Source organism: Devosia sp. (assembly GCF_017744655.1).
Lineage (GTDB): Bacteria > Pseudomonadota > Alphaproteobacteria > Rhizobiales > Devosiaceae > Devosia.
Genome location: NZ_JAGIAW010000001.1, coordinates 899,217 through 954,710 on the forward strand (window position 1 = coordinate 899,217; position 55,494 = coordinate 954,710).

Here is a 55,494-nt window from a genome sequence, read left to right on the forward strand (position 1 = left end):
CCATATCGGCATGGCCGGTCCCAAGCGCAGCGCTGGCGATCATTTCGGACACGACCATGCCTGCTCCATGGCGCTCCGCAATCTCGCGGAAGGGGCGGTCGGTGATTCCGGCCATGGGGGCAAGGAAGGCGCGGTTGCGGACAGCATGCCCGCCAATGCTCAATGTAAAGGCATTACCCGACAACGACTGCCCCAGAAATGGTCAATTTATAGAAGGTGCCCGCACAATAATCATTTTGAGGCGTGGCGCAACTGTTAAGGCCCCCGCGCCAGGTGGGAACCAGCGCTGCTCTTGCCGCATGCCAAGGCGGAGGCTAGACCAATCAGATAAACGACGGTCCGAGTTGCCCCTGCCTATATGTCTACGCGTCCAAAATTCATAGCCGCCATCATTGTTGCCGCCGGAAAAGGCGAGCGCGCGCAAACAGGGGATTTTGCCGAACCCAAGCAATACCGCCGCGTCGGCGGTCGCCCGGTTCTGGCGCGTACCGTCGACGCTTTCCTTGCCCATCCCGGCATTTCGGCCGTTGTTCCGGTCATCCACCCGGACCACGCCGAGCGCTATCAGGCACTGGGCCTTGCGGACGAGCGCCTGCGCGATCCCATACCCGGCGGTGCCAGCCGCCAGGCATCGGTACTCGAAGGCCTAAAGGCTATTGCAGCGCTGCGGACGGACCTCGTGCTGATCCAGGATGCAGCGCGGCCTTTCGTCACTGTCGAGCAGATCGACGCCGTGATTTCGGCCCTCGCCTCGCATGATGGCGCTCTGCCCACCCTGCCGCTGACCGACACGATCAAGCGCGCGCCGGATGGGCAAGTGGTGCTCACGACCGAAGACCGCCGCACGCTCTTTGCCGCCCAGACGCCGCAGGGTTTTCGTTTCGGCCAGATGTTTTCCGCTCACATGCGCGCCGCGACCGTGCGCCGCGAATTCACCGACGATGCGGAAATCGCCGAATGGGCCGGTTTACGCGTCGCCATGACCGCGGGCGACCGCGACAATTTCAAAATCACGCATCCGGAAGATTTTCGACGGGCAGAGCGGCATATTTCAGGAGACAAGGCGATGGAAACCCGCGTCGGCACCGGCTTTGACGTTCACCCCTTCGAACCCGGCGATGCGGTCTGGCTCGGCGGCGTGCGCATCGAGCACACGGCCAAGCTGGTCGGCCATTCCGACGCCGACGTGGCTCTCCATGCCCTTACGGACGCCATTCTCGGCTCAATCGGCGAAGGCGATATCGGCGTTCACTTCCCGCCCAGCGACATGCAATGGCGCGGCGCGGCCTCCACGCTCTTCCTCAAACATGCCGGCGACCTCGTCGCAAAACGCGGCGGACGCATTGTCAATCTCGATGTGACCATCGTTTGCGAAGCACCGAGGATTGCCAAACACGTTCCGGCGATGTGCACTGTGATTTCCCAGACTCTGGGGATCAAGCCGGATCGCGTGGCGATCAAGGCGACAACGAGTGAGAGGCTCGGCTTTACCGGGCGGGAGGAAGGTATCGTGGCCATGGCAAGTGCAAGCGTCGAAGTACCGAGGGATGAGTAGATGGCCAAATCCCCTCAGCCCAGCATAGGCAAACGCATCATCGACCTGCTGCGTGACAGCAACAAGACAATCGTCACGGCCGAAAGTTGCACGGGCGGCCTCATCGCCGCCGCGCTCACCGACATTCCCGGGGCCTCCGCGGCGCTCTATGGCGGGTTCATCACCTATTCCAACACGGCCAAGGCCCGTATGATCCAGGTGCCGCAGCGCCTGATCCACGACTATGGGGCAGTAAGCAACCAGGTCGCCCGCGCCATGGCCGACGGCGCCCGCAACACGGCCCGCGTCGACATCGCCGTTTCAGCCACCGGAATCGCCGGCCCCGATGGCGGCAGCGAGAAAAAGCCCATCGGCCTCGTCTATGTCGCAGTCTCGACCGATCTCGCAACCGTCGTCATCGAGCACCGTTTTGGTGACATCGGCCGCGACGAGGTGCGCAAGGCAACAGTGAACGCCGCGCTTGACCTCGTAATGCAGGTGCTGACGAGCGACGAAGATTAGGTTCTAGCCGCCGTAGCGCCGGTCAGCCTCGTCGGCGAAGGATTGCATGATTTCGTCCTGCTTGGCCGCAAAGGCCGGCTCGGCGACAGCGGCAATCAGCGGGTTTGAGATCTTGAAATCGATCTCGAAGCGCACGCGCGTGCCCTGCCCTTCGGGCTCAAAACTCCAGACGCTGTCGAGGTAGGCAAAGGGACCGTCGACGGCCCTGGCGGTAATGGTCAACGCTTCCGGATCGACCGTAACCCGGCTGGTATAGGCCTGAGTGATCGGCCCGAAGCTCAGTGTCATCCGGGCCAGACGCACATCCCGCCCCCGCGCCGCCGGATCGGGACGAACCTCCATCGCCTTGCAGTTGGCGATGAATTCCGGATAGCGCTCCAGGTCCGCCACGATCTCGAACATCGGCCGAGGCAGGTGCGGCACATGCCGCTCGAAAAACCGCTTCATCAGTGCCCCAGCTTGGCCAGGCGTGCCGCCTTGAGTTCCGCGAAGTCTTCGCCGGCATGGTGCGACGAACGCGTCAGCGGGCTCGACGACACCAGCAGGAAACCCTTGGCATTGGCGACGGTGGCGTAGGACTTGAATTCTTCCGGCGTCACAAAGCGCTGTAGCGGATAGTGCTTCTTGGTGGGCTGCAGGTACTGGCCGATGGTCAGGAAATCGACATCGGCCGAACGCAGGTCGTCCATGAGCTGCAGAACTTCGTTCCGCTCTTCGCCGAGGCCAACCATGATGCCGGACTTGGTGAAGATCGACGGATCGATTTCCTTGACCCGCTGCAACAAACGGATCGAGTGGAAGTAGCGGGCGCCCGGACGCACCTTCAGATACTTCGACGGCACGGTTTCGAGATTGTGGTTGAAGACGTCGGGCTTCGCGGCCACGACGATCTCCAGCGCACCATCCTTGCGCAGGAAGTCTGGCGTCAGGATTTCAATCGTCGTCTTGGGCGTCGCCGCGCGAATGGCAAGGATCACGTCGGCAAAGTGCTGCGCGCCACCATCGGCGAGATCGTCGCGGTCCACCGAGGTGATAACGACGTGTTCAAGGCCGAGCTTCGCCACGGCCCTGCCCACATTCTCCGGCTCGTTGGGATCAAGCGCCGTCGGCATGCCGGTGCGCACATTGCAGAAGGCACAGGCGCGGGTGCAGATTTCGCCCATGATCATCATGGTCGCGTGCTTCTTGCTCCAGCACTCGCCGATATTGGGGCAACCAGCTTCCTCGCACACCGTGACGAGATTGTTCTCGCGCACGATCTGCTGGGTTTCCTTGTAGACCGGCGAACCCGGCGCCTTCACACGGATCCAGTCGGGCTTGCGCAGCACGATGCTGTCCGGCCGATTGGCCTTTTCCGGGTGGCGCGGTTTTGCAACCGAATTGTCGATGAGCGTGACCATGATAGTCCTGTCTGGGGCTTGCCCCTATATCGCTCCCTTGAGCTGTCGGTTCAACCCGACCTTAGTGATAGGCAGGCTTGCGTGAAAGTTAGCCTAAGACCTCGGAGATCTCGGTCCAGTCGCCCCCACGCGAGGCCGAGAGAATGCTTGTCTGCACCAGTGCCAGCGAGCCGAGATTGTCCTCGCCAGAACTGAAGCCGACAGGCACCTTGCCGGTCGCGATAACGCCGGCAATGGTATTGAGCGTGCCGCGTCGATCAGGGAATTCGACCGCCTCCAGCTTGACGGGCACCGGCTTCTCGTCGAGCCTCTGAAGCGTAACAACATCCGGACCGGTCTTGTCGCGGAAATGGTCGCGCGAGGTCCAGTGAATCTGGCCTTCCGCCGCGTCCATCACCCATTCGCCGGCCCATGGGGTCACTGGACCAGAATTCATCCAGCTCGCGCGGTAGGACACCATTGTGCCCTTGGAGAATTCGATCAGCGCCGCCCCACTCGGATGGAAATGGAATGGGCTGCCCGGCGGATTCCAGGTGCGGCACGAAAGCCGGACCGGCTCGTCATTAAGCACATAGCGCATCAGGTCGAAGTGATGGATCGACATGTCTGCAAGCAGCGGATCGGGCATATCCCAATAGCGATAGCCCTGGCTCGGGCCGTGCCGACGGAAGTCGAGCGACACCATGTTCATGGCGCCAAAGGTATTGTCCGCGATCAGCTTGGCTGCGGCGATCGGCGCGGGCTGGTGGCGGTAGTTCTGGCTCACCATCAGTACCTTGCCCTGCGCCTTGGCGAGAGCCACCAGTTCCTTGCCCTGGGCAATGGTCGTGGTGAAGGGCTTTTCGACGATGACGTTGTAGCCGAGTTCCAGGCAACGCTTCACGACCGGATAGTGCGCTTCGGTCCGCAGCGTACAGATCGCCAGCACGGCATCGGTACGCTTGGCAGCCTCGTCGAGGCTCGAGAAACACAGTTTTGGATCAATCCCCAGCTCGGTCTGGACACGGGCCGTCGCGTCGAGGCTAGTATCCACATAGCCCACCATCTCAATGGTGGGAACATTGGGGATAACTTCCTTGGACCAGCTGAAACCCCAGTGTCCAAGGCCGATCTGAATTGCTTTCACCATGTGGATAACTCCTCTGGTTTTAGACTCTGCCACCCCATCACCGGGTCATTCCCGCGAAAGCGGGAATCCCTGTTTTGGCTCCCGGAGATTCCCGCTTTCGCGGGAATGACACCGAGGGGACACGAACGATCAGATGTTCAGCGCGCGCCCGTATGCGTCGAGCACGCTTTCCTTCATCGTTTCGCTCAGCGTGGGATGCGGGAAGATGGTGTGGATGAGTTCTTCTTCGGTGGTTTCAAGGTTCATCGCGACGACGAAACCCTGGATGAGTTCAGTCACTTCGGCACCAATCATGTGAGCGCCGAGGAGCTCCCCAGTCTTGGCATCGAAAATGGTCTTAACGAGGCCGTCGGGTTCACCCAGCGCGATAGCCTTGCCATTGCCCACGAACGGGAAACGGCCAACCTTGATCTCGCGCCCTGCTTCCTTGGCCTTGGCTTCTGTCAGGCCAACACTCGCCACCTGCGGCTCGCAATAGGTGCAACCCGGAACCTTCAACTTTTCGAGCCCGTGGACCTTCAAACCGGCAATCTTCTCGACGGTGATGACAGCTTCATGCTCGGCCTTGTGCGCCAGCATCGGCGGGCCGGCGACGTCGCCGATAGCCCAGATGCCATCCACATTGGTCTTGCCATAGGCATCAATAACGATGGCGCCGCGCTCGGTCTTCACACCGACCGTTTCGAGGCCCAGGCCTTCGATATTGCACTGGACGCCAACCGCCGAGATCAGCTTGTCACCAGCAATCTGCTGGGTCTTGCCGTCCTTGGTTTCGACGTGGGCTACCACGCCGTCCTTGGTCTTCTCAACCTTGGCGACCTTCGCTTCCGTGAGTATCTTGATGCCGCGCTTTTCCAGGCGCTTGCGCGCCAGAGCCGAGATTTCGGCGTCTTCCACCGGCAGAATCTGCGGCAGCAGCTCGATGACAGTCACTTCGGCGCCCAGCGAGCGGTAGAAGGAGGCGAATTCGATGCCGATAGCACCCGAACCCATGACCACCAGCGACTTCGGCATGGTGGCAGGCTTCAGCGCTTCGAAATAGGTCCAGATCTTGTCGCCATCGGGCTCGATGCCCGGCAGCACGCGCGGACGCGCACCGGTGGCGATGATGATGTTCTTGGCCTTGTAGGTGCCATCGCCGAGAGCGTTCTTCGGCACGGGGCCCTGCGGCTGCACGATGGGCTTCTTCGAAGCAGCAACCTTGATCTCACCCGGCTTGGTGATCGTGGCTTCGCCCCAGATGATGTCGATTTTGTTCTTCTTCATCAGGAACTGCACGCCATTGTTCATCTGCGCTGCAATGGCGCGCGAACGCTTGACGATGCCGTCGATGTCGAAGCCGAACTTTTCGGCGGTCAGGCCGTAGTCCTTGGCATGACCCATATGGCCGTAGATTTCGGCCGAGCGCAGCAGCGCCTTGGTCGGGATACAACCCCAATTGGAGCAGATGCCAGCCATGTGCTCGCGCTCGACAATGGCAACCTTCATGCCAAGCTGCGCGCCACGGATGGCGGCAACATAACCGCCGGGACCGGCGCCGATGACGAGAAGATCGTATTGGTCAGCCATGAGGGCCTCCAGAAAATAGTCGGGTCAAAGACCCAGAATTTGTTTGACGAGTGGCACGAGGCCTTCGCCGATGGCGCGGGTGTTGGCCGCGTCGAGATGGACGCCGTCGCGCGGATCGGCCTTGGCCACCGTCGCGGCATCGAAGAAATGAGCGCCGAGTTCAGCGGCGGCGCGCTCGTAGTAGAAACCGAAAAGTTTGTCGTCCTCGGTACGCGGCGACACCAAAGCCGGTGGGCCGTTCAGAGGCGAAGGGACCAAAAGCGGAGGCGCCACAAGCAGAACCTGAGGCACGCCGCCATGGCTATAGGGATAGGTGCGCACGATCTGGCCGAGCCGCTTCATGCCGGCAGCCGCCGCGAAAGCGGAGCCGGTCATGAACGTCTTGATATCATTGGACCCGAGCATGATGATCACGAGGTCCAAGGGCTGATGCGTATCCAGCAGAGTGGGCAGCACCCTTACGCCATTGCGGTCAGCAGCGGCCGTGTGGTCGTCAAAGGCAGTGGTCCTGCCGTTGAGCCCCTCGGCGATGACGCGCGCGGCGCCGCCCAGCCGGGCTTCCAGAACACTCGGCCAGCGATCCTCATAGGCGTGGCGAACGCCATTCCCTTCGGGTGCATACCCGAAGGTCAGGCTGTCGCCATAGGCGAGGATGGTTTTCATGCGCCCTGCCCCTTAGGCCAGCATCATGACCGGATTTTCGATCAGGCCCTTAAACACGCCGAGCAGTTCTGCGCCCAGCGCACCATCGACAGCGCGGTGATCGCAGGAGAGCGTCACGGTCATGAACTGGCCGATCTTGATCTGGCCATTCTCGGGATAGACGCGCTCTTCGCCGGCGCCGACCGCGAGGATCGTGCCATGCGGCGGGTTGATCACGGCGGCAAAGTGCTTGATGCCGAACATGCCGAGATTGGACACCGAGGACGAACCGCCCTGGTATTCATGCGGGGCTAGCTTCTTCGACTTTGCGCGCGTCGCCAGATCCTTCACCTCTTCCGAGATTTCGCGAAGGGTCTTGGTATCCGCCGACTTCACCACCGGGGTGAAGAGGCCACCCGGCACGGACACGGCGACGGCAACGTCAGAACGCTTGTGATAGAGGATCGAGTCCCCTGCCCAGGTCGCGTTAGCGGCCGGCACGCGCTGCAATGCAACGGCCCAGGCCTTCATGACAAAGTCATTGACCGAGAGCTTGTAGCCCGGCTTGCCGTCCTTACCCTTGGGCGCGGCGGCGTTGATCTGTTCGCGGGCAGCCATGAGCGCGTCGATCTTGCAATCGAGAGTCAGGTAGAAGTGCGGAACGGTCTGCTTGCTTTCGGTCAGGCGCGCAGCCACGACCTTGCGCATGCCGTCGTTTGGAACGACTTCGTACGAGCCTTCCTCGTAGAGCGCCATGACCTGGTTCTTGCTCATGCCGGTCGCAGGCGCAGCGGCAGCAGCCGGAGCACCGGCAGCAGGCTTGCTGACGCCCTTGCCCGACTTGGCAGCTTCCACGTCCGACTTGACGACGCGGCCCTTCGGGCCCGAACCGGCAACGGTCGAGAGGTCGATGCCAGCTTCCTTTGCAAGACGCTTGGCGAGCGGCGAAGCAAACACGCGACCACCTTCCGACTTTGCCGGAGCGTTGGCCGCAGCAGTCGGAGCGCTGGAACCGGAATTGGCATTCGTCGCGACCGGCGCAGGAGCAGCGGCCTTCGGCGCCTCGGGAGCTGCAGCCGGTGCTGCCTTGGGCGCTTCCGCCTTCGGTGCACCAATGGAACCGGCGTCTTCGCCTTCCTGCAGCAGCACGGCGATAACGGCATTGACCTTCACACCCTCGCTACCTTCGGCAACGAGAATCTTGCCGATCTTGCCCTCGTCCACGGCCTCGACTTCCATCGTGGCCTTGTCCGTTTCGATTTCGGCGATCACGTCACCGGAAGAGACAGAGTCGCCTTCCTTGACGTGCCATTTGGCGAGCTTGCCCTCTTCCATCGTGGGAGAGAGCGCCGGCATGGTGATATCGATTGGCATACCGGGTCTCCTTACGAGCGATAGGTCACGGCATTCACAGCCGCGATCACTTCGTCAACATTGGGCAGTGCCAGCTTTTCAAGGTTCGCGGCATAGGGCATAGGAACGTCCTTGCCGGTCACGCGCAACACGGGCGCATCGAGATAGTCGAAAGCCTGTTCCATGACACGGGCGGCGAGTTCAGCGCCGATACCGCCCTGCGGCCAACCTTCTTCCACGGTCACGAGGCGGCCGGTCTTCTTGACCGACTCGATGACCGTGTCGCTGTCCATGGGGCGCAGCGTGCGCAGATCGATGAGTTCAACGTCGACGCCGGCCGCAACCAGCTTTTCCGTCGCCTGGGTCGCATAGCGCATGCCCATGGAGAACGAAACGATGGTCACATCGGCGCCCTTGCGCGCGATGCGCGCCTTGCCGATCGGCAGGACATAGTCATCGACCTTCGGCACAAGGCCGGTGGAGCCGTAGAGAATTTCGTTTTCGAGGAAGACGACCGGGTTCGGCGAACGAATGGCTGCCTTCAGCAGGCCCTTGGCGTCAGCGGCGCTATAGGGCGCGATAACGGTCAGGCCGGGAACGTGGCTGTACCATGCCGAGTAGTCCTGACTGTGCTGGGCGGCAACGCGCGAGGCGACGCCGTTCGGACCACGGAAGACCATCGGCGCGGTGACCTGGCCACCGGACATATAAAGCTGCTTGGCAGCGGAGTTGATGATCTGGTCGATTGCCTGCATGGCAAAGTTCCAGGTCATGAATTCGACGATCGGCCGCAGACCTGCAAAGGCCGCACCGACAGCGAGACCGGCAAAGCCATGCTCGGTGATCGGGGTATCAACGACGCGCTGCGGACCAAACTCCTGCAAGAGGCCCTGGGTCACCTTGTAGGCGCCCTGATATTCGGCGACTTCTTCACCCATGATGAAGATGTCGGGGTTAGCGCGCATTTCTTCGGCCATGGCTTCGTTGAGCGCCTGACGAACGGTCAGTTCCACCATTTCGACGCCTTCCGGCAGGTCCGGATCGGCCTGGGCTTCAAACTTCGGCGCGGCCGGAACGGCAGCAGCGGGCGCGGCATCATTAGCCTTTTCGGCTGCCACGACCGGAGCTTCGGATGGCTCGGGAGCGGTTTCCTTGACCGGAGCAACACCGGCGCTTTCGCCTTCCGCCAGAACCAGCGCGATCGGGGTGTTCACCTTCACGCCTTCGGTGCCTTCGGCCACAAGGATTTCACGAACCACGCCTTCGTCGACGGATTCGACTTCCATCGTCGCCTTGTCGGTTTCGATTTCGGCCAGCACGTCGCCGGACTTGACGGTATCGCCGACCTTGACCAGCCACTTGGCGAGCTTGCCCTCTTCCATCGTTGGCGACAGGGCGGGCATAAGGATTTGGGGCATATCAGCTCTCCAGAATGGTAGTGCCGGGCATGGGGGCCACGCGGCGAATTTCGAATTGTTCGGCAAATTGCGCGGCGGGCAGCACGCGCCAATCGTTGATGAGGGCGGAAGTGGCAGCAGGCTCGGCGGCCTGACGCTGGTTGACCACCCAGCCACTGAGGATCAGACCAAGGATCAAGAAGCCCAGGCACGCGATGACGGCGCGCTTGTAGATGGCGGCCTGCACTTCGCCGCTGAGGCCAGCCCAGCTGGCGACGCGTTCAAAACGCCACCAGCCGAAAAGCCATTCGTGCCAGCTCGGGCCTGCAGCCACAGCCAAACGGCTGATGGCAATCGCCTGCCCCGCGGCCAGCAAGGCAGAGAGCAGTGCGAAGAGCATGATGACGCCGAGCAGGATGCTCATCGTGAGATCAGGCCTCGATCGTGATGTCGGTCCACAGCTCCGAAGCATCGGGCTCCGGATCGTTGGTGGCAAAATCCGCCGCTTCCGTGACGACTGCACGAATGTCGGTCTCGATTTTCTTGAGATCGTCTTCGGTGATCACGCCAGCTTCGAGCAGACGCGCGCGGACCTGTTCGATCGGGTCGCGTTCCTGACGGTACTTGGTCACCTCGTCCTTCGAGCGATACTTCGCCGGGTCGGACATGGAGTGGCCGCGATAGCGGTAGGTCAGCATTTCAAGAATGTATGGACCATTGCCCGAACGCGCATGCTCGATGGCGCGCTTGGCGGCGTCATAGACCATGCGGACGTCCATACCGTCGACCTGCTCGCCCGGAATGTCGAACGAAGCACCGCGCATGGAGAAATCGGTCGTCGCAGCAGCGCGCTCGATCGAAGTGCCCATGGCGTACTTGTTGTTTTCAATCACGAAGACAACCGGCAGCTTCCAGAGCTTGGCCATGTTGAAGCTTTCGTAGACCTGGCCCTGGTTGGCAGCGCCGTCGCCGAAATAGGCAAGGCTCACCGAGCCGTCGCCCTTGTACTTCGAAGCGAAGGCCAGACCCGTACCGAGCGAAACCTGCGCGCCAACAATGCCATTACCGCCATAGAAGCGATGCTCGTTGGAGAACATGTGCATCGAGCCGCCCTTGCCTTTCGACAGGCCGCCCTGACGACCGGTTAGCTCGGCCATGACACCCTTGGGATCAAGACCCATGACCAGCATGTGGCCGTGATCACGGTAACCGGTGATCTGGGCATCCTTGCCCTTTTCCGAGGCCATGGTGATGCCGGTGACGACAGCTTCCTGGCCGATATAGAGGTGGCAGAAGCCGCCGATCAGGCCCATGCCATACATCTGGCCGGCCTTTTCCTCGAAACGCCGGATCAGCAGCATTTCGCGGAAAGCTTCGAGGTCCTGTTCACCAGTGAACTGGGGGGCATTGGGCTGCGTTTTGGCCTTGGTGGCCGTCGCCTTGCGCGCCATGGGTGGGGCTCCCGGTATAGAATGGAATTTGCCGCTAGGCCGATCAGGCCACTTCTCGCACTATAGCGCAAGCGTTTGACAGATAAAATTGCTCCAGAAACGCACAAGAATGCATCTTAGAGCGTTGAATCTGCTTCGATAATCCTAATTAACTCATCATCGATTAATTCTTGAAATTTACCGGAAATCGGTTTACCGGTCGCCGGATCGACCATGATGAGGATGTCATCGGCATTGGCCATGTTGAGCAGCGCCCTCGCCCGCTCCGTCACGATATCGGGATCGAGGTGGCGCGGGTTCATCAGCGAATTGCGGTGACGAAAGCTGTCGATTTCGGCCTGCAGGGCCGAAGAACGATCCTTGAGCACCTGAATGTCGGCGTGAATTTCGTCGCGACCCTCAATGCCGAATTGGCCACTGATTGCCGAATAGCCGAGATAGCCCTGGAAAGCCAGGAGTGTCACAGCTAGGGCCAAAGGACGCCAGAATGGTGGGCGTTTAAGTCGAGTGGGCATGTACGGACCGGTCTAGGGTCCTCCACTATGCCGTCTGAGGAATTAATGTCCGGTTTAGCTCTTTAACTATTCGGCCGCGACCCGCGCCGGTAGGCTGTCTTCCTCGAAAAGCGCGCTGACCGATTCCCCGTTATTGATGCGGCGCATCGCTTCGGCCAAGGCCGGCGCGACAGACAGCACCGTCAGCTTGCCGTGAGGCTGCAAGGCCGCATTCGGCAGCGTATTGGTGCAGACGATCTCGATCACGTCAGGCTCGGCCGCCAGACGCGCAACCGCATCGCTACCGAAGATGCCATGCGTGCAGGCGACACGCGCCGAGCGCGCACCATTGGCCCGCAGATGCTTCAGCAGTTCGAGGATAGAACCGCCGCTGGCGATTTCGTCGTCAAGGATGATGACATCCTTGCCCCGTACTTCGCCGATGATGGCCGAGATACGCACCTGCGTATCGGTGATACGCTCCTTGGCCCCGGCAGCAACGGGCGTACCGAGGCTCCGCGCAAAGGCCGCCGCCGTCTTGGCATTGCCGAGGTCCGGCGAAACGACGACCGTATTGCTGAGGTCGAAGCGGCGGAAATGCATGGCCAGTTCGTGCAGCGCATGCAGGTGATCCACCGGTACGCTGAAAAAGCCATGCACCTGCGGCGAATGCAGCGTCATGGTCAGCACGCGATCGGCGCCGGCGGTCTTGAGCAGATCGGCAACGAGACGCCCGCCGATCGAAATGCGCGGCGCGTCCTTCTTGTCGGAGCGCGCATAGGAATAGTGCGGAATGACCGCCGTGATCCGCGCTGCCGAAGCCCCACGCGCTGCGTCGAGCATCAGTAGCAGTTCCATCAGGTGCTCCTGAACCGGCGCGCTCAGCGTCTGCACCAGGAACACATCCTGCTCGCGGCAATTGGCCTGCAATTGCACTTCGATACAGTCGTTGGAGAAGCGTTTGACCCGCGTCGGGAGCAGCGGCACGCCGAGATCGGCGCATATCTCCTTAGCCAGCTCGGGGTGAGCACTGCCACTGAACACAGCAATCTGGTTCATGGAACTTCCTCGGCTTTTGGCGATAAGGATTTATGCGGCGGTCTTAACCTACGCAGCCTCAGAGCGCAACGTAGTCGATCTCCTGAAATTTCGCGACTTCCGGCACCCAGCGTCCCTCTACGAAGGCAACGTGGTCAGGATGCACATTGTAGCCGTCATAGGCAGCCTGATCCGCGAACTCCATCGAGAAGCCATAGGCATAGTCGGCCTTGGGGCTGACCTGCTTCAGGCGCTCGAATTTCTCGACGCCCGGGATACGCTCCAGCACGAGCGCGTCGCGCAGAAAGGCCGCCTCGGCCTCCGAGCCGGCCGCATGCTTGAGCGAGAAAACGACGGTGTGACGGATCATTATTCGGCTCCGATGGCCTCATTGGCGGCGATGGCCGCCATGTTGACGATGCCGCGGCTGGTCACGGACGGGGCAAGGATGTGCGCCGGGGCGCGCGTGCCCATCAGGATCGGTCCGACAGCCAAGGCGTTGTTCATTTCCTTGAGTAGCGTCATGGAAAGGTTGGCCGCATCGAGATCGGGGAAGATCAGGAGGTTGGCCTCGCCCTTTAGCACCGTCTCGGGCACATAGCGCTCGCGGAGCACTTCGTTCAGCGCCAGATCGCCCTGCATTTCGCCTTCAACTATGAGGTCGGGCGCGACGGATTTGAGCTTGGCATAGACCTCGCGCATCTTGAATGCACTGTCGCCATCGCGCGAACCGAAGTTGGAATAGCTCAAGAGCGCCATACGCGCCTCGATATTGAACCGCTTGAGATGGTCCCGCGCCTGCAGCGAAATGCTCACCAGTTCGTCGGCCGAGGGGTTCTGGTTCACATAGGTATCGGCAAGGAAGAAAGCACCGCGCGGCATGATTAGCATGGAGAGCGCCGAAACATCGCTCACGCCATCCTGCAGGCCAATGATCGAGCGGACGTCGCGGACATGCTTGATGTAGCGCCCCTGAAGACCGCAGATCAGCCCGTCAGCCTCGCCACGCTTCACCGCCAGCGCACCGATCACCGTCGTATTGGTGCGCACGATGGTGCGGGCGGTATCTGGCGTCACGCCGTTGCGGCCCACCAGCGAGTGGAAGAGGCTCACATAGTCGCGATAGCGCGGATCGTCTTCAGGGTTGATGATCTCAAAGTCGCGGCCCGGCTGGATGCTGAGACCAAAACGCTCGATACGCGCTTCGATGACAGCCGGACGGCCGATAAGGATCGGACGAGCGATCCGCTCTTCGAGCAGCACTTGGGTGGCGCGCAGCACGCGTTCATCTTCGCCATCAGCAAAAGCGATGCGCTTGTTCTGGCCCTGGGCGCGATCGATGATCGGCTTCATCACAAGGCCGGAGCGGAACACGAAGCGGTTGAGCTGATCCTGATAGGCATCCCAGTCGGCGATCGGCCGCTTGGCGACACCCGATTCCATCGCCGCCCGCGCCACGGCCGGCGCAATGCGCAGGATCAGGCGCTGGTCGAACGGATTGGGGATGATGTGGTCCGGACCGAACACGGCTGGCGCACCGGAAGCCGAGACTTCAAGGCCCGGCTCATGCGCCAGTTTGGCAATGGCACGCACCGCCGCCAGCTTCATCTCTTCATTGATCGTCGTCGCATGCACGTCGAGTGCGCCACGGAAGATGAAGGGGAAGCAGAGGACGTTGTTGACCTGATTGGGATAGTCTGAACGCCCGGTGCAGACCATGGCATCCGGACGCGTTGCCTTCGCCACTTCCGGCATGATTTCGGGATTGGGATTGGCCAGCGCCAGGATCAGTGGCTTGGGTGCCATCTTTTCCAGCATTTCCGGCTTCAGCGCGCCGGCAGCCGAAAGGCCCAGAAACACGTCGGCGCCTTCGATGACCTCGGCCAGCGTCGTCGCATCGCTCTGGCGGCGGAACTGGCCGCGCCACTTGTCATTCACGTCGTTGCGCTTGTGCGTAACGAGGCCGTCCTTGTCGGCAACCCAGATGTTTTCGTGCTTGGCGCCCAGCGCCACCAGCACGTTGAGGCAGGCGATTGCCGCGGCTCCTGCCCCCGAGGTGCAGATCTTCACTTCGTCGATCTTCTTGCCGGTCAGTTCGAGCCCGTTGAGAACCGCCGCACCGACGATGATCGCCGTGCCATGCTGATCGTCATGGAACACAGGAATTGGCATGCGCTCGCGCAGCGTCTCTTCGATCTCGAAGCAGTCCGGCGCACGGATGTCTTCAAGATTGATGCCACCAAAGGTCGGCCAGAGCGGCGCCACGGCGTCGATGAATTTCTTCGGAACGATCTCGTCGATTTCGAGGTCGAAGACGTCAATGCCGGCGAACTTCTTGAACAGAACCGCCTTGCCTTCCATCACCGGCTTCGAAGCCAGCGCGCCGATATTGCCAAGGCCTAGCACGGCCGTACCGTTCGAGATGACCGCCACAAGGTTCTGTCGCGACGTATAGCGCGCCACAGCCTCAGGGGTCTGTGCAATCTCTTCGCAAGGCGCAGCGACGCCGGGCGAATAGGCCAGCGCCAGATCGCGCTGGTTGCCCAACGGCTTCAGCGGCTGGATTTCCAGTTTGCCGGGCTTCGGAAACTCATGGAAGTGGAGGGCCGCTTCGCGCAGAACCTTGCGTTGTTCATTAGGATCAGTCGACACGCTTTCCTCCGGCACAGCTTAGATGGCGTCGTACCTGCCATCAATCAGCGTCGAAGGAAAGGGGCGCGGGCTCCTGTGAAGGCAAGAAATACGGCCTTCGCCGCCCCCAAATCGCCCGACTCTCGGTCAGGCCGCGTCGGTAACGATTTCAGAGGGATCCTGCATGTCGGCATAGCTCGCGGGGGTCGAAGCCAGCGCCAGCGCCAGTTCCTTGAACGCACCCACTTTCAGGGCCGGCGCAAAGATATAACCCTGTGCCTGAACCACCCCGCGCGAGCGCAGATAGATAGCCTGCGCTTCGGTTTCGACACCCTCGGCCACAATTTCGCAATCGAGATCCTTGGCCATAGCGATGAGACCATCCAGCACCGGCACTTGAGTCGTGCCCGGCTTGATCATGTCGACGAAGATGCGATCGATCTTGATCACGTCGACGCCCAGCGTCGCGATGTAGGCAAGGTTCGAGTGCCCCGTGCCGGCATCGTCCATGGCAATGCGCGAGCCCAGCGCATGAAGACCCGAGATGACGCTGTTCACGGCCAACGAGTTTTCCAGCGGACGGCGCTCGGTGATTTCGAACACGAGCTGATCGTAGGAGATCGGCGAATTGCCGAAGATCGCCTGCACGTCATCCACGATACCGACATCGCGGAAATGGCCCTCGAACAGATTGATCGAAATCTTCAGGCCCGGAATCTTCTGCGAAAGATCGCTCAGATCGTAGCGCACCTGCTGCATCAGCGAGAGCGTCATCGGAATGGCCATGCCCGAGGCTTCGGCATAGTCGATGAAAACGCCCGGCGGCACAATTTCCCCGCTCGGCTTTTCCCAGCGGCAGAGCACTTCGCAACCCATCAGGCCACCGGTGCGCAGGTTGATGACCGGCTGGTAATAAGGCTTGATTTCATTGCGGCCAATGGCGCGCTCGAGATCGAAGGATGGCGTGCGCGAGCGGCGTGCATAGCGCAACGTCAGAAGCAGCAGGCCGGCGCTGAGAAGGCATGCGAGAATCGTGAAGAGCACGTCGAGATCGGCATAGCCGGCCCGCGCCTGGGCGAAGGGCAGCAGGTAGCGAACCTTGATCGGCAGTTCCCCGGCAAAGCTCTGCACGGCAATGTAATCACCGCGCGCCGCCTGGCGGTCGAAATCGACCGTCGTGCCCAGGGACAGAACCGGCAGACCGCTGGTCAGCGCAATGTCGAGCATCGCCCCATCGGGCAGATTGTCGTCGAGTGCTTCCTGCGTCGTCGCCATCAGCGGCGTAAAGGCAGAAATACGGCGCACGCCACCAAGGGTCTGCGTGACCTTGAGGGCCGGCATGACCATCTCGGCGAACTTCACGACGGTGATTGTCTCAGTGAGGCCCGGCACCGGCAGGGATTCGGACAGCGGCGAATAGGTGACGTTGCGACCGAACGCGTCGCAATACTGCACCCCGTCCATGTTCTCGACGAGAATCTGCTTCACGTTGAAGCTGTTATCGATCGCCGTTTGCGCAAAGCCGCTAAAGGTCGGCGTGCAGAACGACGGGCTATCGGCAACCACCTGGCGCAGAGCCGCGACGGCATTGGCCGCGTTGTAATTGATCTCGGAGCTGAGGGCATCGACGCGCATCTGCAGCGCGGCCACTTCCTTGTTCCGCGCATAGGCGTCCAGCAGATAGTCGACCGAGACTATGGGAACGAAGGCCAACAAGGCGCCCAGCAACATAAGAACGTGCGAGAACTTCGCCTTCACCGACCATATCCACTTCTACAAGGCAGTATCCCATTGATAGTGCTGCAATGTTAAAGACCCATTAACCAGCATATAAGCCCGCGGTGGAAACGAAAAAGGCAGGCCTTGCGGCCTGCCTTTCGTAGAAAATCAGTGCGCTGAAATCAGCTTTGCACGTTGAGGCGGATACTCAACTCACGCATCTGCTTGGCCGAAGCCGGGCTCGGCGCGCCCATGAGCAGGTCTTCGGCCTGCTGATTCATCGGGAAGGCCGTGATTTCGCGCAGGTTCTGCACGCCGCAGAGCAGCATCACGATACGGTCGATACCAAATGCAGCGCCACCATGCGGCGGAGCGCCGTACTGGAAGGCGCGATAGAGACCGCCGAACTGCTCTTCGACTTCCTCGCGCGACTTGCCGGTCAGTTCGAACGCCTTGACCATGGTCTCGGGCTCCTGGTTACGAATCGACCCGGAGGCGATTTCGTAGCCATTGCAGACCGCGTCATACTGATAGGCTTTCAGAGACAACGGCTCGGACGAATTCAGCGCCTCAAGACCGCCCTGCGGCATCGAGAACGGGTTATGCGCGAAGTCGATGCGCTTTTCTTCCTCGCTCCATTCGTAGAACGGGAAGTCGACAATCCAGCACAGCGCGAACTGCTCGGTGTCGACAACGCCGAGGTCGGTGCCGACCTTGGTGCGGGCTTCGCCGGCAAACTTGTAGAATTTTTCGGGTCGACCGGCGACGAAGAACACTGCGTCGCCATCCTCAAGGCCAAACTGGGCCTTGATGGCAGCAGTGCGCTCTTCGCCGATGTTCTTGGCGATCGGGCCGGAACCGGCGCCATCCTTGAAGAAGATATAGCCAAGGCCCGGCTGGCCTTCGCCCTGCGCCCAGGCATTCATCCGATCGCAGAAGGCGCGGCCGATCGGCTCGGCGCCGGCCTTGTTCTTGGCCGGAATCGCCCAGACTTCCACCTTGGGATCGGCTTCGATCTGGTTGGCAAAAACCTTGAAGCCGGAACCGGCAAAGTGCTCGGTGACAGCATCGATTTCGATCGGGTTGCGCAGGTCGGGCTTGTCCGAGCCATACTTGCGGATAGCCGTATCATAGGGAATGCGCGGCCAGCTCTTGGTGACGCGCTTGCCGTCGGCAAACTTCTCGAACACGTTGGTGATCACCGGCTCGACGGTGCTCCACACGTCTTCCTGCGTCACAAAGCTCATTTCGAGGTCGAGCTGGTAGAATTCGCCTGGCAGACGGTCAGCACGCGGGTCTTCGTCGCGGAAGCACGGCGCCACCTGGAAGTAGCGATCAAAGCCGGCGACCATGAGGAGCTGCTTATACTGCTGCGGCGCCTGCGGCAGCGCAAAGAACTTCCCGGGGTGGATGCGGCTCGGCACGAGGAAATCGCGTGCACCTTCCGGCGACGAGGCTGTCAGGATCGGCGTCGAGAATTCGGTAAAACCGGCATCACCCATTCCGGCGCGCATGGCCGAGATGACCTTGGTGCGCTTGAGGATGTTCGCATGCAGCTTTTCGCGACGCAGATCGAGGAAGCGATAGCGCAGGCGAATGTCTTCCGGATATTCGGCATCGCCGAAAACCGGCAGCGGCAGTTCCTTGGCAACCGACAGGACTTCGATCTCGCGGATGAAGATTTCAATGCCGCCGGTAGCGATATTGGTGTTCACCGCCGCAGCGTCGCGCAGCTTCACTTCGCCATCGATGCGCAGCACCCATTCCGAACGCACCTTTTCGGCGTCGGCAAAGGCCGCGGAATCAGGGTCGATCACGCACTGGGTGATGCCGTAGTTGTCGCGAAGGTCGATGAACAGCAGGCCGCCATGGTCGCGGATGCGGTGGACCCAACCGGAAAGGCGCACATTATTGCCGGCATCGTTCGCCGTGAGAGCGCCACAGGTGTGGGTACGGTAGCGATGTGTCGTCATTTTCTTTTCCGAAAAAGTGCAAAAAGGGCCGGATTCTAGGGCGGGAAAAGCGCATGGAGCACCCTGATTGTCAAGCGTCAGGCCTTTCCCTAGCCGTGGCGGAAATCCGAGGTGGAGCAATCCTTCCGCACCTGCTAGGAACGATAGTGACTATTTTGAGACGGTATTCATATGGACCTGATTGTTTCCACAGAGGCGCTCTCGGCATTTTGCGAGCGTGCAGCCCAGTTTGATTTCGTGACGGTGGACACCGAATTCCTGCGCGAAACCACCTATTGGCCCCGCCTCTGTCTCATTCAGGTGGCCACGGACGACGAAGCCGTGCTCATCGACCCCCTGGCCGATCACCTTGATCTGAAACCGTTCTTTGCGCTTCTGGCCAATCCATCGGTCACCAAGGTGTTTCATGCCGCAAGGCAAGACATTGAAATCTTTGTCAAACTGACCGGCGCCTTACCGCATAACATCTTCGATACGCAGATCGCAGCCAGCGTATGCGGCTTTGGAGATAGCGCGTCCTATGACAGCCTCGTGCGCGCCATCTGCAAGGTCGAGCTCGACAAATCCTCCCGCTTCACCGATTGGTCGGCGCGCCCGCTCTCGGAAAAGCAGCGCCTCTATGCGCTGGCCGACGTCACCTATCTCCGCGACATCTACCGCGAACTGCGCAAGCAGGTCGAACAGACTCGCCGCTGGGATTGGGTCGAAGACGAACTCACGGTCCTGCGCAGCATCGATACCTATGTCGTCCAGCCCGAAGAGGCCTGGGAACGGCTGAAGATGAAGATCAATCGTCCGCGCGACCTCGCCGCCCTCAAGGTTTTGGCCGAGTGGCGCGAGCGCAAGGCGCAGACGTCAGATCAGCCGCGCAGCCGGGTCTTCAAGGACGACGCCCTGTTCGATCTCGCCATGCAGCGTCCGTTGACGCCGGATGCCTTCGACAAGCTGCGCGCCGTCCCCCGCGGCTTTGGCCGCAGCTCCGCCGCCGCCGAGATCATCGAGCTCCTCAAGGGCGTCGAAGCGCTGCAAAAGGCCGACCTCCCCACCCTGCCCGAGCGCTATCGCGGCCCCTCGCCCAAGGGCGCGGTCGGCGATCTCATTCGCGTTCTGCTGAAATCGGTCGCCGAACAACACGGTGTCGCTGCCCGCATCCTTGCGACGTCGGACGACATCGATGCCCTCGTGCTCGATGACGAAGCCGACGTTCCCGCTCTCAAGGGCTGGCGCCGCAAACTGTTCGGCGAAAAGGCCTTGGCCATTAAGCACGGCCGCATCGGCCTCGCGGCGACACGAAAAGGCGTCATCGAGTTTGCCGTCAATCAGGCCGAGGCGGCTGAGTAGCCCAGGTGGCAAAGGGCTGGTCGCATGCTATATTTCCTGCATGCCGAATATTGCCCGCGATGAATTGCTGATCAGTCTAAGGCGATTGCGCCCCGATTTAGAGCGGGATGGCGTGATGCATATGAGCCTGTTTGGCTCAAGGGCGCGTGGCGACCATCGTCCAGACAGCGACATAGACCTGATGATCGAAGTAAACGACGATCAGCCGTTCTCGATGCTGAAGGTTGTAGGCATCGGCCACATCGTCGAAGACAGCATCGGCCTCCCCGCGAACATCTTCATGAAGCGAAGCTTGGACGACAAGTTCGTCAGGGAAGCCCAGCCGGACTTGGTCCGGATTTTCTGATGACCCGGCGCACAATCTATCGGCTGACCGACATCAGGGACTCGATTGCCAATATTCGCCGGTTGCTCGATGGAAAGACGTTCGAGCAGATGTATGCCGATCCCGACATTCGCGCCGCATTCGAACGATATCTGGAGATTGCGAGCGAAGCGTCTCGGCACATTCCGGACGACCTGAAAAGTAGCCATGGGCAAGGCGTCCCTTGGCGAAATGTTGCGGACCTGGGCAACGTTCTGAGGCACACCTACCACAAGAGCGACGCCAGGTCGCTGTGGGACATCTATACGACCGAACTCGATTCCCTAGACCATGCGGTCACCGCCATGATGACGGCCGTTTCGGATCCTGAGTAGCCCTCAGCCCACCTCAACCCGTGCATCGGCGTGCTCGGCAAAGCTGGCGAACTGACTCAGCCGGTTGCGTAGGTGCTCGCCATTGAGGAAGGTGTAGTCTTCCGGCAGTTGCAACACCAGCACATCGCCCTCCAGCCGGAAGCGAATGCGGGGCAATATGCCCGGCATGGCCGCAGTCATCGGATAGGCCACGCGGAACAGGGTGCCGATCAGCCGCCCCCGCTTGATCATCTCCGGGGAAGCCAGCGGGATCAGCGTATTGGCCGACTTTGTCTTGAGCCCGTCATAGCGCACGGCGATGGCATGGGCGAGCACGGCACGGCCGGGATGGTCGACGCCGGTCAATGAGCCATAGGCCACCGAATCGACGCTCTGCGGACCGCGATAATCGGGATGCGCGCGCCAGCCGATATCGGCCAGGAGGCACGCCACCTGCCGCAGCCGGCTTTCCTCCGCCGTTTCGACAGTACCGGTGGCCGCAAAATACTGGGCGGTAAACTCGACAAGATCAGAAGCATGGGCCGGAGAGCGCGAACGAAGCACCGAAAGCTCTTCAGCACCCTGAATCAGCGGATCAACCGCCTGTTCGGCTTCAGACAGGAGGCCATGGAGATAGCCTTCGCGCACACCCAGTGCCGAAAATACGACACTCTCGAACTTCCCGGCGCGCAGCACTTCAGCCAGTACCGCCGCACCGAACGGCACCAGCTCTCGGCGCGAATTGCTGGCGCTGTTCGAGCCCGGATAGGTTTTCAGCGACTCAGCCGCAATGATCTCTTCGCAGACTGCGATCATCTCCGAGGCCGGCACCACATAGTCCTGCACCATGTGCAGGGGATAGTCGCGCAGCTCGAGATGGAGTTTCGCAAGGGACCGCCAAGTGCCGCCGATGGCCGCGAACTGCCCACCTGGCTCAATGCCCGCCAGCAACGACTTCTTGAGCTTTTCGCGTACCAGCGCCGCGGCCTTCTTGGGCGACCCATCGGCATCGTCCTGCAGGCGAATAACGCCCAGTTCGTGTGACTGCCCATTGGCGTCACGGCCGTTGGTTATGATCGATAGCTCAAGGCTGCCGCCGCCGAGATCACCGACCACGCCGGCAAATCCCGGAATGCCGGCAACCACGCCAAGCGCCGCGAAATGTGCCTCTTCCTCCCCCGAAAGCACCCGCACCGGCGCTTCCATGATCGCTTCCACGGCCGAAACAAATTCGGTCCGGTTGGCTGCATCACGCACGGCAGAAGTCGCCAGCACATGCACCTTGCCGACACGCATCATCCGCGCCACCAGCGCAAAGCGCTTGATGGCGTCGAGTGCCTTTTCGACATTGGCGTCGGCCAGTCGCCCGCTCTGGGCAATGCCCCGGCCGAGCGCGCAGGCCGATTTCTCGTTGTAAAGCGGCGTCAGCGAGCGCGCATGGCGCTCGTAGACGACAAGGCGAACGGAGTTTGACCCGATATCAAGGACAGCGACCGGCTGGGCGCCCTTGAGACGGCCCTGGGCCGTAGGATCGGCGTCTACGCCCCAGAATTGTGTCAAACTCAGCCCTCGTCGTCTCCAATGCCGGCGCTGCCGCGTCCGGACAGCGAAGGATTGGTCATGAAATAGTCATGCGCGTTGAAGGGTTCCGCCCCTTCCGCAACGCGCAAGCGATGGGAACTGCCATCTGGCAAGACTTCCCAACTTTGCTGATTGTCCTTCAAATAGGCAACTAGCGTTCTGTCAAGAATCTGCTTGTGCACGGTTCTGTTGAGAATCGGCACCATGACCTCGACGCGCCCATCAAGATTGCGCCCCATCAGATCCGCCGAGGAAATATAGACCAGCGCCCGCTGCGAAGGCATGGTTTCGCCATTGCCGAAGCAATAGATGCGGCTGTGTTCAAGGAACCGTCCGACCACCGATTTGACCCGGATATTGTCCGAGAAGCCAGGAATGCCGGGCCGCAGGCAGCAGATGCCGCGAACGATGAGATCGACCTTCACCCCAGCCTGGCTAGCATCGTAGAGCGCATCAATCACCTGCGGATCGACGAGAGAATTCATCTTGAGCAGGATCGAGGCCGGCTGGCCGCTGCGCGCGAATTCGATTTCGCGGGCGATATTATTGACCAGTGTTTCACGCAGATTGACCGGCGAAACCGCGATGGTTTCGAGTTCGGTCGGCCGCGCATAGCCGGTGATGAAGTTGAACACGCGCGCTACGTCCCGCGTGATCGCGGGGTCGATCGTGAAATAGCTGAGATCGGTATAAATCTTGGCCGTGATCGGGTGATAATTGCCCGTGCCGATATGGCAATAACTGACGAGCTTGCCCTTCTCGCGCCGCACCACCTGGCTCAGCTTGGCGTGGGTCTTCAACTCGATGAACCCGAAAACCACCTGCGCACCGGCCCGTTCGAGGTCGCGCGCCCAGCGGATATTCGCCTCTTCATCGAAGCGAGCCTTAAGCTCGACAAGGCACGTCACCGACTTGCCCGCCTCGGCCGCCATCACCAGCGCCTTGACGATCGGGCTGTCCGACGAGGTGCGATAGAGCGTCTGCTTGATCGCCACCACATCGGGGTCGCGCGCCGCCTGCATCAGGAATTGCGCAACGACGTCAAAGCTCTCGAATGGATGATGGACCAGAATGTCCTTGGCCCGGATAGCGGCAAAATTGTCGCCGTTATAGTCGCGGATGCGCTCGGGAAAGCGTGCGATATAGGGCGGGAATTTCAGGTCCGGCCGCTCCACGTCGCAAATCTTGCGCGCGTCGGCGAGCCCGAGGAAGCCATTGACCTCGAACACGTCGGCATCCCTGATGCCCATCTGCTCGCCGATCTGGCGCTGCAGGGCGCGCGGCATCGACCGCTCGATTTCAAGCCGGATCACCTGGCCGCGACGACGCTGGCGCAGGGCGCTTTCGAACTCCACCACCAGATCGGCAGCTTCGTCGTCGATTTCGATTTCGCTATCGCGGATGATGCGGAACGCACCAGACCCCACGACCTCGTGGCCCGGAAACATCTTGTGGAAGAACAGCTTCACCAGCGTGTCGATGGTCACAACCTCGCTGCGACCCTCCGAAACCAGATCATTGGGCAGATTGATGAAACGATCGAGATTGCCCGGAATACGAACCAGCGCCGTCAGCGGCTGGTCGCTGTCAGGGCGCTTCAGCTCAAACGCCAGCGCCAGACCGAGATTGGGAATGAACGGGAACGGATGCGCCGGATCGACCGCGATCGGTGTGAGGACCGGGAAGATTTCCTCACGGAACAGCTTTTGCAGGTAAGCCACCTGCTCTTCGCTGAGATCGTTGGATTCGTGGATGACCACGTTTTGCGCAAACAGCTCTTCGCGCAGCGTTTCCCAATGGTCCTGCTGATCGCGCTGCAGATGCTGGGCCAGCGTCGCGATTTCTTCTAGCTGCTCGGCCGGCGTCAGCCCGTCGGCGCTCTGCTTGGTCAGGCCCGCGCGGATCTGCCCCTTCAGCCCCGCCACGCGCACCATGTAGAATTCGTCGAGATTGTTGGCCGAAATCGACACGAAGCGAAGGCGCTCGAGTAGCGGATGGGCCTCGTTTCCAGCCTCTTCCAACACGCGCATGTTGAACTGCAGCCAGCTCACCTCACGGTTGACGAACCGCGCCGGGCTGGTTCGCAACGCCTCGACATCCGGCCCAGCGCCTTCTGCCTCGGTGATCTCGCTCATGTCATTCATCGCTTAAAGGGTCCCAGTCCTGTTGGCTGCCACCGTCGCGCTCCGCCTCCCGGAGCGCCAGGGCCTCTGCTGCAATCGTTCGGGTAATGGCCGTGCCCCTGGCCAGGGCCAGCCGGTCCATGCGGTCTGCCAGTTCGCCCACTTCTTCGGGGCTGCGTTCCATGCGCGCCACGAGGTAATGGATGATTTTTGGATCAACCTTGATCTGACGATCGCCGAAAAGTTTGGCGAACATGTGTGACAGTTCTATGTCGTCGCTGATCTCAAGGCGGAAAGCCGGAGCCCGCCGCACCCGCGAGCGCACGTCGTCGGTGTGGAGCGGCCACTTGGCAATATCGTCACGCGCCGTCAGCAGCAGCGTCCGGTTGCCGCGCATGGCCTGGTTAAGCAGGTGGAAAAGACTCGGTTCGTCATAACCCAGCCGATCCACGTCCTCGACCACCAGCGGCCCGCGCCCATCCGCCTCGGCGATAGCCGTGATCGTCTCCGGCGTCACAATCACCGCATGGCTGCGATCGGCAAAAATCCGCGCCAGATGCGATTTCCCCGAAGCCGGTGGCCCGATCAGCAGCGTGACCGCATCCGGCCAATGCGGCCAGGCGCCGATGCGTCCATGGGCCAAGGCATTGCCCTCCCCCACCAGAAAATCGTCCGCGGCATGGGATGGTGTATGCTCGAACTCGAGCGGCAATTGCCGCAGCCTGTCGTTACGCAGTGGGGTTACCACCCTGGCCACCATGGGTTGATCCGAGATAGAGGCTGCTTCCCTTATACTTGCGAATGCCGTAGCGCACGAGCACCCCGCCGATCGCCGCGAGCGGCACCGCCAGCAACAGGCCGACAAAGCCGAACAGGGCGCCGAAGGCGAGCAGGGCAAACATCAGCCAGACCGGATTGATATTGATCGAGCTGCCGACGAGCTTGGGATAGAGCACATTGCCCTCGACGAACTGCCAGCCCATGAAAATGGCGAAGACCAGCGCGATCATCCACCAGTTCGGCCAGAACTGAACGGTGGCGATACCCATCGACAGCACGAAGCCGACGCCGAACCCCACATAGGGGATAAAGCTCAGGAGCCCGGCAATGAGCCCCACGGCGAGGCCGTAGTTGAGGCCGACGAGCGAGAGCGCACCGGCATAGAAGGCGGCATCGATGAGCAGCACACCGCCCTGCCCGCGGATAACGCCGGCCATGGAGCTGTCGATGTCGCGCAGGATGCCGAGAATTTCTGCCCGGTAGCGACGCGGCAGCAGGTCATGGAGACCCCGCACCATGCTGTCCCAATCGAGCAGCAGGTAGAAGGCGACAACAGGCGTAAAAATCGCAAAACCGATGACGCTGATCAGCGTCATGCCCGAAGCCAGGATTTCCTGGGTGACGACACCGGCAAAGCCGACCACTTGTCCCAGCATGTCCGAAACCGTCCGCTCGACCTGTGCCGCCCGTTCCGGCCCAAGCCATTCGTTCAGCTCCGGCGCCCATTTGCGCACCATGGCTTCGAGATCGGCCGCATAGCCCGGCAAGCGCTGCACCAGCCCCACGATCTGCTGCGCGACCATCGGAACCAGCATGACGAAGATGCCGACGATGATGGTGATCACGCTCAGGAGCACGACTGCGGTGGCCCAACTGCGGCTGAAATGCCAGCGCTGCAACTGGTTGACGAGCGGATTGAGCAGATAGGCCAGCGCCGCGCCGACCACGAAAGGCAGAAGAATGCCGCGGAAGATCCAGAGAGACAGGATCAGGAAGACGAAGAAGCCGATCCAGATCAGCACTTGATTTCTAAGGTTCATGGTGCCGGGCGGCCCTTGCGTCTGACTATCCAAGAAGCTATCAGGCCTTCAGGCGAAATAAGCAGAAAGCATCAATCACTTTCGGCTTACGAAACCGCCGCAAAAACAAAGACCTGGAGCATCGCGCGATTCGAACATCGCATGAAAAGCTCTAGCGGCCAGCACCGTTAAGTTCAACCAGACCGGGTCTCGGTAGCCAAAGCGTTCCCGATATCCCCAGCAATGGCTTTAGGCTCATGTCCGACGCGCAAAACCTGCCATCAAACGGCCTGTCATACAAGCAGGCGGGTGTCGATATCGATGCTGGCAATGCTCTGGTCGAGGCGATCAAGCCCGCCGTGCGCTCTACGCGCCGCCCCGGTGCCGATGGTGAAATCGGCGGTTTTGGCGGCCTTTTCGACCTCAAGGCCGCTGGCTTCAAAGATCCGGTTCTCGTCGCCGCCAATGACGGCGTCGGTACCAAACTCAAGATCGCCATCGATACCGGCAGGCACGACACGATCGGCCAGGACCTTGTCGCCATGTGCGTCAACGACCTCATCGTTCAGGGCGCCGAGCCACTATTCTTCCTCGATTATTTCGCCACCGGTAAGCTCGACGTTGCCCAGGGCACTGCCATTGTCGAAGGCATTGCCCATGGCTGCCGCCTCGCCGGCTGCGCGCTGATTGGCGGCGAAACCGCCGAAATGCCGGGCATGTATCACGGCAATGATTATGACCTGGCCGGCTTCGCCGTCGGCGCCGCCGAGCGCGATGCCCTTCTGCCGCGCAAGGATATTGCCGCCGGCGACACGCTCGTCGCCATCGCCTCCTCCGGGGTCCATTCCAATGGCTATTCGCTCGTACGAAAAATCGTCGAGCTCTCCGGTCTCGCCTGGACTGCCGATGCCCCCTTCGAGACTGGCAAGACCCTCGCCGAAGCACTCCTCGAACCCACCCGCATCTACGTAAAACCGCTCCTTAGCGCCCTCAAGGCCGGCATCGGCATCAAGGCCCTTGCCCACATCACCGGCGGCGGCTTCATCGACAATATTCCGCGCGTCCTCCCCGATGACCTCGCGGCCGACGTCGATCTCGGCGCCGTCACCGTGCCCGCCGTCTTCGGCTGGCTTTCCAAGGTCGGCGGCATGAGCGAGCGCGAAATGCTGCGTACCTTCAATTGCGGCGTCGGCATGCTCGTCGCCGTCACCCCGGAAGATGCCGAAAAGCTGGTCGAAAGCCTCACCGCGTCGGGCGAAACTGCGGCCATAGTCGGCCAGTTGACCCCGCGCACCGGCGAACCCGTCACCTTCCGCGGAAAGCTCGCCCTGTGAGCCGCAAAAAGGTCGGCGTCCTCATTTCCGGCCGCGGCTCCAACATGTCCGCGCTCATTGAAGCCACCAAGGCTCGCGACTATCCCGCTGAGATCGTCGGCGTTCTCTCCAACAAGGCGGCCGCGCCGGGTCTGCTCACGGCCCAGGAGCATGGCATCGCCACGGCATCCCTGGCCCAGAGCAAGTTCCCCAGCCGGGAAATGTTCGAAGACACGATGACCCAGATACTCGAAAGCTGGGAGGTCGACTATGTCTGCCTCGCCGGTTTCATGCGCATTCTGGGCGAAGATTTCGTGCTGCGCTGGCAGGGCCGGATGGTCAACATCCACCCCTCCCTCCTGCCCCTCTACAAAGGCCTCGACACCCATGCTCGCGTCCTCGCCGCCGGCGATGCCGAACACGGCTGCACGGTCCATTTCGTCACCCCCGGCCTCGATGAAGGTCCCGCCATTCTCCAGGCCCGCGTGCCGGTCCTCCCGGGCGATACGCCCGAGACACTGACTGCCCGCGTGCTGGTCGAAGAGCACAAGATCTATCCCCGGGCCCTGGCGATGCTCGCCCGCGGCGAAGTCTCGCTTTAAGCCGCGGCCGTGGCCCGGCCCTCGCGCCGCAGCACGACAATCTGTACGATCAGCCCGACGACGAAGGCCAGCAGCAGCGCGCCATGAGACCCCAGCACAATGGGCGAACTCACGCTCGATGCCAGCGGTGCCCCATCCGGCACCCGCGTTAGCGTTTCCGTGATCGTCGGCAACAATAGCAGCAAGACGCTGAAACTGAGGCTGATGGTTTCGATATAGCGCCGCAGGCGACCCAAAAAGGTCACGTGGTGAACGCCATAGCCCACGGCGATCAAGATGAGCGTCAGGCCGCCAATGGCATAGCTTACCGGCTGCTTGGCCACCAGAAACGCCGTGGTGCCACCCAAAACCATCGAGGCAAAATAGATCGCGCCCGGAATAGACCGCGGCACGATGCGCCCATGCCGCACCAGCATATAGATGGCCATGGCGAGCGCCGGCAGGCTGCCAAGCGTATGAACCCAACCAATGGGAGAAATACCGAACATTTTTGGTCCTCATATCGAGAGGCGCACCACGCGCCGTTATATATCTACTAGTTGGTAGGCAATGCCGCCAAATATCGGCGCACGCCCCCGAACCTTACCTGACAAAGCGCTCTACAAGCGGCCCAACGATCATTTCGAATACTGCGGCATCGCCATGGGCACGGCTCGAAAGCATGGCGCCATGCACAGTTGCCACAAAGACTTCCGCTTCGATCTGAGGCTCATGCACCATCTGCAGGCCTCCCTGCTCGATGCCTTGCCGGAACACACTCGCGACCCACGCAGCCAGCGCCCGAAAGTGCGCCCGCACCTCTGCCGCCACTTCTGCAGGCAAGGCCGGCATCTGGCTCGCCAGCAAGGCGCAAACACAGAACGGCTCCGAGCCCGAGGCAATGCAGTTCTGCCAATAGCCCGTATAGGCCCGCAGTCTTTCTGCCGGGTCGGCAATAGCCTGATCCAACTGTCGGAGCCCTTCTACGGCTTCCCGGCGATACTGCTCCACCAGAACCCGAACCAATTGCGCCTTGGTCGGAAAGTGGTGGTGGATGCTGGCCTTGCGGATGCCAACCACGTTGGAAATATCCGCATAGCTGAAGCCGTCATATCCGCCCGACAAAATGAGCGGTCGCGTGCGGCGAATGATTTCTTCGGCAGTGCTGGAAAGATCGGTCATGTCATTTACCTACCTTCTAGTAGGTTGCCCGTCAATCGGCAATCTCATCGGGCCAAGGTTCGAACTGCAGTTCCGGCCAAAGCTGCAGCGCACGTGCCCCTTTGCCCTCATGCGTAGCCCGGTTGGGTAATGCCGGGTTAGGCGTCAGCCGAAACGAGAACATATCGTCGAGCCCGAAGGGCGCGAAGATGGCGATCTTCCCGTCCTCTATCCGCGCCGCAACCGCATGTGTCCTGGTGGCAAAATAGCGCAACATGTCTGCGCTGCAGCTAAGTTCGGGATAGGCTAGGCCGAATTTTTCCGGAAACCAGAGGTGCACCCGCGCTTGGTTTCGCACCTCGACCGGAATTGGGCTATCTGCGAAATAGGCCCACGCCCGGCGAATGACCCTGTCTTCAGCCTCATAGCTTCGGTCGCTGGCGTCGAAATAGACGACATCGGCATCCTTGATGCCCCGATGCCTCTCGCGGCCTGTGAGCACATTCCAGACCGTATTGTAGATCGCCCCCGAGCCGAGCAACGGGTCGGGCAGCTCGACTTCCTCCATGCCCCTCAGGAGCGCCATCAACACCGGATCATCGGCGATGATGTCGATCAGCACCTGGCGCTGTACATCGGCATCGAGTCCGGAATATTTCAGATGCGTCATCGCCGCTGCTTCTCCATGTCCTCGAAAAGCCCACCAGACGCCGCTGACACACATTGTCAGCAGACGGGGTCCTAATGCCCGCAGGCAAAACGAACGCATCAATGCAATTGATGGACCCATCGTCAAAATCGGTTCGACGCGACTCCTTTTGCCCGCTAACCTCAGCACAAAAGGAGAACACCTGTGCCGCTACGCTATTGGTTGCTGATCATCTTGCTCGGTGCGGTCTGGGGCAGCTCCTTCCTTTTCAATGCCATTCTTATTCGCGAGATCAGCCCGCTCTGGGTCTCTGCCGGTCGGGTCACGCTCGGCGCGGCAATCTGCTGGGTCTATTTCTTCGCCACACGCAAAACCCTGCCCAAGGACGGCAGGATTTATTGGCAATTGCTGGTTCTGGGCATTCTCAACTATGCCATCCCCTTCTCGCTCTTTCCCTTTGCCGAGCACACCGTCGCCAGCAGCATTGTCGGCGTCATCAATGGCCTGACGCCGATGAGCACGGTCATCGTCTCGCAGCTCTGGCCGGGCGGCGAAAAAGCGACCTGGAACAAGATCGCCGGCGTCATCGTCGGGTTCCTCGGTGCCGTCATTCTCGCCCTGCCCTCGCTTGGTGCCGGCGCCTCCGCCCAGGTCATCGGCCTCCTCGCCGCGCTCCTCGCCACCATCTGCTACGCGGTGACCCTCAACTATGCCCGGCGCTTCAAGGCCATCGAGCCAGCAGTCGTCGCGACCTGTTCGTTGACCGGCGCCGCCCTGGTGTCGCTGCCGGTAGCGCTGCTCTTTTCGGGTCTGCCCATCATCACCCGACTCGAAACCTGGGGCGCCCTCTTTGCCATCGCGACCTTCTCGACCAGCTTCAGCTTCCTGCTGGTCTATTGGCTGCTGCCTCGCGTCGGTCCTACCAATCTCTCGCTCAACACCTACATCACGCCGATCTCGGCGATTCTCCTCGGCGTGCTGATCCTTCACGAGCGCTTCGAGCCCGTGCACATCGCCGGTATCGTGGTGATCTTCATCGGTCTGATCTTCATGGATGGCCGTCTGGTACAGCGTTGGCGACCGACACAGGCCAAGTCGGCAAGCTGACTCGGAACCCTCCTTGAAGCCTCACGTTGGCTTCAAGGAGGTGTGCAATGCCCGAACCCAAACCCGATATCGATCCGCGGCCGATCCCCGAAATCATCCCGCAACCCGAACCATCGCCCCCGCAGCCCGTCGAGCCCTATCCGCCAGACCCGGAGGAACTTCCTCCGCCTGATCAGCCGGACGAAGATCCCATGCCATCGCCGCCACCCGGGCCGGGGAACGAACCGCGCATGCTCTAGCGGTCAATCGTGATGGTGGTCTATCTTGCTGAGAAACCAGGTTAGCGCGGCGATCACCACGGCAACCGCTGCGCCGAGGTAGGCGATGTCGGCGCCCGACTGCCAGGTGAGCGCCCGTCCGAGGAAGTAGACTGCGAGCACCGTAATGGTCACGCCAACCAGCTTTGATTTGAGATCGTCCAGCGTCTCGATTTTCAACCAGCGCGGCAGTTGCAGGTCCTGATGGAAATAGAGTTGGTAAAGACCCAACGACACCACCTGAACCACCGTCGCGAGCAGGAAGAGGTCCACGATCTCGATGGCGTGCAACAGGACTTCATCCCGCGTCGCCTCATGTTCCGGAAAAACCAGATTGCGCGCGAACCGCCAGGTATCGACAAAGCCATAGATCATCAGCGCCAATGAGGCGATCATGGTCGCGACGACAGGCAGCAAGGTCACCGCCCGAACGATAAAACCGCCCGGCAGGCGCAGTTGCGGTTGTGGCTTGGATTCCTCAGCCATCGTAACCTTCCACGACCACGAAATCGACCACGGCAGCATTCTCGCGCATTGCAACGCCGCCCTGATACTCGACGGAATCGTACGCTTTCAATGCGGCTTCATAGGTCGGAAATTCGACGACAACGGTGCGTTGCCGCGCCGTACCTTCGGGAATGGCGTGGCGTCCCCCGCGTACGAGAAACCGCCCGTCGTGCTCAGCCAGAAAAGGGCCGACGAAAGCCTGATAAATCTTGAACTGTTCGGGATCGATCACATCGACCCGAACCACCCAATAGCCTTTCGCCATGCCCCCTCCAGATTGGTTTATTCGATGCCGAGCTTCTTCTTCATGAGGTCGTTCAGCGCCTGCGGGTTTGCCTTACCACCCGAAGCCTTCATGGCCTGACCGACGAACCAGCCGATCATGGTCGGCTTGGCCAGGACCTTGGCCACCTGGTCCGGGTTCGCCGCGATGATGTCATCCACGATCTTCTCGATCGCGCCGAGGTCGGTGACCTGCTTGAGGCCACGACGCTCAACGATCTCGGCCGGATCACCCTCGGGTTCCTCGGCGATGAGAATCTGCAGCACGTCCTTGCCGCCCTTGGACGAAATCGTGCCGCCGGCGATCAGATCGACGACACCGGCAATCTGGGCCGGCTGCAGGTGCGTTTCCCAAACGGCGAGGCCCTGGCTATTGGCAAAGGCCGCAACGTCGCCGTTGAGGATGTTCGCAACAGCCTTGCCATCACGCTTGGCGCCGCCGAAGGCAACGCAGGACTCGTAGAAATCAGCGGTTTCCCGATCAAGCGTCAGCACCATCGCGTCATAGGCGGTCACGCCATAGTCAGCAATGAAACGGGCCTGCTTCTCATCGGGAAGTTCCGGCAGATGCTCGCCGAGTTCAGCGATGAAGGCATCGTCGAATTCAAGCGGCAGCAAGTCCGGATCGGGAAAATAGCGATAGTCATGCGCTTCTTCCTTCGAGCGCATCGACCGCGTTTCGCCATTCTTGGGGTCGAACAGACGCGTTTCCTGGTCGATCGTACCGCCGTCTTCCAGGATATCGATCTGGCGACGCGCTTCATATTCGATCGCCTGGCCGGCAAAGCGGATGGAATTGACGTTCTTGATTTCGCAACGCGTGCCGAATTCACCGCCCGGGCGACGCACCGACACGTTCACGTCAGCACGCATGGAGCCCTGCTCCATATTGCCATCGCATGTGCCGAGATAGCGCAGGATGGTCCGCAGCTTGGCGAGGTAAACCTTTGCCTCTTCTGCCGAGCGGAGATCGGGCTTGGACACGATTTCCATCAGCGCCACGCCGGACCGGTTGAGGTCGACAAAGCTCATGTTCGGATGCTGGTCGTGGATCGACTTGCCGGCGTCCTGCTCGAGGTGCAGGCGCTCGATACCAATCTCGATCTGCTCGCCATCGACATCGAGCAGAACCTTGCCCTCGCCGACGATCGGGTCCTTGAACTGGGAAATCTGGTAGCCCTGCGGCAAGTCCGGATAGAAATAGTTCTTCCGGTCGAACACCGAGCGCTTGTTGATCTTGGCCTTGAGGCCAAGGCCCGTGCGCACAGCCTGGCGCACGCATTCCTCGTTGATCGTCGGCAGCATGCCCGGCATGGCCGCATCCACGAAGCTCACATTGGCATTAGGCGGATTGCCGAAGGCCGTCGAAGAGCCGGAGAACAGCTTGCTCTCGCTCGTGACTTGCGCGTGCACTTCCATGCCGATGATCACTTCCCAATCACCGGTCGAACCGGAAATCAGGCGCTTCTTGTCAGGGGTGCGGGTGTCGACGAGGGTCATGCGTTACCGGTCCTACTCCGCCGCCGGGAGCATTTTCCGGAAGCGTATCTTTTCCAAATCATAGTTCAGGCTGGCGGTGAATTTCATACCGCGCCAAATGGGCTCGTAGCCCTGTCGCGAATAGAAGCGCACCGCGCCGGCATTGCCGGCATAGGTTTCGAGCTCAGAATGGCTGAAACCTGCTATGGCGATAGCCTCTTCCAGAGCTGCAAGCAAGGCCGCTCCGACGCCTTTGCCCTGTGCCTCGGGGGCAACCCAAAGATCTGAAATAACCTGATCAGAAAATTCGCGCGCGCCCCAGCCCAAAAGTTGGTCGTCGTTCGCAGCAAGAAGGATGGCTTCCGGATTCTTGGCACAGAATTGAACGAATTCACCACGGAGCAGATCAGCGTCCGTCCGGCCGGCGTCGTTAGCCCCAAAGGCGCTCATCCGCCACGCCTCGAATCCAATCTCCCCCAGCCGCAGGGCTTCCGCCGCGACCGCCTTACGCACGATCACTCGATCTGTCCCTCATAAGGATTAAGTACTTTTTCGAGGTGCACGCTTGCAAAGGGATCATGCCCGCTTCGCGGTTCTCCGCGCAGCGCCAGGATGTGATAGCCCTGCCGCTCGTAGAACCGTACCGCCCGTACATTGTCGGCCGGCGTCTCCAGATGGACCTTGCTGGCGCCTTGCAGCTCGAGAATCGTTTCCATGCGATTGAGCAGGCTCGCGCCAATGCCATGCCCCTGCATGTCGGGCATCACGAAGAGATAGGGAATGTAGCTCCGCCGCGATGACCGGCAGCACCAGCCCACGACAATGTCGTCGATGGTGGCGACAATGGTGTTCTGCCAGTTCATCGCCGAAGCCTGCGAGAGCCGGGCGCGCTCGCTTTCGCGCTGTCCTGGCCGTTCATCAAGCAATGGCCGAATGCCGGTGTCCCAGGCGGCGAAGGCAATGTCGGCCATGCGAGGGGCGTCGGATATTTCGGCCTTCCGAATTTCGATCACCGCCACACCTGACTCCCGCTACGCTTCAGTTACGCTTGACTCACCGCGCCCGACGACGAGCGGCGATGATGCCCTTTTCGTAGTTCACGTTCCAGTCGATCAGGGTCCGCCACAAGAGTTCGGCCTGGTCTTCGTCCAGTTCAAGGTCGCCGCTGCGCGTCCGCACCTTGGAAATGACCGCTTCGATGCGCTGGGGATCATAGGCCTCGTGCGGATCGGTCTTGATCTCGGCCATTCTTGTCACATAGCGGTGACGCTCGGCAAGCAGGGTCAACAGCGCTTGGTCGATACGGTCGATCTCGGCCCGCACATCTTCCTTGCTTTCACATTCGGCGGGCAGTTTGGCGGCTGCGGTCACGGTCTATCCTCAAGTCATGCGTCTGTTGCTGGTTTGCACCGCCATGGCCACGATTTCAACCGCTGCGTTCTCAGATTCTGGACGCCACGTCGGAGCGGGGTTAAACAATGCCGCATGTCTAGTCAGTTTGAGATTGCCTAAGACCCCGTCCAATCGCGACGGGGCAGAATGAACCGACCAGCCGCCGAGCGTGATGCCGGCGGATGGTTTTGTTTGTTCGCGGCTATGCCAATGGCACGCCGCTCCTAGACAGCTAAAGAAATGAACGTTTCCCGACAAGAACGCCGAGTTCTCGGCGTGCTGGCCCTTGGCGGTCGGATTTGCCTCATTCGTGATGACGAGGGCAAAACCATCGATATCGAATGCTACACCCGAGAAGGCTGGGTGATGACCGACTGTACCTTGGACATGTTCAAGAGCATGCGCTCCAAGAAAGTCATCTCATCGGTGCGAGGCGGTCCATATCGCATAACGAAACACGGCCTCGAAACCCTGCGCGTCTAAGGCAGCAGGTCAGAAAGCAAAGGGCCACGGGACGGTTATCCTGTGGCCCTAATAAAGACGCTTTCGCTCAGTGCTTGGTCACTTCGCTCAGCGCGGCAGCAATATGCTCCCATTCAGCACTAACGCTCGCCGTTGCCCGACGCTTGCCGGAGCGGCGATACCAATAATCAGCATTGCCCATATCGGCCTCGATCCAGTGCATCAGCGCATGCACCCAGTCGAAGGCCTGCACGCCTTCCATCGCCTGGACGATGTTGTGCGCCTTTTCCCATTCGGGACCCATGCGCAATTCGCCCTTCTTCAGCCACCACAGCGCCTGCAGCGGCTTGCTCATGTCCTTGGGCGGCTCGGACCAGTCGAGCGTCGTGAAAATATCAACGGCCATCGGCGAAATTCCTGTTGGCCCGGACGCTGCCACAGGGCGCGTCACAACCAGTTTCAACTTGTGCATTGGGCGCAAATAGTGCGGAACGGCGGCGCAATCAAGCGCCGCCATTGCATGGCGCCCCTCCGGCTTACCACCAACGCGTGGGCGAAAAGTCGGTGCCGGTGCTCTTTTCGATCACGCGCGCCGCCGCAAAGAGCGTCTCTTCGTCGAACGGCTTGCCGATCAACTGCAGCCCCAGCGGCAGGCCCTTGCCGTCCTTGCCCGCCGGCACGGCAATGCCCGGCAGGCCCGCCATGTTCACGGTCACGGTGAAGACGTCATTGAGATACATGGCCACCGGATCAGCCGCCAAAGCCTCGTCGCCGATGGCGAAAGCAGCCGACGGCGTCGCCGGCGTAAGAACCGCGTCGACGCCGGCATTGAAAGCGTCCTCGAAGTCTTTCTTGATCAGCGTGCGGACCTTCTGGGCCTTGACGTAATAGGCGTCAAAGTAGCCAGCCGAGAGCACATAGGTGCCGATCATGATGCGGCGCTTCACTTCGCGCCCAAAACCGGCAGCGCGGGTGAGTTCATAGAGATCGGTGATGTCCTTGCCCGAAACGCGCAGGCCATACTTCACGCCGTCATAGCGCGCGAGGTTGGACGAAGCTTCTGCCGGTGCCACAATGTAGTAGGCCGGCAAGGCATACTTGGTGTGCGGCAGCGAAATATCCTTCACCGTCGCGCCTTCGGCCTTGAGCCATTCTAGGCCCTGATTCCACAGCGCCTCGATTTCGGCCGGCATCCCGTCCATGCGGTACTCGCGCGGCACGCCGATGGTGAGGCCCTTCACGCCACGCTCAACGGCAGCAGCAAAATCCGGAACAGCCAGATCGACGCTGGTCGAGTCCTTGGCGTCAAAACCCGACATGGACTGCAGCATCAGCGCCGCATCTTCCACGGTGCGGGCAATCGGACCGGCCTGATCGAGCGAAGAGGCGAAAGCCACCGTGCCCCAGCGCGAGCAACGGCCATAGGTCGGCTTGATGCCCACGGTGCCGGTAAACGCGGCCGGCTGGCGGATCGAACCACCGGTATCGGTCGCAGTCGCACCGGCGCAGAGCCATGCGGCAACGGCCGAGGCCGAACCACCCGAAGAGCCGCCCGGCACGAGATTGGCATTGCTGCCTTCGGCGCGGAACGGGTTGATCACCGAGCCGTAATAGCTCGTCTCGTTGGACGAACCCATGGCGAATTCGTCCATGTTCAGCTTGCCCAGCATCACGGCGCCATCGCGCCAGAGATTGGCCGTCACGGTCGATTCGTATTCGGGCTTAAAACCATCGAGAATATGGCTCGCCGCCTGAGTGTGCACGCCCTTGGTCGCGAAGAGGTCCTTCACGCCCAGCGGAATGCCTTCCAGCAGGCCGGCTTCGCCCTTGGCCAGTTTCGCGTCGCTGGCCTTGGCCATGTCGCGCGCCTGGTCCGGCGTCGTCGCCACATAGGCATTGAGCTTGTCATTGGCAGCGTCGATGGCACCGATATAGGCCTCGGTCAGCTCGAGAGCCGAAAAGCTCTTATCCTTGAGGCCCTGGCGGGCATCGGCGAGGCTCAGCTTGGTCAGTTCAGTCAACGATCATCTCTCAAAATCCCACGGCCGAATTCGCGTCGGATGGTGGCCAGTACATCACCGAAGGTCTCTCGGATGTTGCCCTTTGAAAACCTTATCTGTTGGACTCCGTCAAGGTTTGAAAACAATTCGACGCCGTCTTCCACGAGAGCAATTGCGCGAGCAAAGCCGAGTCTCCCCTGAAACAACCCTATTTCGTGGACAACGTTTTGTCGGGCTCGCCCCTCTCGCGTCTCACTTGCATCCTCCGCGGTCATAACCAAGAGAGCAAATGAAGTATTATCCACCATCTCCCCCAGAATATCACGAATGGAATGCCCAGCTCTGGCGCCCGTTTCGTATGCAACCACATCAAAATGATGCTGATCGGACAGATGATCCTTCAAATCGCGCCACTGCGGACTACGACCATGCCCAACAAATATAGAAAAATTTTCCGCATAGCCAATAATCTTTTCGGCCCTGCTTTCCCAAGCGTCAAATTTGCTAAGTACGCGCTCTATGATCCACCGACGAGATGCTTGAACGCCGACCTCCGAAGTGCCACCATCGAGGCTCAAGCTGACCTCTAGAGATATCTTCTCGATGGCACCATCAATTGTCCCCTTGAACTCTCGAGAATAGACCGCCTTTTGGGAGCACTTATTATAATCCGCAAAGAATTCATCTTCATCGTCGTGATGCCACGACTCTTCTTTATTATATATTCGATAATATTCGTAGCTAGTAATTATCTGTTCGTTCGATTCAAACAAAGAATTAACTAGATCGGAAGCTTCGCGTATGGCAGCAATGGGAAACTTAATGCCGTAGAATAGTTTATCTCTTTTCACCAAGAGGCCCCATTGATTTGGCCGCAGAATTACTTCGATCGAGCTGTTTACGACAACGATCAAGAGAACCTTCCGATAAACTATCGGCAAGGCTCAGCTTGGTCAGTTCAGTCAACGGCAATCTCGCTCAGATTGTCGCAGCGCGTATAAATGGTTGTGCCCGTGGGCACTATGGCGTCGGCCGATTCCGCGTCTTCGGGCTTAAAATTCATAGCCCACATGATATCCGCGGATGACGCCACTTGTATCTCGGTTTCCGAATACGGCGTTACGGCCAGAGTGTCAGGATAAATTTCGCCCGGAAGCTCGCAGATCGCATCAATGAACAGATGCGTCGAGCCTTTCCGGCTTTTGACGTCGAAGAAGTTGCAGTGAAACTCCATCGACTGGATGCCCTTGGAGAAATCCAGGGCCAGGAAGTCAAGGTCCATGAAAGCGTCGATGCCCTTGTCCTCGATCACGCCGCACGCCTTGGCGTCGCTGACATAGATCTTGGTCTGGTCGATCTTCAGGTCTTCCTGCGCAAAGGCAGGCGCCGTCAGGGCAAGCAGGGAAACAAGGGCAAAACGGATCATGCGGCTTTCTCCTCGTCGAGTCGCAACTCGAAGAAAGCCGACCACTCGCTATCGGGATAGTCGAGGAACGGCCCACGCGCCACGAATCCGTAACGCTCATAGAGCCGATGGGCCTCGAGCATGCCGTCGCCGGTGCCTGTTTCCAGCATCACGACCGGCATCCGCCGCTCGCGCGCCAGCTCGACGATCCGCTCCAGCAACTGCCGGCCGACGCGCTGCCCACGCACTTCCGGCACGGTGTACATGCGCTTGACTTCGCCCAGCTCCGGCCCATGCGCCTTGAGCGCCCCCATACCCACCGCGGCGCCGCTCTCATCCCGCGCCACGAACAGCGTCGTGTCGCTATCGGCCATCTGTTCCACAGTCATCTTGAACTGGAATTCCAGTGGCGAGAGCGGCAGCAGATGGTCGTTGAGGCGCGCGACTAGGCCGCGTACATCGTCCTGAAGCGGTGTTTCCACGGCGATGGTGACCGCCATTTTTACTCGACCACCTTCGGCACCATGAAGAAATTGTCTTCGGTAAGCGGCGCATTCTTCACGATCTTCTCGGGATAGCCGCCATCGGTCACGACATCATCGCGGCGACGCAGCTGCATCGGGGTCACCGAGGTCATCGGCTCGACGCCATCGACATTCACTTCACCGAGCTGTTCGACGAAACCGAGAATGGCATTGAGTTCGGTCTGATAGCCGGCGACTTCCTCTTCCTCGATACGGATACGGGCAAGGCGCCCGATGCGCTTCACGGTGGTGGCGTCGACAGACATGGCAAACTCCAGCGAATAAGGCCTTCTTTGCCGCTTCATTAGCAATGCAGGCACCCAAAAGACAATGAAAATGCCTTATGGCAGGGATCAGACTTCCACAGCCAATCCACGCTCAAGCGCAATCAGCCCCGTCCCATCGAGCCGATCCCGCAGCGCACCAAAGGCCGCATCCACCTCCGACTCGGCCCCAGCCAGCGCAATCAACCGCGGCGCAGCCCGCTCCAGCAGCTCGCCACCGCGCTCCGCCAGCCCCTCGCCAATCAGCACGACCACCGCCTGTCCCAACCAGCGCCCAGTCGTACCAAAATCCTCCCGCGCCAACACCAGCGGCGCCTCCCCATCGGCATCGATCACCAGCGCCCCCTGCCCCAGCCCAACCACCTCCGGCTGACGCATAGCCTCATCCACCTCCAGCATCCGCAACGGCGCCCGGGGCTTCCAATCCCGCTTCGCGCCACTCACCGCCTCGGCAAACGCCACAACCAGATCAGCCCCGCTCACCAGCTCCGCCCGATCCACCCCCGGCAGAGCCCCCTCACCCTCGACAACCACAATCGCCCCCGCCGCATGAATGCGAAACGTGTCGTCTCCGAACCAGGTGAGTTTCATAGTTTCTGATCACTATCCGCTGTGTCGTTGCCGCTCCATCAAGTGGCGCGTTGCCAAAGCCACCGTACGGGGAATTGGTCGGTTCTTTCGATAGTCAGCAACAAGCCTTCGGGCAATGCCCAAGCGCACGGCCATACCATCCAGGCTCATGTGGAGGCTTTCCATGGCAGATCGGAACTCGTCGTTTGTCAGTTCAGCGGGCTCGGCAAGCTCGTATAGCCACGTCGCAGCTAATTCAGTACCGTCGGACCAGACCACTGCGTCGCCATATTCATCCTTGGTAGCGGTCGCGAACAACTCGTCATTTGATCGCAATTCGACAAACAGTCGGTGGCTAAGCAAGGCAGGCATCACGTCGACGTCGTGTACCTCGCCAGACTGCCAAGCGACCCGTAGCGAACGCCCGTTGAGCGCCTCAACACGCTCGATGCGAGGCAGAGGAACGCCCGTGCCCACGATGTCATTGCTAACCATTGAGTTCATTCCAAAGAGCCCACAGTTCAGTGCTATGTTCCATCGCCCAGGCCTTGGCCATCTCGTATGTCTGCCTAGGTAAATTCCCTGATATTATTTCGAACGTCTCAAGGGAGATCATTGCGGCAAAGTCAGGTGTGCCGACATGGAAATGGGGCGGATTATGATCTTTGCCGTACATGGTGATCTTCGCATTGCCGAAACGATAGATCGTTGGCATTCTCTGCCCCCAAAATAGTGCACCTCACGCACTACGACAATATCCCAGTCGGAAATCTATGTATGTCCGCAGAATTACCTACGTGTTTTAGAAACTACGTACGCGCTTTAGTTAGTGCTTTCTCTTGTATTGTTCTCTTTTTGTTCCGTCAAGCCGAGTTTAAAAATGTCTGACGAATTGGCAGCCATCCCGCCAACGGGAAAAATCCTCGGCCTCGACCTCGGCACCAAAACCATCGGCGTCGCGGTGTCGGACGGTATGCGCTATTCGGCGAGCCCGCTCGAAACCATCAAGCGCACCAAGTTTACCCAGGACGCGGAGCGCATCATCCAGCTCGTCGCCGAAAACAATGCCGTGGCCCTCATCCTCGGCCTGCCGCTCAACATGGACGGCACCGAAGGCCCGCGCGTCCAATCGACCCGCGCCTTTGCGCGCAATCTCAGCCAAAAACTCGACCTGCCAATCGCCTTCTGGGACGAGCGCCTCTCCACCTCCGCCGTGACCCGCATGATGATCGAAGCCGATCTACGCCGCGATCGTCGCGCCGAAGTCGTCGACAAGCTCGCCGCCAGCTACATCCTGCAGGGCGCCCTCGATCGCCTACGCCGCTAGGCGTCGCACCGTCACCGGCGCCTCACCAAACAGTTTTCGGAACGCCCGTGAAAACGCCGCCTCGGACTGGTAACCGCTGGCTTTCGCAATGCGCGACACCGGCTCCCCTGTATCGACCAGTTTCAGCCGCGCCAGATGCAGCCGCCATTGGGCGAGATAGGTCATCGCCGGCTGCCCCACGAGGTCGGTGAACCGCGCCGCAAACCCCGAGCGCGACATGCCCGCCTCTTTCGCCAGGCCAGCCAGCGTCCACTCCGCCTCCGGCCGCCGATGAATCAGTGCCAGCGCCCGACCAATCTGCGGATCGCGCAGCGCGGCCAGCCATCCCTGCCGCGCTTCGGGCGCCGTATCGAGCCATTCGCGAACAGCCTGGATCACCAGAATGTCCGCTAGGCGGGTCATCACCGTTTCCCCGCCCGGCCGCAGCGACGTCGCCTCGCGCGCAATCAGCCCCAGCGTGCTCTGCACCCAGGCATCCAGCGCCTCGTCCCAGGCATGGATCAGAATTTTTCGCGGCAAGAGATCAAGCAGCCGCTTCCCCGCCACATGGTCAAACTGCACCACGCCGGCCATGGCCCGCACCAGCTCGCCACCACCGCCCAGCGTCATGATCTCATAGCGCTCGCTGATCTTCTCCACCGGCAGATCAAACAGCGGCACACTCGCGACGCCCGATCCGCTCAGCAGTCGAAACTCCTGCCCATGCGGCAACACCAGCATGCTCCCGGCCTTGAGCACAATCTCCTCGCCATCCACCTCGGCAACACCCTGCCCCTCGGTGACGATGACGAACATCATCGACTCGATGAGCCGCGGCATATCCATGCCCCAGGGCGCCGTCATGGTCGCCCGGCAATAAAGCGTCCCGGTGAGACGCAACATATGCAGCACCTCGCCCAGTGGATCGGAAAGCGGCACAGGCTGAAAGCAATCCATGGCAACACCGTCGGTTTGGACGATCTGCAAAATAGTGCGGACTTCACGTGATTGATAGTCCCACCCACCGCCCCAAAATCTCCCCTGTCATCAAGAGGAGACTTTTTCACCATGACAACCGACAACCCCATTCTCGTCATCGGCGCCACCGGCAAGACCGGCGCCCGCGTCGCCTCACGGCTCGCCGCCCTGGGCCATCCCCACCGCGCCGTCTCGCGCCGCTCCGAGCCCGCCTTCGATTGGGAAAAGCCCGAAACCTGGGCACCGGCCCTTGAGGGCATGAAGAGCGCCTACATCACCTATGTCCCCGATCTCGCCGCCGCCGAAGCCCAGGAGAACATCCGCCGCTTCGCCGACGTGGCAAAATCCGCAGGCCTCAAAAAGCTCGTCCTCCTTTCCGGCCGCGGCGAATACGGCGCCGAACTGTCCGAGGAAAAAATCCGCCAGAGCGGTCTCGATTTCACCATCGTCCGCGCCAGCTGGTTCAACCAGAATTTTGACGAAGGCTTTTTCCACTCGTCCATCCTCGACGGTGTCATCGCCCTGCCCGCGGGCAACCGCGTGGAACCCTTTATCGATGTCGACGACATCGCCGAAGTCGCCGTAGCCGCCCTCCTCGACGACAAGCACAATGGCGAAACCTACGAAGTCACAGGCCTCCGCCTTCTTACTTTTGCCGACGCCGCTGCCGAGATCGCCGCGGCCAGCGGTCTCCCGGTGAGCTATGTCCCCATCGACGGCCCCACCTTCCACGCCGCCCTGCTCCCCGCTGTCGGCCCGGAGATCGCCGATCTCATGACCAATCTCTGCGCCGAAGTTTTCGACGGCCGCAACGAACGCCTCGACGATGGCGTGCAGCGCGCCCTCGGCCGCCCCCCGCGCGATTTCTCCGACTATGTGAAAGCCGCAGCCGCCCGCGGCGCCTGGCGCAAGGCCGCGTGATGCTCCGCCTCGCGCAAGCCTATCTCGCCCTCGCCGCCCTCACGGCGCTCTTAGTCGGCCTTGGCATGCTCAGCATGCCGGTGGCCTTCTACGGCAGTTATGGCATCGACCCGACGCTGTCCCCAAGCCTCGCGAGCGAACTCCGCTCCCCCGGCGTCTTGCTGACCACCATCGGCCTCTTCTTCGCCTATGGCGTCATCTCGCCCCAATGGCGCAATCTTGCCCTTTGGGCCGCTGCGGTCTTCTACCTCGGCTACGCCACCGCCCGCACGCTGTCTCTGGCCCTCGACGGTATTCCCTCCAGTGGCCTCTTCGCCGCCGGTGCCTTAGAACTCGCCCTCGGCCTCGCCGCGGCCGCGCTGCTGCTCATCCAGCGTCGCACCATCGCGGCCTGAAAACCTCGGCGCCGACCACTGGCCGGCGCCCCCAACATCCGTTGAAAACCCAATCATGGGTTGAACGTGTCGCCCCCCTCGGATAGACCGCAGCAAATCTGAAGGGATCCGAGCATGGCCGACACGCCCGCCAGCACCTCCTCCGGCGACTTCCCCCCGTTCCGCCAACGACACCTCATTTCCATTGCTGATCTCAAACAGCACGAAATAATTGACCTGCTAGACCGCGCCGAGCGCATGGTCCCGGTAAGCAGGCAGGAGCGCAAATCGCTCCCCACACTTTCCGGCAAAACCCAGATCAATCTTTTCTTCGAGCCGTCCACCCGGACCCAGTCCTCTTTCGAGATCGCCGGCAAACGCCTCGGCGCCCTCGTCGTCAACATGTCGGTCAAAACCTCGTCGGTCTCCAAGGGCGAAACCCTCGTCGATACCGCCGCCACGCTCAATGCCATGCGCCCCGACGTGCTGGTGGTCCGCCACGGCGCCGCCGGCGCGGTGGAACTTCTCTCCCAAAAGGTCGGCTGCTCAGTCATTAATGCCGGCGACGGCGCCCATGAGCACCCGACCCAGGCCCTCCTCGACGCGCTGACCATCCGCCGCCACAAGGGCCGCATCTCCGGCTTGACGGTTGCCATCTGCGGCGACATCGCCAATTCCCGCGTGGCCCGCTCCAATCTGCTGCTGCTCGGCGCGCTCCACGTCCGCACCCGCGTCATCGCCCCGCGCAACCTGCTTCCTCCCGGCATCGAACACCTCGCGACGGAAGTCTTCACCGACATGGAAGAAGGCCTCAAGGGCGTCGATGTCGTGATGATGCTGCGCCTGCAGCACGAGCGCGCCAGCGGCAAAATGATCCCCTCGGTCCGCGAATACTATCGCTTCTACGGCCTCGACGCCGAAAAGCTCGCCTTCGCCAATCCCGACGCCATCGTCATGCACCCCGGCCCCATGAACCGCGGCGTCGAGATCGATCCCGCCATCGCCGATGGCTCCCGCTCGGTCATCACCGACCAGGTCGAAATGGGCGTTGCCGTCCGCATGGCCGTCCTCGACGCGCTGCTCTCGGGAGATCAGGCATGACAAAACCCCTGCTCATTGAAAATGCCCGCATCGTAGACCCCGCCTCGGGTACCGACCAGCGCGGCACCGTGCTCATCGAAAACGGCCGCATTGCCGATCTCGCCCTAGATGGTCCCGTCGGCGTGCCCGATGGCGCCGAGGTCATCAACGCCAATGGCCTCGTCCTCGCCCCCGGCCTCATCGACATGCGCGTCTTCACCGGCGAGCCCGGCTGGGAATATCGCGAAACCCTCGCCTCAGCCGGCGAAGCCGCCGCTGCCGGTGGCGTCACCTCGTTCGTCATGATGCCCGACACCATGCCGGCTGTAGACGACGGCGCCGTGGTGGATTTCCTCGTCCGCCGCGCCAAGGCCACCTCGAAGGTCAACGTCCTCCCCGCCGCCGGCATCACCAAAGGCCTTGCCGGCAAGGACCTCACCGAATTCGGCCTCATGCGCGAGGCGGGCGCCGTCTGCCTCTCCGATGGCCGCAATTCCATCCAGTCCACCGCGCTTTTGCGCACGGCCATGTCCTATGCCGCCAACTTTGACATGACCATTGTCCACCACACGGTGGACACCAGCCTTGCCGGCGAAGGCGTCATGAACGACGGCCTCTTCGCCACCGTGCTGGGACTGAAGGGTATTGCCAGAGAAGCCGAGACCATCCCGCTCTCGCGCGACCTGCAACTCGCCGCTCTCACGGGCGTCCGTTACCACGCCGCTCAGATTTCCACTCAGCGTAGTGTCGAACTCATTCGTGAAGCTAAAAGGTGGGTTGTCCGCGACAAGCTGGCCTCCGAGACCGATCCGGGCACGCGCATTACCGCTGGCATCTCGATCAACAATCTCTGCCTGAATGAAAACGACATTGGCCGCTACCGGACCTATTTCAAGCTCGGCACCCCGCTGCGCTCGGAAGATGATCGCCGCGCCGTCATCGAAGGCTTGCGCTTGGGCGTCATCGACACGATCCACTCCGACCACGATCCGCAGGACAGTGAAGTCAAGCGCCAGCCCTTCGCCGAAGCCTCCACCGGCGCCATCGGCCTTGAAACCCTGCTCGCCGCCGCACTCCGCCTCGTCCATTCGGATGAAGTGCCGCTGCTCACGGTCCTGAAAGCAATGACCAGCCGCCCCGCCGAAATCCTCGGCCTCGAAGCCGGCCGTATCGCCAAGGGCGCGCCGGCCGACCTGATCCTCGTCGATCTCGATTATCCCTGGCAGGTCAGCGAGAACGAGCTTCGTTCGCGTTCCCGCAATACCAGCTTCGAAAATGCCCGCCTCGCCGGCAAGGTCATGCGCACCATCGTCGGCGGCGAGACGGTATTTTTGCATAAGGACTGAGAGCCATAAACTTCCCTCGCCCCTTGTGGGAGAGGGACAGAAATTTCTTCGTCCAGAAGAAATTTCAGGGTGAGGGGTATTCTCTCCTCCGCAAAAGGCTCCAAGTATGGGCTGCGGAAGGATACCCCTCATCCCAACCGAATTCGCAGAAGCGAATTCGGTGATCCTTCGGGCACCTTCTCCCACAAGGGGAGAAGGAAGTCTCGGGGCCTACCAGACCATTCGTTCCCCCACCCAATGGTGCAATAAATGACGCTGTCCATGTATTCGGCCTCGGTGCCGGTCTTCTCGCGCATGCTCAAAAACCTGCTGGCCGTATTCGAAAAGGCCGAGGCTTATGCGGCCGAGCACAATATCGACCTACAGACCTTCGTCGAAACCCGCCTCGCGCCCGATATGATCCCGCTCAGCGGCCAGGTGCAGATCGCCACCGACGGCGCCAAGGGCGTCTCCTCGCGCCTTGCCCAAAAGCCGCTGCCGAGCTGGGCTGACGATGAAGTCACCTTCGCCGACCTCAAGGCGCGCCTGCAGAAGGGCATCGATTATCTCGCGACCTTCACCCCCGAAGAATTCGTCGGCTCCGACGACCGCACCGTCACCATCAAGATCGGCGGCCAGGATACCGAGCTGACCGGCGAGACCTACCTCCTCAACCGCGGCCTCCCGAACTTCTATTTCCACGTCACCACCGCCTACGACATCCTCCGTCACAAGGGCGTGCCGATCGGCAAGCGGGATTATCTGGGCTGACAACCACACGCACCAAACTTCCCCTCGCCCCTTGAGGGAGAGGGACCGGAATTTCTTCGTTCAGAAGAAATTCCAGGGTGAGGGGTATTCTCTCCTCCGCAGAGGAGCGAATTGTTGGCCCCGCGGTACCCCTCATCCGCCCTTCGGGCACCTTCTCCCTCAAGGGGAGAAGTGCAACCCCGCAATTTCTCTAACCGCCATTCGAGCATATCTCTCATGGCCTCCTCGCCTAAAATCGCTCCACCGGAGCGATTTTCACGGCTCGGAGCCTCTTGCCCCATCCCCGCCCCAGCGCTACTCCTTCCGGTAATAAGGGAGAAACCATGCCGATCGATATCCTGCCGCTCATTCTGGCGCTCTTCCTCGGCTATCTCGCCGGCTCCATTCCCTTCGGCCTGATCCTCACCCAGGCCGCCGGCCTCGGCGATATCCGCAAGATCGGCTCGGGCAATATCGGCGCCACCAATGTGCTGCGTACCGGCAATCGCAAGGTCGCCGCCGCAACCTTGGTCCTCGACGCCCTCAAGGCCGCCATCCCCGTTCTCGTCGTCCGCTATTTCTGGGGCGAAGACGCCGCCATGCTGGCCGCCGTCGGCGCCTTCCTCGGCCATTGCTTCCCCGTCTGGCTCGGCTTCAAAGGCGGCAAGGGCGTTGCCGTCATGATCGGCTCGCTCCTCTCCCTCGCCTGGCCCGTCGGCCTCATCTTCTGCGCCGTGTGGCTGCTCATCGCCTATACGAGAAAAATCTCGTCGCTCGCCGCGCTCACTGCCGCCGCCACCGCGCCGATCTTCGCCTATGTCGTTGTTGGCAGCACCGGCCTCACTCTGACAGTTCTCGGCCTCGCGCTCCTCCTCTTCTTCCAGCACCGCGAAAACATCGCCCGGCTTCTCGCTGGCACCGAGTCGACCATCGGCGGCGACAAGAAGGCGAGCTGACCATGCGGGCCAGCGTGATGCCAAAACTCACGCCGGCCCAACGCATCGCCTGGCTGCGTCTCGTGCGCAGCGACAATGTAGGCTCCGTCACCTTCCGCCAGCTCGTCAATCGCTTCGGGTCCGTCGACGCCTCTCTCGACGCCCTGCCCGCCCTCATGCGTGGCGCAGGCCGTCCCTTCCGGCTAACCTCCCCCACCGAGGCCGAGGACGAAATAGCCGCGCTCGACCGCCTTGGCGCCCGTGTGGTCGCCACGGGTGAAGCCGATTACCCACCGCACCTGATCCATATCCCCGCGGCTCCCCCCATCGTCACCATTGCCGGCGGCCAAAACCTCGACTGGCACCGCACCGTCGCCATTGTCGGCGCCCGCAATGCCTCCGCTGCCGGCGCCAAGATGACGCGGCTTCTCACGACCGATCTCGGTGAAGCCGGCTATGTCGTTGTGTCCGGCCTTGCCCGCGGCATCGACACGGCAGCCCACCGCGCCAGCCTCACAACCGGCACCATCGCGGTCCTGGCCGGCGGCCTCGATTGTATCTATCCCGACGAGAACATTCCCCTCGCCAATGAAATCCTCGGCTATGGCGGCGCCCTCGTCACCGAAATGCCGCTCGGCTGGGAACCGCGCGCTCGCGACTTCCCAAGGCGTAACCGTATCGTATCCGGTCTCTCCCTCGGCACCGTAGTCGTCGAGGCCGCTAAGCGCTCCGGCTCCCTCATCACCGCCCGCCTCGCTCTCGAACAAAACCGCGACGTCTTCGCCGTCCCTGGCTCCCCGCTCGATCCACGCGCCGAAGGCGGCAATGCCCTTATCCAGCAAGGCGCGAAACTTATCACCTCCGCCGCCGACATCATCGACAGCATCGGATCAGCCGATCCCAAGCGAAACATGCTGTTCGAAACCGAATGGCAGCCCGACCTCGACGCTCTGCCCGATAGCCCGCCCGGCGCCGACGAGCGCTCGCGCCTTCTTACCGCCCTCTCCACAACCCCCACCGACATCGAAGAACTGCTGGCACAAACGACGATCACGCCCCAAGCCATGCAGATTCTCCTCCTCGAACTCGACCTCGCTGGGCAGATCGAATGGTCATCCGGACAGCTTGTCGCACTGCGCGGCGCGTGAACAAAAACAGTCCCCGTTGACACCGCCCCCTCGGTTCACCATGTTGCGCGCTCTCAGTTACAGCGTTGCGGAACGGGTACTCCATGAAGGTCGTCGTCGTTGAAAGTCCGGCTAAAGCCAAGACAATCAACAAGTATTTGGGCTCGGGCTATGAAGTCCTGGCCAGCTTCGGCCATATCCGTGATCTGCCCGCCAAGGACGGTTCGGTCCGTCCCGACGAAGATTTTGCCATGTCCTGGGAGGTCGACACCGCCTCCAAGAAGCGCGTTGCCGACATTGCCAATGCCCTCAAGGGTGCTGACGGCCTAATTCTCGCAACCGACCCTGATCGCGAAGGCGAGGCCATTTCCTGGCACATCCTCGACGTGCTCCGCCAAAAGAAGGCGCTGAAAAAGGACACGCCCGTGCAGCGCGTCGTCTTCAACGCCATCACCAAGGACGCCGTGACCACGGCCATGGCGCATCCGCGCGATGTCGATATGCCACTAGTGGACGCCTATCTCGCCCGCCGCGCTCTCGACTATCTCGTCGGCTTTACCCTTTCCCCGATCCTCTGGCGCAAGCTGCCAGGCTCCCGCTCCGCCGGCCGCGTGCAGTCCGTAGCCCTGCGCCTCGTTTCCGACCGCGAAGCCGAGATCGAAAAGTTCAAGGCCGAGGAATATTGGTCCGTCGAAGCCTCGCTCTCCCAGAACGGCAAAGGCTTCATCGCCCGCCTGTTCTCCGTCGATGGCAAAAAGACCGACAAGCTCGACATCAAGACCGGCGAAGACGCCGCCGCCCTGAAAAAACTCATCGAAGCCGGCCAGTTCAACGTCTCCAACGTCGAAAAGAAGCCGACCAAGCGCAATCCCTATGCGCCCTTCACCACCTCGTCGCTACAGCAGGACGCCTCCTCGCGCCTCGGCCTCTCGCCGTCCCGCACCATGCAGATCGCCCAGCGTCTCTACGAAGACGGTCTCATCACCTATATGCGTACCGACGCCGTGCAGATGGCGCCTGAGGGCATCGCCATGGCCCGCTCGGTGATCGGCAAATATTACGGCGACGAATATCTGCCGGAAAAAGCGCGTATATATCAGTCCAAGGCCAAGAACGCCCAGGAAGCGCACGAAGCGATCCGCCCGACGGATATGTTTAAGCGCCCCGAGCAGCTCAGCCTTGATGCCGATCAGGCAAAACTCTACGGCCTGATCTGGCGCCGCACCCTTGCAAGCCAAATGAAGTCGGCCGAGATTGATCGCACCACGGTCGACATCGCCGTCAACGTGCCCGGTCGCTCGGTCGAGCTGCGCGCCGTCGGCTCCGTCGTCACCTTCCCGGGCTTCCTCAAGCTCTATGGCGTCGAGGTCAAATCCGACGAGGACACGGAAGACGAAGACAGCCGCGAACTGCCCCCGCTCAAAGTCGGTGACAAGCCGAGCCTCGAAAAGGTCGACATCGAGCAGCACTTCACCCAGCCGCCGAGCCGCTATACCGAAGCCAGCCTGATCAAGAAGATGGAAGAGCTCGGCATCGGCCGTCCTTCCACCTATGCGGCAACGCTCTCCACCCTCAAGGACCGCGACTACGTCCGCCTCGAGGGCAAGGCACTGCACCCGGAAGATCGCGGCCGCATCGTCACCGCCTTCCTCGAAAGCTTCTTCACCCGCTATGTCGAATACGGTTTCACCGCCGGCCTTGAGGAAAAACTCGACGAAATCTCCGACGGCAAGCTCGACTACAAGGAAGTGCTGCGCGAGTTCTGGAAGGATTTCACGGGCAATGTTGAGGAGATCAAGGATCTCCGCGTTTCCGAAGTTCTGGACGCGCTCAACGATCTTCTCGCGAGCCGCATTTTTCCGCCCAAGGAAGACGGCTCCGACCCGCGCCGCTGCCCCACCTGCGGCACCGGCACGCTGTCGCTGAAGCTCGGTAAATTCGGCGCCTTCATCGGTTGCTCGAACTATCCCGAGTGTAAGCACACCATGCAGCTCTCCGACGCGGCCTCCGGTCAGTCCTCGGAAGCAGCTCAGGGTGACGGCGTCCTCGGTACCGATCCGGAATCGGGCGAAGAAGTGCACCTGAAATCGGGCCGCTTCGGCCCCTATGTCCAGCTCGGGGAAGGCAAGGAGCCCAAGCGCTCGTCGCTCCCCAAGGGCTGGGAACCGGGCTCGCTGACGCTCGAAAAAGCGCTTCAGCTCCTCTCGCTCCCACGCGAAGTCGGCCTCCACCCCGAATCCGGCCTACCCATCTCCGCCGGCCTAGGTCGCTATGGCCCCTTCATCCTGCACGATGGCAAATATGCCAACCTGCCTGATGTCGAAGAAGTCTTTACCGTCGGCCTCAACCGCGCCGTCGACCTCCTCGCCCAAAAGGCCGCTGGCGGCTTCAAGCGCGGCGGCGGCGCAGCGGTCGCGGCCATCCAGACCTTTGAGCACGACAACGGCCAGATCACCGTCCGCGCCGGCCGCTATGGGCCATATGTCAACCAGGGCAAGGTCAATGCGACCATCCCCAAGGACGTAAAGCCCGAGGACGTCACCGTCGAACAGGCCATCGAGTGGATCACTGCACGCGCGGCCGCCACCGGCACGAAGGTGAAAAAGGCTCCGGCCAAGAAAGCCGCTGCCAAAAAGCCCGCCGCCAAGGCTACGGCTGAAAAGAAGCCGGCCGCCAAGAAGGCGCCGGCCAAGAAAAAAGTCGCCGCAACGACCGAAGAAGATCCTCCGTTCTGAGGCTTGCCTGAAATCTCCGGAACCGCCATTGTCCGCGCGTTCCGGAGATTTTACCGTGCGCCGCCTGCTCTCTAGCCTTGCCTTTGCCCTGGCCCTCACGTCCGCGGCCCATGCCAATGATCTTCTCGAACCAGCTTTGAGCTTTGCGCCGGGCATCGGCGCGCCACGCGTCGCCGTCACGCTCGATGCCTGCATGGGCGGCGTCGACCACCGCATTCTCGATGTCCTGGTGCGCGAGCATATCCCGGCGACCCTGTTCGTCACCGCCCGCTGGATGAGCGGAAATGCCGAGACAGCAGCCATTCTCGCTGCCCATCCAGACCTCTTCGAAATCGAGGATCATGGCCGCAATCACGTGCCCGCCGTTATCGGCAGCGAAAAGCCCTATGGCATCACGCCCGCCGGCACGCTGGCGGCTGTGGACGACGAGGTACTCGGCGGCGGCGAGGCGATCCTGGCCGGTTTTGGCCGCCAGCCCACCTGGTTCCGCGGTGCCACGGCGCTCTACACGCCCGATGCGATGGATGAGATCAACAAGCTCGGCTATCGGGTCGCCGGTTTTTCCCTCAATGCCGATTTCGGGGCGAGCGCCACAGCCAAAGTGGCCCAATCCCGCATCGAAGGCGCGCAAGACGGCGATGTCATCATCGCCCATATCAACCAGCCCAGCCGCCCCGCCGGCGAAGGCATAGCCGCCGGCCTGCTCACTCTCAAGCAGAACGGCTACATCTTCCTGCGCCTCGACCAGATGCCCTAAACTCAGCCCATCGTCCGGCCGACAAGGCTCAGCCAGTTCTCGAGCGCAATCTTGCGCACCAACGTTTCGCCATAACCCTTGTCCAGCAGCGCCTGCAGCAGTTTTGGCACGCCGGTGACGTCCTTGATCGGCGCTGGCATCACCGCCCCGTCAAAATCGCTCCCCAGCGCCACACCGTCCTCGCCCAGCGCTTCCACCAGCGCGTCGACATGGCGAACCATCAGTTCAATCTCCATGTCCGGCTCCATCTTGCCGTCGGGCCGCAAAAACCCCGTCGCATAGTTGAGCCCAACGACACCCCTGCTCTCGCGGATCGCCGCCAGCTGCCAGTCGGTCAGGTTTCGGGTGGAAGGACAAATCGCAAAAACATTGGAATGCGTCGCCACCAGCGGCTTGGTCGAAATATCAGCCACATCGCGGAACCCTGCGGCATTGAGATGGCTGAGATCAATCATGATCCCCATCCGGTCACACACCCGCACCAATTCCTTGCCCGCATCGCTCAGCCCCGGCCCGATATCGGGATCGGCATTGTGCTTGAACGGCACGCCCGTCCCGAACGCATTGGCCCGGCTCCAGGTGATCCCCAGCGAGCGGAACCCCGCCGCATAAAGCACTTCGAGCGCATTGAAATCGGTGTCGATCGCCTCGGCACCCTCATGGTGATAGATCGCCGCCAGCTTTCCGACCGCAATCGCCGCCCGCAGTTCCGCCTCGCTCCGACACACGGCCAGCGCCCCAGCCTTTTCCAGCCGGAACATCAGCGCCGCCATGGCATTGGTCGAACGCTGCGCCTCGGCAATATCCAGCTCCGGCGGCAATTGTCCGCCCGATGTCGTCGGACTCGCCGCCACGGCGGTCAAATTTGTCCTCAGCGGCGGCGGGAACATCGCGAAGAACCCGCCGGCCATCCCGGCCTCCCTGGCCCGCGGCAGATCGATCTGCGCCTCCGCCATGCCGTTCGTGAACAATTCCACCTTGTTCGTCCGCGGATCATCCAGCAGTCGCAGCAGCGTGTCATTGTGTCCGTCGAAGAAAGGTATGGTCATGGAATCGCCTTGGGTTGAAGGAGCTATTCAACGGAGTTTGGACGGTTAGGGCAAGGTACCGCCCCAGCCACCGGCTTCCCCTCGCCCCTTGCGGGAGAGGGGCCGATTTTCTGCGTTCAGCAGAAAATCAGGGTGAGGGGTATTCTCTCCTCCGCAGAGGAGCGTGTCGCCAGATCGCGACAGGCATCGCGCTTGCCAAACCGCTGGGCCATTCGAGCTTAGCTCTCATGGCTTCGAAGCCTCAAATCACTCCACCGGAGTGATTTGCCCTGCGGGACGGCCCCGAATTGGCAAAAGCCCCGCAATCCCCTACATATCGGGCAACATGACCACCAAAAAAACAAAACCAAAAAACACCTCGGGCCCGAAGCGCAGCGTTCAACAGCGCGCGGGTGAACTGCCCACGCGCGAACAATTGCTGGAGGCCCTCAAGCAGGACGCCGACATCAAGGGCAAGCGCGACCTCGCCAAAGTCTTCGGCATTCGCGGAGACATGCGCCGCCCCTTCAAGGCCATGCTGGCCGAGCTTGAAGGCGATGGCGTCATCACGCGCACCCGCAAGGCGCTGCGCCGCACCGCCGCCCTGCCCCATGTGACCGTCCTCGATATTCCCTCCGACGCCGATCCCGACGCACTCCACGCCTTCCCGGCCCAGTGGAACCCGGAAGAAGGCGAAAAGCCGCGCGTCGAAGTGCTCGTCAGCAAGGATTCCCGCGTCGTCCCGGCTCCGGGCGATCGCATCCTCGCCCGCATCGACGCCGGCGAAGACGAAATTCCGCACTACACCGCCAAGCCGATGAAGGTGCTGGACAAGCCCCGTCGCGGCCAGATCGGCATTGTCCGCATGGACGATGAAGGCGCCCGCCTCATCCCGGTCGATCGCAAGCAGAAGGAAATGCGCATTCCCCTCGGCGATCTCGGAGAAGCCAAGGACGGCGATCTCGTCGAGGTGGAAGTAAAGCTCTCCGGCCGCCTGATGATTCCGCGCGCCCGCGTCACTTCCGTCATCGGCAACCCCGCCTCCGAAGGCGCGGTGTCGATGATCGCCATCCACAACCTCGAAATTCCCTACAAATTCCCGACCAGCGTCATCCGCGAGGCCGAAGAGGCCAAGGAAGCAACGCTCAAGGGTCGCGAAGACTGGCGCGACCTGCCGCTCGTCACCATCGACCCTCCCGACGCCAAGGACCATGACGACGCGGTCCACGCTGCGCCCGACGACGACCCGAAGAACCCCGGGGGCCACGTCGTCACCGTGGCAATCGCCGACGTCGCCGCCTATGTCCGCCCCGGCACCTCGCTCGATCGCGAGGCCTATCTCCGCGGCAACTCGGTCTATTTCCCCGACCGCGTCGTGCCCATGCTGCCCGAGCGCATTTCAAACGAGCTTTGCTCGTTGAAGGAAGGCGAGCCCCGCGCCGCCCTTGCCGTGCGCATGGTGCTCAATGCCGACGGGCACAAGATCAGCCACAGCTTCCATCGCATCCTGATGCGGTCGGCGGCCAAACTCAGCTACCAGCAGGCTCAAGCGGCGATTGACGGCAATGCCGACGACAAGACCGGTCCGCTGCTCGAACCCATCCTGCGGCCCCTGTGGGACGCCTATGACGCCATGGCCGGCGCCCGCGACAGGCGCGGCCCGCTCGATCTCGACCTGCCGGAGCGGAAGATCATCCTCGACGATAAGGGCATGGTCGCCGACATCCGCATCCCCGAGCGTCTCGAAGCCCATCGCCTCATAGAAGAGATGATGATCGCGGCCAACGTCGCGGCCGCCGAAACGCTGGAACAGAAGCGCTCGGAACTGCTC

The 55,494-nt window shown here is 61.3% G+C and carries 61 protein-coding genes (2 of these 61 running past the window's edge); 21 read left to right on the forward strand and 40 right to left on the reverse strand.

The annotated features are described in order from the left end of the window. Window positions 1-184: the beginning of a tRNA dihydrouridine synthase DusB gene (gene dusB, locus J7557_RS04465; RefSeq protein WP_291417697.1), read on the reverse strand. 818 nt of this gene lie to the left of the window's left edge; the window shows 184 of its 1,002 coding nt (coding positions 1-184); it begins with the start codon at window positions 182-184; the stop codon falls past the left edge of the window. A gap of 174 nt (window positions 185-358) precedes the next feature. Between dusB and J7557_RS04470 the strand changes: the two genes are divergently transcribed. Further along, a complete protein-coding gene (locus tag J7557_RS04470) occupies window positions 359-1,555 on the forward strand; it encodes a bifunctional 2-C-methyl-D-erythritol 4-phosphate cytidylyltransferase/2-C-methyl-D-erythritol 2,4-cyclodiphosphate synthase (RefSeq protein ID WP_291417699.1) in 1,197 nt (398 codons plus the stop codon). After that, window positions 1,556-2,056, forward strand: coding sequence for a CinA family protein (locus tag J7557_RS04475; RefSeq protein WP_291417702.1), 501 nt, complete (start codon window positions 1,556-1,558; stop codon window positions 2,054-2,056). Window positions 2,057-2,059: 3 nt separating this feature from the next. On the opposite strand, the gene J7557_RS04480 is transcribed toward J7557_RS04475, so the two are convergent. The 15 genes from J7557_RS04480 to aspS all read right to left on the reverse strand — a co-directional run bounded on the left by J7557_RS04480 (window position 2,060) and on the right by aspS (window position 18,852). Continuing rightward, window positions 2,060-2,503 (reverse strand): type II toxin-antitoxin system RatA family toxin, encoded by a 444-nt coding sequence (locus J7557_RS04480; protein WP_291417704.1) that lies wholly within the window; start codon window positions 2,501-2,503, stop codon window positions 2,060-2,062. Continuing rightward, on the reverse strand, window positions 2,503-3,456 hold the full coding sequence (gene lipA, locus J7557_RS04485; protein WP_291417728.1) for a lipoyl synthase: 954 nt from the start codon (window positions 3,454-3,456) through the stop codon (window positions 2,503-2,505). Before lipA ends, J7557_RS04480 begins: the two co-directional genes overlap by 1 nt. A gap of 88 nt (window positions 3,457-3,544) precedes the next feature. After that, on the reverse strand, window positions 3,545-4,585 hold the full coding sequence (locus tag J7557_RS04490) for a Gfo/Idh/MocA family oxidoreductase (RefSeq protein WP_291417730.1): 1,041 nt from the start codon (window positions 4,583-4,585) through the stop codon (window positions 3,545-3,547). Window positions 4,586-4,714: 129 nt separating this feature from the next. Further along, a complete protein-coding gene (lpdA, locus tag J7557_RS04495; protein ID WP_291417732.1) occupies window positions 4,715-6,154 on the reverse strand; it encodes a dihydrolipoyl dehydrogenase in 1,440 nt (479 codons plus the stop codon). 24 nt (window positions 6,155-6,178) lie between these two features. Then, window positions 6,179-6,817 carry an SGNH/GDSL hydrolase family protein gene (locus J7557_RS04500; RefSeq protein ID WP_291417734.1) on the reverse strand — a complete coding sequence of 213 codons (639 nt, stop codon included), beginning with the start codon at window positions 6,815-6,817 and terminating at the stop codon, window positions 6,179-6,181. Window positions 6,818-6,829: 12 nt separating this feature from the next. Then, a complete protein-coding gene (locus J7557_RS04505) occupies window positions 6,830-8,170 on the reverse strand; it encodes a pyruvate dehydrogenase complex dihydrolipoamide acetyltransferase (protein WP_291417736.1) in 1,341 nt (446 codons plus the stop codon). An 11-nt stretch (window positions 8,171-8,181) separates the two neighbouring features. Then, entirely contained in the window at window positions 8,182-9,567 is a 1,386-nt protein-coding gene (locus J7557_RS04510) for a pyruvate dehydrogenase complex E1 component subunit beta (RefSeq protein ID WP_291417738.1), read from the reverse strand. Between the two features lies 1 nt (window position 9,568). Continuing rightward, window positions 9,569-9,970 carry a hypothetical protein gene (locus J7557_RS04515; RefSeq protein ID WP_291417739.1) on the reverse strand — a complete coding sequence of 134 codons (402 nt, stop codon included), beginning with the start codon at window positions 9,968-9,970 and terminating at the stop codon, window positions 9,569-9,571. A 7-nt stretch (window positions 9,971-9,977) separates the two neighbouring features. Next, complete coding sequence (gene pdhA / locus J7557_RS04520; protein WP_291417741.1) at window positions 9,978-10,997, reverse strand: pyruvate dehydrogenase (acetyl-transferring) E1 component subunit alpha; 1,020 nt, start codon at window positions 10,995-10,997, stop codon at window positions 9,978-9,980. A 116-nt stretch (window positions 10,998-11,113) separates the two neighbouring features. Then, entirely contained in the window at window positions 11,114-11,461 is a 348-nt protein-coding gene (locus J7557_RS04525) for a septum formation initiator family protein (RefSeq protein WP_160194628.1), read from the reverse strand. A gap of 117 nt (window positions 11,462-11,578) precedes the next feature. Further along, entirely contained in the window at window positions 11,579-12,550 is a 972-nt protein-coding gene (locus J7557_RS04530) for a ribose-phosphate pyrophosphokinase (RefSeq protein WP_291417746.1), read from the reverse strand. Window positions 12,551-12,608: 58 nt separating this feature from the next. Next, complete coding sequence (locus J7557_RS04535) at window positions 12,609-12,899, reverse strand: Dabb family protein (protein ID WP_291417748.1); 291 nt, start codon at window positions 12,897-12,899, stop codon at window positions 12,609-12,611. Next, a complete protein-coding gene (locus tag J7557_RS04540; protein WP_291417750.1) occupies window positions 12,899-15,181 on the reverse strand; it encodes an NADP-dependent malic enzyme in 2,283 nt (760 codons plus the stop codon). Before J7557_RS04540 ends, J7557_RS04535 begins: the two co-directional genes overlap by 1 nt. Before the next feature lie 126 nt (window positions 15,182-15,307). Continuing rightward, window positions 15,308-16,918 carry an EAL domain-containing protein gene (locus J7557_RS04545; protein ID WP_291417755.1) on the reverse strand — a complete coding sequence of 537 codons (1,611 nt, stop codon included), beginning with the start codon at window positions 16,916-16,918 and terminating at the stop codon, window positions 15,308-15,310. Between the two features lie 143 nt (window positions 16,919-17,061). Next, window positions 17,062-18,852 carry an aspartate--tRNA ligase gene (gene aspS, locus J7557_RS04550; RefSeq protein WP_291417757.1) on the reverse strand — a complete coding sequence of 597 codons (1,791 nt, stop codon included), beginning with the start codon at window positions 18,850-18,852 and terminating at the stop codon, window positions 17,062-17,064. 171 nt (window positions 18,853-19,023) lie between these two features. Between aspS and rnd the strand changes: the two genes are divergently transcribed. The 3 genes from rnd to J7557_RS04565 are packed head-to-tail and all read left to right on the forward strand — an operon-like array spanning window position 19,024 to window position 20,892. Further along, entirely contained in the window at window positions 19,024-20,193 is a 1,170-nt protein-coding gene (rnd, locus tag J7557_RS04555; RefSeq protein WP_291417759.1) for a ribonuclease D, read from the forward strand. Between the two features lie 40 nt (window positions 20,194-20,233). Then, a complete protein-coding gene (locus tag J7557_RS04560; RefSeq protein WP_291417761.1) occupies window positions 20,234-20,539 on the forward strand; it encodes a nucleotidyltransferase family protein in 306 nt (101 codons plus the stop codon). Further along, window positions 20,539-20,892 carry a HepT-like ribonuclease domain-containing protein gene (locus J7557_RS04565; RefSeq protein WP_291417763.1) on the forward strand — a complete coding sequence of 118 codons (354 nt, stop codon included), beginning with the start codon at window positions 20,539-20,541 and terminating at the stop codon, window positions 20,890-20,892. The genes J7557_RS04560 and J7557_RS04565 overlap by 1 nt, the downstream gene beginning before the upstream one ends. Before the next feature lie 3 nt (window positions 20,893-20,895). Here J7557_RS04565 and J7557_RS04570 read toward each other — a convergent pair whose 3' ends face one another. The 4 genes from J7557_RS04570 to J7557_RS04585 are packed head-to-tail and all read right to left on the reverse strand — an operon-like array spanning window position 20,896 to window position 26,395. Continuing rightward, a complete protein-coding gene (locus J7557_RS04570) occupies window positions 20,896-22,431 on the reverse strand; it encodes a Ppx/GppA phosphatase family protein (RefSeq protein WP_291417764.1) in 1,536 nt (511 codons plus the stop codon). A 2-nt stretch (window positions 22,432-22,433) separates the two neighbouring features. Continuing rightward, complete coding sequence (locus J7557_RS04575) at window positions 22,434-24,596, reverse strand: RNA degradosome polyphosphate kinase (protein ID WP_291417766.1); 2,163 nt, start codon at window positions 24,594-24,596, stop codon at window positions 22,434-22,436. After that, complete coding sequence (locus tag J7557_RS04580; RefSeq protein ID WP_291417768.1) at window positions 24,589-25,323, reverse strand: hypothetical protein; 735 nt, start codon at window positions 25,321-25,323, stop codon at window positions 24,589-24,591. The genes J7557_RS04575 and J7557_RS04580 overlap by 8 nt, the downstream gene beginning before the upstream one ends. Then, the gene (locus J7557_RS04585; RefSeq protein WP_291417770.1) at window positions 25,304-26,395 is read right to left on the reverse strand and encodes an AI-2E family transporter; all 1,092 of its coding nucleotides are present in this window, start codon (window positions 26,393-26,395) and stop codon (window positions 25,304-25,306) included. The genes J7557_RS04580 and J7557_RS04585 overlap by 20 nt, the downstream gene beginning before the upstream one ends. 236 nt (window positions 26,396-26,631) lie before the next feature. On the opposite strand from J7557_RS04585, the gene purM reads away from it, so the two are divergent. Continuing rightward, a complete protein-coding gene (gene purM, locus J7557_RS04590; protein WP_291417772.1) occupies window positions 26,632-27,708 on the forward strand; it encodes a phosphoribosylformylglycinamidine cyclo-ligase in 1,077 nt (358 codons plus the stop codon). Further along, on the forward strand, window positions 27,705-28,289 hold the full coding sequence (gene purN / locus J7557_RS04595; RefSeq protein ID WP_291417774.1) for a phosphoribosylglycinamide formyltransferase: 585 nt from the start codon (window positions 27,705-27,707) through the stop codon (window positions 28,287-28,289). The genes purM and purN overlap by 4 nt, the downstream gene beginning before the upstream one ends. Here purN and J7557_RS04600 read toward each other — a convergent pair. The 3 genes from J7557_RS04600 to J7557_RS04610 form a co-directional block, all read right to left on the reverse strand. Next, window positions 28,286-28,777 (reverse strand): hypothetical protein, encoded by a 492-nt coding sequence (locus J7557_RS04600; protein ID WP_291417776.1) that lies wholly within the window; start codon window positions 28,775-28,777, stop codon window positions 28,286-28,288. The genes purN and J7557_RS04600 overlap by 4 nt on opposite strands. 94 nt (window positions 28,778-28,871) lie before the next feature. Beyond that, window positions 28,872-29,450 carry a TetR/AcrR family transcriptional regulator gene (locus J7557_RS04605; RefSeq protein ID WP_291417778.1) on the reverse strand — a complete coding sequence of 193 codons (579 nt, stop codon included), beginning with the start codon at window positions 29,448-29,450 and terminating at the stop codon, window positions 28,872-28,874. Window positions 29,451-29,481: 31 nt separating this feature from the next. After that, a complete protein-coding gene (locus J7557_RS04610; protein WP_291417779.1) occupies window positions 29,482-30,099 on the reverse strand; it encodes a nucleotidyltransferase family protein in 618 nt (205 codons plus the stop codon). Between the two features lie 183 nt (window positions 30,100-30,282). Between J7557_RS04610 and J7557_RS04615 the strand changes: the two genes are divergently transcribed. After that, window positions 30,283-31,185 (forward strand): DMT family transporter, encoded by a 903-nt coding sequence (locus J7557_RS04615; RefSeq protein ID WP_291417781.1) that lies wholly within the window; start codon window positions 30,283-30,285, stop codon window positions 31,183-31,185. A gap of 47 nt (window positions 31,186-31,232) precedes the next feature. Next, window positions 31,233-31,424: a hypothetical protein gene (locus J7557_RS04620; protein WP_291417783.1), complete on the forward strand. Its 192-nt coding sequence runs from the start codon at window positions 31,233-31,235 to the stop codon at window positions 31,422-31,424. 3 nt (window positions 31,425-31,427) lie between these two features. Here the strand turns inward: J7557_RS04620 and J7557_RS04625 are convergent, their stop codons facing one another. Genes J7557_RS04625 through J7557_RS04650 form a run of 6 tightly spaced genes read right to left on the reverse strand, consistent with a single transcriptional unit; the run spans window position 31,428 to window position 35,081 of the window. Beyond that, the gene (locus J7557_RS04625) at window positions 31,428-31,928 is read right to left on the reverse strand and encodes a YqhA family protein (protein WP_291417785.1); all 501 of its coding nucleotides are present in this window, start codon (window positions 31,926-31,928) and stop codon (window positions 31,428-31,430) included. Next, on the reverse strand, window positions 31,921-32,214 hold the full coding sequence (locus J7557_RS04630) for a DUF1330 domain-containing protein (protein ID WP_291417787.1): 294 nt from the start codon (window positions 32,212-32,214) through the stop codon (window positions 31,921-31,923). Before J7557_RS04630 ends, J7557_RS04625 begins: the two co-directional genes overlap by 8 nt. Before the next feature lie 17 nt (window positions 32,215-32,231). Then, entirely contained in the window at window positions 32,232-33,731 is a 1,500-nt protein-coding gene (gene gatB, locus J7557_RS04635; RefSeq protein ID WP_291417789.1) for an Asp-tRNA(Asn)/Glu-tRNA(Gln) amidotransferase subunit GatB, read from the reverse strand. Window positions 33,732-33,743: 12 nt separating this feature from the next. Continuing rightward, on the reverse strand, window positions 33,744-34,229 hold the full coding sequence (locus J7557_RS04640; RefSeq protein WP_291417791.1) for a GNAT family N-acetyltransferase: 486 nt from the start codon (window positions 34,227-34,229) through the stop codon (window positions 33,744-33,746). Then, window positions 34,226-34,729, reverse strand: a complete 504-nt coding sequence (locus tag J7557_RS04645) for a GNAT family N-acetyltransferase (protein ID WP_291417793.1) — start codon at window positions 34,727-34,729, stop codon at window positions 34,226-34,228. Before J7557_RS04645 ends, J7557_RS04640 begins: the two co-directional genes overlap by 4 nt. A gap of 34 nt (window positions 34,730-34,763) precedes the next feature. Continuing rightward, window positions 34,764-35,081: a chorismate mutase gene (locus tag J7557_RS04650; protein WP_291417795.1), complete on the reverse strand. Its 318-nt coding sequence runs from the start codon at window positions 35,079-35,081 to the stop codon at window positions 34,764-34,766. 261 nt (window positions 35,082-35,342) lie between these two features. Between J7557_RS04650 and J7557_RS04655 the strand changes: the two genes are divergently transcribed. Beyond that, a complete protein-coding gene (locus J7557_RS04655) occupies window positions 35,343-35,585 on the forward strand; it encodes a YjhX family toxin (protein WP_291417797.1) in 243 nt (80 codons plus the stop codon). 67 nt (window positions 35,586-35,652) lie between these two features. On the opposite strand, the gene J7557_RS04660 is transcribed toward J7557_RS04655, so the two are convergent. The 9 genes from J7557_RS04660 to J7557_RS04700 form a co-directional block, all read right to left on the reverse strand. After that, entirely contained in the window at window positions 35,653-35,970 is a 318-nt protein-coding gene (locus J7557_RS04660; protein WP_291417799.1) for a hypothetical protein, read from the reverse strand. A 130-nt stretch (window positions 35,971-36,100) separates the two neighbouring features. After that, window positions 36,101-37,585, reverse strand: coding sequence for an Asp-tRNA(Asn)/Glu-tRNA(Gln) amidotransferase subunit GatA (gene gatA, locus J7557_RS04665; RefSeq protein ID WP_291417801.1), 1,485 nt, complete (start codon window positions 37,583-37,585; stop codon window positions 36,101-36,103). Beyond that, on the reverse strand, window positions 37,582-38,478 hold the full coding sequence (locus tag J7557_RS04670) for a nucleotide-binding protein (protein ID WP_291417803.1): 897 nt from the start codon (window positions 38,476-38,478) through the stop codon (window positions 37,582-37,584). Before J7557_RS04670 ends, gatA begins: the two co-directional genes overlap by 4 nt. Before the next feature lie 44 nt (window positions 38,479-38,522). Further along, window positions 38,523-38,990, reverse strand: coding sequence for a hypothetical protein (locus J7557_RS04675; protein ID WP_291417805.1), 468 nt, complete (start codon window positions 38,988-38,990; stop codon window positions 38,523-38,525). After that, window positions 38,987-39,469 (reverse strand): GNAT family N-acetyltransferase, encoded by a 483-nt coding sequence (locus tag J7557_RS04680; RefSeq protein WP_291417807.1) that lies wholly within the window; start codon window positions 39,467-39,469, stop codon window positions 38,987-38,989. The genes J7557_RS04675 and J7557_RS04680 overlap by 4 nt, the downstream gene beginning before the upstream one ends. Window positions 39,470-39,471: 2 nt before the next feature. Then, window positions 39,472-39,759: an Asp-tRNA(Asn)/Glu-tRNA(Gln) amidotransferase subunit GatC gene (gene gatC, locus J7557_RS04685; RefSeq protein WP_291417809.1), complete on the reverse strand. Its 288-nt coding sequence runs from the start codon at window positions 39,757-39,759 to the stop codon at window positions 39,472-39,474. 87 nt (window positions 39,760-39,846) lie between these two features. Next, entirely contained in the window at window positions 39,847-40,368 is a 522-nt protein-coding gene (locus J7557_RS04690) for a hypothetical protein (RefSeq protein WP_291417811.1), read from the reverse strand. A 12-nt stretch (window positions 40,369-40,380) separates the two neighbouring features. Then, window positions 40,381-40,842, reverse strand: a complete 462-nt coding sequence (locus J7557_RS04695) for a DUF2442 domain-containing protein (RefSeq protein ID WP_291417813.1) — start codon at window positions 40,840-40,842, stop codon at window positions 40,381-40,383. Then, window positions 40,835-41,062, reverse strand: coding sequence for a DUF4160 domain-containing protein (locus J7557_RS04700; protein WP_291417814.1), 228 nt, complete (start codon window positions 41,060-41,062; stop codon window positions 40,835-40,837). The genes J7557_RS04695 and J7557_RS04700 overlap by 8 nt, the downstream gene beginning before the upstream one ends. Window positions 41,063-41,227: 165 nt before the next feature. Between J7557_RS04700 and ruvX the strand changes: the two genes are divergently transcribed. Then, entirely contained in the window at window positions 41,228-41,674 is a 447-nt protein-coding gene (gene ruvX / locus J7557_RS04705) for a Holliday junction resolvase RuvX (RefSeq protein WP_291417816.1), read from the forward strand. Here ruvX and J7557_RS04710 read toward each other — a convergent pair. Next, window positions 41,663-42,640 (reverse strand): AraC family transcriptional regulator, encoded by a 978-nt coding sequence (locus tag J7557_RS04710; RefSeq protein WP_291417818.1) that lies wholly within the window; start codon window positions 42,638-42,640, stop codon window positions 41,663-41,665. The genes ruvX and J7557_RS04710 overlap by 12 nt on opposite strands. A gap of 81 nt (window positions 42,641-42,721) precedes the next feature. On the opposite strand from J7557_RS04710, the gene J7557_RS04715 reads away from it, so the two are divergent. The 9 genes from J7557_RS04715 (at window position 42,722) to J7557_RS04755 (ending at window position 52,635) form a co-directional block, all read left to right on the forward strand. Continuing rightward, window positions 42,722-43,552, forward strand: coding sequence for an NAD(P)H-binding protein (locus tag J7557_RS04715; protein ID WP_291417820.1), 831 nt, complete (start codon window positions 42,722-42,724; stop codon window positions 43,550-43,552). Continuing rightward, entirely contained in the window at window positions 43,552-43,947 is a 396-nt protein-coding gene (locus J7557_RS04720; RefSeq protein WP_291418300.1) for a DUF4345 domain-containing protein, read from the forward strand. Before J7557_RS04715 ends, J7557_RS04720 begins: the two co-directional genes overlap by 1 nt. 114 nt (window positions 43,948-44,061) lie before the next feature. Next, window positions 44,062-45,027 (forward strand): aspartate carbamoyltransferase catalytic subunit, encoded by a 966-nt coding sequence (locus tag J7557_RS04725; RefSeq protein ID WP_291417822.1) that lies wholly within the window; start codon window positions 44,062-44,064, stop codon window positions 45,025-45,027. Then, entirely contained in the window at window positions 45,024-46,352 is a 1,329-nt protein-coding gene (gene pyrC / locus J7557_RS04730) for a dihydroorotase (RefSeq protein WP_291417824.1), read from the forward strand. The genes J7557_RS04725 and pyrC overlap by 4 nt, the downstream gene beginning before the upstream one ends. A gap of 249 nt (window positions 46,353-46,601) precedes the next feature. Then, on the forward strand, window positions 46,602-47,102 hold the full coding sequence (locus J7557_RS04735; RefSeq protein ID WP_291417826.1) for a DUF1993 family protein: 501 nt from the start codon (window positions 46,602-46,604) through the stop codon (window positions 47,100-47,102). 323 nt (window positions 47,103-47,425) lie between these two features. Continuing rightward, entirely contained in the window at window positions 47,426-48,037 is a 612-nt protein-coding gene (gene plsY, locus J7557_RS04740) for a glycerol-3-phosphate 1-O-acyltransferase PlsY (protein WP_291417828.1), read from the forward strand. A 2-nt stretch (window positions 48,038-48,039) separates the two neighbouring features. After that, window positions 48,040-49,164 carry a DNA-processing protein DprA gene (gene dprA / locus J7557_RS04745; RefSeq protein WP_291417830.1) on the forward strand — a complete coding sequence of 375 codons (1,125 nt, stop codon included), beginning with the start codon at window positions 48,040-48,042 and terminating at the stop codon, window positions 49,162-49,164. An 83-nt stretch (window positions 49,165-49,247) separates the two neighbouring features. Beyond that, window positions 49,248-51,878 (forward strand): type I DNA topoisomerase, encoded by a 2,631-nt coding sequence (topA, locus tag J7557_RS04750; protein WP_291417832.1) that lies wholly within the window; start codon window positions 49,248-49,250, stop codon window positions 51,876-51,878. A 28-nt stretch (window positions 51,879-51,906) separates the two neighbouring features. Further along, window positions 51,907-52,635: a polysaccharide deacetylase family protein gene (locus tag J7557_RS04755; RefSeq protein WP_291417834.1), complete on the forward strand. Its 729-nt coding sequence runs from the start codon at window positions 51,907-51,909 to the stop codon at window positions 52,633-52,635. Window positions 52,636-52,637: 2 nt separating this feature from the next. Here the strand turns inward: J7557_RS04755 and J7557_RS04760 are convergent, their stop codons facing one another. Further along, window positions 52,638-53,684, reverse strand: coding sequence for a dipeptidase (locus tag J7557_RS04760; protein ID WP_291417836.1), 1,047 nt, complete (start codon window positions 53,682-53,684; stop codon window positions 52,638-52,640). A gap of 325 nt (window positions 53,685-54,009) precedes the next feature. Here J7557_RS04760 and rnr point away from each other — a divergent pair, with 325 nt between their 5' ends. Continuing rightward, window positions 54,010-55,494: the 5' portion of a ribonuclease R gene (gene rnr / locus J7557_RS04765; RefSeq protein WP_291417838.1), read on the forward strand. 798 nt of this gene lie beyond the right edge of the window; the window shows 1,485 of its 2,283 coding nt (coding positions 1-1,485); its start codon is at window positions 54,010-54,012; its stop codon lies beyond the right edge, outside the window.

Bases quoted from the DNA above. Each gene is read 5' to 3' on its own strand.
- J7557_RS04630 (WP_291417787.1), bottom strand. From the start codon at position 32,214: ATGGCGAAAGGCTATTGGGTGGTTCGGGTCGATGTGATCGATCCCGAA.
- ruvX (WP_291417816.1), top strand. From the start codon at position 41,228: ATGTCTGACGAATTGGCAGCCATCCCGCCAACGGGAAAAATCCTCGGC.
- J7557_RS04660 (WP_291417799.1), bottom strand. From the start codon at position 35,970: ATGGCCGTTGATATTTTCACGACGCTCGACTGGTCCGAGCCGCCCAAG.
- gatB (WP_291417789.1), bottom strand. From the start codon at position 33,731: ATGACCCTCGTCGACACCCGCACCCCTGACAAGAAGCGCCTGATTTCC.
- J7557_RS04505 (WP_291417736.1), bottom strand. From the start codon at position 8,170: ATGCCAATCGATATCACCATGCCGGCGCTCTCTCCCACGATGGAAGAG.
- J7557_RS04760 (WP_291417836.1), bottom strand. From the start codon at position 53,684: ATGACCATACCTTTCTTCGACGGACACAATGACACGCTGCTGCGACTG.
- aspS (WP_291417757.1), bottom strand. From the start codon at position 18,852: ATGACGACACATCGCTACCGTACCCACACCTGTGGCGCTCTCACGGCG.
- J7557_RS04500 (WP_291417734.1), bottom strand. From the start codon at position 6,817: ATGAAAACCATCCTCGCCTATGGCGACAGCCTGACCTTCGGGTATGCA.
- J7557_RS04610 (WP_291417779.1), bottom strand. From the start codon at position 30,099: ATGACGCATCTGAAATATTCCGGACTCGATGCCGATGTACAGCGCCAG.
- J7557_RS04535 (WP_291417748.1), bottom strand. From the start codon at position 12,899: ATGATCCGTCACACCGTCGTTTTCTCGCTCAAGCATGCGGCCGGCTCG.
- J7557_RS04490 (WP_291417730.1), bottom strand. From the start codon at position 4,585: ATGGTGAAAGCAATTCAGATCGGCCTTGGACACTGGGGTTTCAGCTGG.
- J7557_RS04530 (WP_291417746.1), bottom strand. From the start codon at position 12,550: ATGAACCAGATTGCTGTGTTCAGTGGCAGTGCTCACCCCGAGCTGGCT.
- gatC (WP_291417809.1), bottom strand. From the start codon at position 39,759: ATGTCTGTCGACGCCACCACCGTGAAGCGCATCGGGCGCCTTGCCCGT.
- J7557_RS04690 (WP_291417811.1), bottom strand. From the start codon at position 40,368: ATGAAACTCACCTGGTTCGGAGACGACACGTTTCGCATTCATGCGGCG.
- J7557_RS04625 (WP_291417785.1), bottom strand. From the start codon at position 31,928: ATGGCTGAGGAATCCAAGCCACAACCGCAACTGCGCCTGCCGGGCGGT.
- J7557_RS04700 (WP_291417814.1), bottom strand. From the start codon at position 41,062: ATGCCAACGATCTATCGTTTCGGCAATGCGAAGATCACCATGTACGGC.
- J7557_RS04605 (WP_291417778.1), bottom strand. From the start codon at position 29,450: ATGACCGATCTTTCCAGCACTGCCGAAGAAATCATTCGCCGCACGCGA.
- J7557_RS04675 (WP_291417805.1), bottom strand. From the start codon at position 38,990: ATGATCCGTTTTGCCCTTGTTTCCCTGCTTGCCCTGACGGCGCCTGCC.
- pyrC (WP_291417824.1), top strand. From the start codon at position 45,024: ATGACAAAACCCCTGCTCATTGAAAATGCCCGCATCGTAGACCCCGCC.
- plsY (WP_291417828.1), top strand. From the start codon at position 47,426: ATGCCGATCGATATCCTGCCGCTCATTCTGGCGCTCTTCCTCGGCTAT.
- lipA (WP_291417728.1), bottom strand. From the start codon at position 3,456: ATGGTCACGCTCATCGACAATTCGGTTGCAAAACCGCGCCACCCGGAA.
- J7557_RS04575 (WP_291417766.1), bottom strand. From the start codon at position 24,596: ATGAATGACATGAGCGAGATCACCGAGGCAGAAGGCGCTGGGCCGGAT.
- J7557_RS04470 (WP_291417699.1), top strand. From the start codon at position 359: ATGTCTACGCGTCCAAAATTCATAGCCGCCATCATTGTTGCCGCCGGA.
- dprA (WP_291417830.1), top strand. From the start codon at position 48,040: ATGCGGGCCAGCGTGATGCCAAAACTCACGCCGGCCCAACGCATCGCC.
- purM (WP_291417772.1), top strand. From the start codon at position 26,632: ATGTCCGACGCGCAAAACCTGCCATCAAACGGCCTGTCATACAAGCAG.
- J7557_RS04475 (WP_291417702.1), top strand. From the start codon at position 1,556: ATGGCCAAATCCCCTCAGCCCAGCATAGGCAAACGCATCATCGACCTG.
- J7557_RS04680 (WP_291417807.1), bottom strand. From the start codon at position 39,469: ATGGCGGTCACCATCGCCGTGGAAACACCGCTTCAGGACGATGTACGC.
- J7557_RS04560 (WP_291417761.1), top strand. From the start codon at position 20,234: ATGCCGAATATTGCCCGCGATGAATTGCTGATCAGTCTAAGGCGATTG.
- topA (WP_291417832.1), top strand. From the start codon at position 49,248: ATGAAGGTCGTCGTCGTTGAAAGTCCGGCTAAAGCCAAGACAATCAAC.
- J7557_RS04655 (WP_291417797.1), top strand. From the start codon at position 35,343: ATGAACGTTTCCCGACAAGAACGCCGAGTTCTCGGCGTGCTGGCCCTT.
- J7557_RS04695 (WP_291417813.1), bottom strand. From the start codon at position 40,842: ATGGTTAGCAATGACATCGTGGGCACGGGCGTTCCTCTGCCTCGCATC.
- J7557_RS04720 (WP_291418300.1), top strand. From the start codon at position 43,552: ATGCTCCGCCTCGCGCAAGCCTATCTCGCCCTCGCCGCCCTCACGGCG.
- lpdA (WP_291417732.1), bottom strand. From the start codon at position 6,154: ATGGCTGACCAATACGATCTTCTCGTCATCGGCGCCGGTCCCGGCGGT.
- J7557_RS04735 (WP_291417826.1), top strand. From the start codon at position 46,602: ATGACGCTGTCCATGTATTCGGCCTCGGTGCCGGTCTTCTCGCGCATG.
- J7557_RS04600 (WP_291417776.1), bottom strand. From the start codon at position 28,777: ATGTTCGGTATTTCTCCCATTGGTTGGGTTCATACGCTTGGCAGCCTG.
- J7557_RS04585 (WP_291417770.1), bottom strand. From the start codon at position 26,395: ATGAACCTTAGAAATCAAGTGCTGATCTGGATCGGCTTCTTCGTCTTC.
- J7557_RS04480 (WP_291417704.1), bottom strand. From the start codon at position 2,503: ATGAAGCGGTTTTTCGAGCGGCATGTGCCGCACCTGCCTCGGCCGATG.
- J7557_RS04510 (WP_291417738.1), bottom strand. From the start codon at position 9,567: ATGCCCCAAATCCTTATGCCCGCCCTGTCGCCAACGATGGAAGAGGGC.
- pdhA (WP_291417741.1), bottom strand. From the start codon at position 10,997: ATGGCGCGCAAGGCGACGGCCACCAAGGCCAAAACGCAGCCCAATGCC.
- J7557_RS04715 (WP_291417820.1), top strand. From the start codon at position 42,722: ATGACAACCGACAACCCCATTCTCGTCATCGGCGCCACCGGCAAGACC.
- J7557_RS04725 (WP_291417822.1), top strand. From the start codon at position 44,062: ATGGCCGACACGCCCGCCAGCACCTCCTCCGGCGACTTCCCCCCGTTC.
- J7557_RS04515 (WP_291417739.1), bottom strand. From the start codon at position 9,970: ATGAGCATCCTGCTCGGCGTCATCATGCTCTTCGCACTGCTCTCTGCC.
- J7557_RS04620 (WP_291417783.1), top strand. From the start codon at position 31,233: ATGCCCGAACCCAAACCCGATATCGATCCGCGGCCGATCCCCGAAATC.
- rnd (WP_291417759.1), top strand. From the start codon at position 19,024: ATGGACCTGATTGTTTCCACAGAGGCGCTCTCGGCATTTTGCGAGCGT.
- J7557_RS04565 (WP_291417763.1), top strand. From the start codon at position 20,539: ATGACCCGGCGCACAATCTATCGGCTGACCGACATCAGGGACTCGATT.